This window comes from Rufibacter sp. JT20002, from assembly GCF_056491185.1.
This window is the reverse complement of the sequence record NZ_JBSZJY010000002.1, coordinates 980,260-1,036,306: the sequence shown is the minus strand read 5'-3', so window position 1 is coordinate 1,036,306 and position 56,047 is coordinate 980,260. Positions and strand designations below refer to the sequence as shown.

Genomic DNA, 56,047 nt, shown 5'->3' with positions numbered 1-56,047 from the left:
AGCTCCTTGTTCCATGCTTTTCTTTGTTTATTTACTTCTACCTATGTATTGGTTAACGATTTAGTTTTCAATACGTTTAGAGGAGAAAGCACAAAAAAGAAGGGAAATTATTAAAGCAAATTCAATGGAAAACAGATAGGCTAAACTTTCTGTTGAGTATGGTTTATACACATAGGTTTTTGATTTTTAATTAATTACAAATTGGTCTATGTGCTGCTTAGTGACAAAATCAGCCTCTTCTTTTAAGGCTTTTTCTTGTGAAGAATCGCTTTGCCACCAGAGGGAAAAGTACCTAGAAGAAGAGAAGAGCTTTGATGTTTCCTGAAGAAAAAAGTTTTAAAATAACTCTTAATCCTGTTTGAAGAATAATAAAATACAAGCTATGACAAACGTATCCATTTACCGCGCAAACGCCATTGTGCTTTTCGGGATTCTATTGGTTGTTGCTTTGTATTATGGAAAAGTCTTTTTCATTCCGCTGGCTTTTGCCATCATCTTTTCTATGCTCATGACGCCGGTGAGCCGCTGGTTTGAGGCCCGAGGGGTTGGGCGGATACCAGCCACTTTGCTATGCATTCTTATTATCCTGCTGTTTATCGCTGGCATTTCCCTGGTGATCTCGCTTCAGGCCGTCAGTTTCTCAAATGACTTGCCCCAGATCCAGAGCAAACTGCAACAGACCATTAGCCAGGTGCAGCAATGGATACAGCAGCAGTACGGGGTAGCCCCTCAGGAACAGATTACCTTTGTGCAGGAGCAGGTGGCTAAGTTCTCCCAGTCGGCTAACAAGTTCCTGACCACGGCGGTGAAGGGAGCCATGGGCATCATCACCTCCTTTGCTCTGGTGATTCTGTATCTTTTCTTTTTGATGTGGAAGCGGGAGAAGTACGAGGCCTTTTTCCTGAAGATTTTCTCAGGGGACGAGAAACCGGTGACTAAAGAAACCCTGCAGCAGATCACCAAAGTGGCGGCACAGTACCTGGTGGGGAGGCTGATTTCTATGTTGTTCCTGGCCATATGCTACGCCATCGGGTTCTCCATCATCGGCATAAAGAACGCGTTGCTCATCAGCCTGATCGCTGTGCTGCCTACCATTATTCCATACGTGGGCTCCATCATTGGGGGCATATTCCCCATCCTGATGGCGTTTGTGAGTGGCTCCACCGGCATGGTAATCCCGGTGGTTTGTGTGATAGTGGCGGCTCAGGTCATTGACAATAACTTGGTTGAGCCGATTGTGATGGGAAGTAGCCTCAACATCAGCCCTATCATGACCATCTTTGCCATTGTGCTGGGCGAGTTAATTTGGGGAATCCCCGGCATGATCTTGTTTGAACCACTGTTCGCCATCATCCGGATCGTCTGCGACCACATCCCCAAACTACACCCTTATGGGTTCCTGCTGGAGGATGACGTGGAAGAGCCCGAGTGGATTGAGAAAATCAAACACGTATTTTCTAAAGGCTGATAGAACCGGGCAGGGCTTAATTGATCTGTTTCTGAAGTGGGATCAACCTTTGCTCTAAGGTACTCCTTTACTTTTGAAGCAGGATTTTTCCTGCCACAAACCTAAGAGCGGTTTTATTTTAAAGTCAAAAGACTAAAAGGGCTTCAAATTATAATTCTAATCTTACACCAGTAACTCACCCAAGAGTTGCTCAATGGATTCCTTTTCCAGTGGTTTGATCAGGTATCCATCCGTTTTTAGGTTTCGGGCCTTTTCTCTATCAATGGTGTTCTGGGACGAAGTAAGAACCACCACCACAGGCTTGATCGGGAAGGAGAGTCCGCACATGGCCTCAATCATCTTGAATCCGTTCATCACGGGCATCTTCAAGTCCACCAGAATGAGCTCAGGGAAATTTTCAACAGGGCCTTTGCTGGCCTCCTTCATGTACATGAATCCTTCTAATCCGTTATTAGCGGTTGAGATGTTTTCAGCCACTCCTAATCTTCCTAGCATTTTCTTTGCTAAAAACAAGGCAGTGTCGTCATCATCTACCACAAGCACATTTTTGATTTTTCTCACTTGAATACTCCCTGGTGTTATTGTACGGGTATGTACGGTTACTTATGTGAACAAACCACACATACCCTAGAAGCAACGCTATGGTTACGAAAAATTAGGAATAACTTCATAAAAATATATCACTTAGCATATGCTTCACTTTATTGAAAGCCCAAAGTAACACCTGTAATATAAAGTTAGATGAAAGTAGAGTTTTGGGCTCCTTTTCTTAAAACAAGCAAAAAGAATCGTTTGTCAGAAAAGTTGATGCTATTTGAAAGAGATGTAGTTCGTCTAGGAGTTAGTGGAGGGACAAAAAGAAGCCTGCCGGTGACAAGCCGGCAGGCAAACAGACAAACAACAAAAAAACTGAAACAAAACTAACTTCCGCATGGGGGGCTACGGAAGACAACTAAAAGTCTTAATACCGTATTCCAGGATGACCGGTAAGAGAATCAAATTCAAAAGTGCCTAAGAAGAACCCGTCTAACACAAAACCTTCGGACAAGGAAGATTTTGAAAATTCAATCAGGTGATTGGTAGAGGTAGAAGAAAAATTTTCTAAATTACCAGACATGGTTTGGGCAGTTTGTCCGCCTGGCTTCTTAGTAGCCATTGCATTCACCTTCAGGTGAAATTGCTTTTTGGAAGCATTAATCAAACTCAAACCAGATGCGTTCATTTCCTTTTGCGCTTTATTATGATACAATAATACAAGGCTGTATGCTGTAGAAATAGGAAAGTATCTTGGTTTTAATAACTATGTTTATTATAAGAATAAATTGTTTTTATAAAGGTATTTGCAAGCAAAAAGGCCATTAAGAAGAGATTAGGTTATCTTCTTGATGGCCTTTTTGCTTGTTTAAACCCCTATTTGGTAACAGATTCAGGCTTATGGAGGATGGATAGTTTATGGCCTACTACCTGGAGGCTGAAAATACTTAGGAGTAATATGCCTGCGGGGAAGACTAATAACCACCAAGCCTCAACTGAGAACCTCGCCATTGCCAGCATTTTTCCCCAAGAAGGGACATCTGGAGGTATCCCAATTCCCAGGTAAGCCAACGTAGAGCCTACTCCCAACAAACCAGAGGAAGCAAAACAGAAATTTGTTAAGATAGGTCGTTTCAAAGAAGGCAACAGATAATGGGTAAATACCTTTCTTATTGGAATGCCTAAGGCCTGGGTAGTTTCATAGTAAGCACCTTTCTTCATTTGCAGAACACCCGCCCTAGCAATTCGGGCCGGAAGTACCCAATAGGTGGCACAAATCCAGCCCATCAAGGTGTAAATAGAAAAAGGCGTAAAAGCAGTTAAGATTAGTAAAAGAAGAAGTTTTGGTAAAGAAGACCAGATATTGATAATTCTTTGCAGGCCTGCATCTACTGGTACCGCAATTTTTCCGGAGGTTGGAAGGGCCGAAGTGCTATGGTTCTTACTTAAAAGATAATACAAGATCAGAAGGCCAAGTCCATAGTAAATACCTGTTGCGGTCAGGCTATTCTGAAAAGGAGGCCAATAATGCATGACCGGGTAAATGGCCATGTAGCCGAGAAGCAAAAAGATTACTAAAGTGAATTTGCCGGTTGAAATTTTGAATCCTCCGTTCCCAAGGAGGGAAGCACCGGTGCCTAACAGAACGCCCACACATGACGCGACCACCAACGGCGGAATGGCTAACAACCAAGCGGTACGGCATCCCAGGAATAAGTAAAACAGCACATCCCTGCCAAGTTGGTCTGTGCCAAACAGGTGCTCTGACGAAGTGAAAGGAGGGAGATAGGCTTGTTCAGGGGTAGCAATTACTTGAACTCCCTGAGCCACCATGATCTGAGCAACCAAGGCGGACCCCGTGAAAAAGATCAACCATCCAATGGACACCTTTTCTGCAAAAGAAAACGGCTGTTTCGTATTTGACTTCCCCATCCCTGTTTTCCTTAATTATTCCTCATTCTAGGATCAAGGAACCGAAACGCCATTTCGGTGAGCCAAACCACAAAAAGCCGGAATACCAGTAACCAGAGGGTAAGGCCCACCAGAACCGGATAATCTGCCGAAAGGATAGACTTTGTTAGCAAACTGCCAATGCCAGGTAGGGAAAATGTGATCTCCACCACTAATACCCCAGCCATCAACCCAATTATTACCTCGCTGAGAATGGTTAAGCTGGGAAGCAAGGCATTAGGCAGCAGGTGTTTTCTAAGCGTTTTTACAAAAGTAAGCCCTTTTGCCAAACCCGTGCGATGATATAACTGCACCGACTGCTCTTCTAAGCTTCTATGAAATTGCAACGTGAGATGGGGTATAATCAGGAGAGAAACACAAACACTCCCTAAGAGCACTGCCGGGTTCGATAAAGTCTGAAGACCGTTCTCTTCCGCCTCAAAGGGGAGAGGCGCTAAAACTGATCCACCTACTATTAAAAAGATACCAAAGAGAGACAACGCTATTAGAAACGCCGGGATACTGTCTAACCCGTATAGAAACTGGCGTAAGATATAGGAAAAGGAACTATTAGAGTTTTCTGTGAGGAACATGCCTGAGAAGAAAGAAATGGTGACTGCTACAGCCAAACCCATTGCCCCCACCACACAGGAGAGTACGGCTGCTTCTTTTATTTTAGAAGAAACCGGTTCGTAATCCTGAGTCGACAATCCTAAATCGCCACGAAGTATCTGAAGTATCCAGTGGTGGTATACGTTTTCAGTCCCATTCCATTGAAAGACAGGTAAAAAGTAATAGAAAGGAGACGTTTGCTCATTTAATTCTTTTAAAGAAGAAAGCAACCGGGTAGATGCTGATTCTGCAGATGCTGCTAATACCCGAGCGGCCACCTTCAGCATAGCGGCTCTTTCTTCCGGTAAATCACTGCCTGACCACTCAAGTAATATGTTTTGTAGTTCTAGCTTATGGGCAGGAGTAGCTTTTTGTCCCCATTTTTGCCAGGTCCTGTGGACTTCAAGTGCCGGCACTTTGCCATGCCATAAAACCGCCTTCGTCATCCAAGCTTGATCCAGAGGATTTGGATTGATCTGTTGGGCTAATTTTTCCCCGTACAGGAGTACCTTGAAGTAAAAAAGAGGTTTATCTAACCCTGCTCTTCTAAGATAATCGGCCTTTACCCTTTCCTGGGTGGCAGCGTCTGAGGCTCCATAGACAGATAGATCCACTTCTCCCATGCCTTTTGGGGTATGGGCAGTTGGAAGCAATCGGCTCATCAAAAAGACAAAGGAGGCCGTTAGCCAGAGGGAGAATGCAAATTTCAGTACCTGAAGGGAAGCCTTCACCAATGCCATTCCCTTCTTATTTTTTTAAAGTCACCCTATTCACATCATACCCTGGCTTCAAGCCTGAAACAACCACGGCATCAAGCCTTTTGGAAACTGCAATTTTGTTTTTCTGGAAGTATAGAAACACCAGATTGCTTTCCTCCTGCATTTTCTGTTGAAGGGACTTCAGTAAAGCCGCTTTCTCCCGAGTGCGCTCCTCTTTCGCTATTTTTTCTAGGAGAAGATCGGTTTCTGCAGTGCCAAAGCCCGTTACGTTTCCGCCGCCTTCTTTGGCATTGGACGTGTGTAGAATAGGAATCAGGTTATAGGAGAAAGGATTGCCTACTAGGGTTCTGAAGTAAAGGTCAAATTGCCCGCTTTGGAGCCTGTCACTAATCTGGCTGCTCTCAAGTGCCTGGAGCGTCACAGGTATCCTTAAGGCTTTAGCGTTTTGCTGAAACAAAACGCTCATATTTTCAAAGTCTGTATTACCAGCTCTGTGCATTAAATTCAGCTCCAACTGGCGTACTCTCCCATCTATCTTCTTTTGCCAACCGGTAGAGGTTTGTTCCCAACCGGCAGCCTTCAGCAAGGACTGTGCTTTTTGCTGATCAAATCTGATGGGGGTAAGCGATGAGTTGTAAAATTCCTTTTCCTGGGGATGAACAAAGCCAACCGTCTCTGTTGCCAACCCACCCAGAACCGAGTTGATGATCTGTGGTATATTCAGGAGATGGGACAGCGCTTGCCGGGTGCCACGGTCTTTCAAAAGCGGGTTTCGCCCGTTCATTCCCATGAAAACAAGTTCGTAAGAAGTTGGGGAGTAGAAATGGTAGAGTTGCTGGTACTTTTTGTCTTGCCGCATCTCCTGAAAAGAAACCAACGGAATATTATCCATCACATCTAATTGCTGCGCCTTCAAAGCCAAAGTTGCAGCCGCGTTGTCTGGCATGACTTGGTAAACCAGTTTAGAAGGATTGGCCATTAAGGCACTATTAGAAGTAGAAGCAGCTTTCTGTCCCCACCAAGTCTTTTTCTTTTCTAAGAAAATAGCTTGGCCAGAGTTCCACCGCTTCAGAAGGTACGGCCCACTGCCTTTAACCAAGGAGGTATCCCTTGCCATGGCGGCCCTGTTAATGGAAGAGGCTAACGTTTTAAAAGTTGGGGTTTGCGCCAAAGAGTCAAATTTCTCCCTAACTAATCGGTATGATACCGCACTAAGTGTACCCTTTGGGTCAAACTGGTACCTTGGAAGAATGAAAAAGTCACCCGTCATTAACTTCATCTCTGGGGTATAACCTGAACACACCAGGGTAAAACTTTTGGGATCACCGGCAGAGATTTCTATGTCTTTGATGAAATCATATTGTGCCCGCCAACGCTCATTATCTAGCAGAGGGCTGTGTAGCAACTTCAGGGTGAAAGCGACGTCTTGCCCCGTAACAGGAGTCCCGTTATCCCACTGTGCTTCCGGACGGATGGAGTAAGTAAAGTAGGAGAGGGTATCTTCACGCTTAATAGTGGGAAGGTTTGCCGCCAAAAGGGGGTTGATAGTTTTGTCCGCAATATCTACCGTTAAAAGGCTTTGGTAAATATGATTAAGAATCTGCAGGGCAGGGGCGTTGCCGTAGCTGAGTGGGTGTAAAGACTCTGGGTCTTGGGCAAACCTAACTTTGATTGCTGTTTCTGAAGTAGAAGGAGAGCAGGCTAAAAGCCATAAAAAAAACAAGCTAAGGCTCTTTGCGCAGTAATTTTTCATATAGAGCAAGAAGTTCAGGCTAACGCCATGCTCAATATTACAAAACTTGCCCCAATAAGCCTTGGCTTGTTTTCTAAATACATGAAGATAGAAGAAATCTATCTTTATACTATCTGGATAGAACGACTAGTCTCTTGTATCCCAAGTACCTGATCCGCCATAACCAGCTTCACCTTGTCCAGAACCTCCAATAGTAGAAGTAGTGGTAGTAGTTGTTTGGGTGGTGCTGGCCGAGGCAGCAGTAGTAGATGAGGAGTTTTTATCCTTATCTTTATCTTTGGTAACTGCAGTATTTCCTGTTAGAACAGCGATTTGAAGAAGCAGAGCGAGGAGTAATTCTACCATGACTTATTTAGTTTTTAAGTATATAACAAAATTGGTAAAAGACGCATCTGGATGAAAGGAAAGGTTAAAGCCTCTCGTAACTATAATTAAAACAATAAAAAATATAATAATAATCGTGGCAAACTTGTGTGCAGTTTTTAAAGGGGTATTTTAGCTCTTCTTACTTTTAAAAAACTTTAAAAAAATAGTTTTTCAGATATATAGATTCTTTAAACTTATAGAAAGTATTAGAAGTTGCTGAACGTAATATATGAATAATAGCCTTGCAGTTTGTAAATGGAGGAGTTAAAGAAGATTATACAGATAATTGAAAAAAGAGGAGGTATTTCAGCACAAGTTTTTACCAATAATTCTAAAGAGAAGCGCCTGTACCAGGAGGTAGTAAAAGGCCGGATAACCGATGAAACTACCGCTAAAGCAATTCTTTACTCCGGAAACGATGATAAAGATGGGCTGAAAATGATCAAATCCAGGTTGAGAAAAAAGTTAATGAACCAGCTTTTTCTCATGGATGACAGAAGGGAAGGTCTGCCAAGCTCACATATGGTAGAGCAGCATTGTTTAGCCAAATTTTACCAGGCAAGGGTTCTAATGGATGCCGGCGGAAACGATATTGCACTTCCTTTATTGAAACAGGCTTTAGCCAAAGCCATCGAATTTGATTTTAATTATATAGCCGCCCTTTGTCTAAGGCTTATCTTACAATCTTGTGTTAACTTAAAAGAAAAGGCTTTCTTTTATAAAGCCATCAATCAATTAAGCGAGCTTAATCCAAAACTTGCGGCCGATCAGGAATCTGAATTGCTTTTCCTGCAAGCGAATATTGAACTAAGCCATTCTGTTGTGGCCAGAAAAAGCTACCTGGAGAAAATTGAGGAGGTGCTAACTAAAATGCTGCAATTGTGGCAGGAGGCCCAGACCTTTGAAACATTTCATAACTACTACCGCCTTTCTATCTGGTTTCACGAACTAACCGGTGATTTTGATAAAATAGTGCTTTTGACCAATATGTCTGAGAAACTGCTGCAAGAACAAAAAGTGGTAGCCAACAGAATAGATATCAGGTTTAATAAATTCATTCAGGTGTATGCTCACTTAAGGGCAAAAAAACTGGAAGAAGGTTTAGTACTTGCTAATAACTACTTGCCATTCTTTACTCCAACTAGTAATAACTGGTTTGCCTATATGGAGAATTATACCTTATTGGCAATTCACGCAAAGAAGTATGAGGTAGCGCATATGTTGCTCCATCAGGTTCAGGCCAATCCATTCATAAAGAAAATTAACAAGTTAGCCCAAGAACGGTGGACTTTGCTGGAGGCTTATTTGCAGTTTATAGCCCCTCAAGCGGAAAACCCCCGCAAATGGCAAACCTTGGTGCATAATGCCCCATCTTATAGCAAGGATAAAGAAGGCTTCAACGTTGCTATTCTTGTCCTGCAAGTGATGTACTACCTGGAGATAGTAGATTATGAGGCGTTAGAATACAGGGTTGACTCCCTGAAAAAGTATGCCCAGCATCACTTCAAAGACAGCTTTAGTGAACGGAGCCGAATCTTCTTTAAACTTTTAACGGTTTTGGTACGGTCCAATTTTGAATACTCTACAACGCAGAAAAAAGGTCAATACCTGTACAGCAAACTCCAGCGAACCCCAACCCCTGGCGATGCTTATGCAGAAATTGAAATCATTCCCTATGAGCACTTATGGGAACTGGTTTTAGACAGGATCAAAAAAGCTGCGCTATTCGCTAAATAGATAGGCCTGCAATTACCTTAACCTTCAACATCAAACAATCACTAACCACTTAGAGTTTGTTTGATGTTGAAGTAAAAACTAAAATTGTATGCGATATCCCAGATAGGGATAAATACCGAGTTGGTAATACGTCCTAGCCTCATTGGCTTCCATATTCCAGCCTTTATAAAGCTCATTTTTATTATTGAGAATATTGTCAGCAGCGGCAAAAATCCAGTGGGTAGTTTTTGCGGTATTTAACTGATAGGAGATTCGTAAATCCGTTCTGAAGTAATTCCTAAGCTGTGGCTGGTAGGCCCTTTTAGAATCGTAGATTATCTTGTCTGAGGGTTCATTCTTTGTTCTTTCATCATCAATTGGGATGTACCTTCTTCCGCCAGCATAATTTACTCGTAGGTCAAGAGACAAATGGTGCCTGTTATCCTGATCCAGGTTTATTTCTTTACCAATTAATACGTTTGAAATAAACCCAATGCTAAAGGCCGTTTGCCTTTCCTTCCCATCACCCCCGGTAAAGGTTGACTGGAGCAAAGACACGTTACCTAAAGCGTAAAGCCCATTTTTAAGAAAACGTTCTGCCGTAAATTCAAGTCCATAGTTTTTACCTTTTCCCTCACTAACCACGCTGTCTACCGTTACAAAGCTGTAATCTGTTCCTAAGTTGAGCATTGAGAAAGCCTCTTCTCCGGTTCTTTTACTAACTGGTACTTTATAATGGTGTTGATAGTATCCTTCTGCTTTGAAGCGCCAACTATTATTAATGGTATAATGGTACCCTAAGACCACTTGGCGACTTCTGGTAAAGTCAAGTTGGTTGTAAGGCTGGTTGAATTCTGGTTTTTCCTGAGAGAAGAACCGGTATTCATAATAGACCAAAGGTTGGGTTTGGCTATGCAAGCCCGCAGACACATAAAGTTTCTGATTATCGGTGACAAAGTAATCCAAAGAGAGCCTGGGTTCCAGGGCAATCCTACTACCAATGGAGAACCTTTGGGTGTAAAGTCCCGCCTGAACGTCTATTCGGGGAGTCAGGGAGTACTTAGAAAGTAAGTAGCCCTGCATCAGGGAGGCAGCTCCTTGTGCATCTAAAGGAATCTCGTATACCTCCCTTTGGTCATGGTACATGATTTCCTGGTTGTTGTAGTACATTTTCTGCCAGGTAAAACCACTTTTGACCAAGAGCCGATTGAAGGGTTTGTGGGTTACATTGAACCGGGTAATGAGTTGCCTTTCGTAGTTGCGTAAGTAGTAGAATAGGAGGGAAATGTGGTTCCTGTAAGTGGCAATGCTAGTGGCTTCTACCTGGCTCCCGGAGGTGGAAACAATCAGTTCCGTAACTGTTTTGGGTATTCTTGAGAAAGTATGATGCACCCCAAAAGCATACATCTGGTTGTTTAAAGTAGGTTCTAGCCTGTACCTTACTTTTCCCCAGGTGGTGGTGTCTTCATCAATGTCATAGATAGTAACGCTGCTGCTACCCGCAATGCCCCAAGCAGAGAATTTTCCCACTTTGGGGGTAGGCAATACAATCTTAAAGGAGCCGTCCTGATACCTGGGAAGGCCTTCGTATCCAATATTAACGCCAAGCTTCTCCAGTGGCCGGAAAGTGAAAAGACGCATGCTCCCCAAAAAGGAACCTCCCCATTTCTTTACCAGTGGCCCCTCGGTGACCACTTCCATTCCGTTTAAGCCTAACTGTAAAGTGTTTTCTACTTTCTTATTGTTGCCCTCCCGTAATTTAATGTCCATCACGGCCCCGATCCGGTTACCGTATTCAGCCGGAAAAGCACCGGTTAAAAAGTCTGAATTCGCCAGCAGGTTGTTGTTCAACATACTGAAGGCACCGCCGGTATTAGGAGTGAACGTAAAGTGGTTGGGATTGGGAATTTCAACCCCTTCCAGGCGCCAGAGAACTCCTAAAGGAGAGTTCCCCCGAACAATAAGGTCATTCCGTTGGTCCGAGGCACTGGAAACGCCTGCGTAATTGGCTGCCATCCGGCTGGGGTCTTGCCTGGAGCCGGCAAAGCGGTTGATTTCTTCTGTTCTTAAGGTATGGACACTAGAAGAGATAAGTAGGTTCTGGGGCAGTGTTTTATCCCGCTCCGCGATCACCACCACCTCGGCTTGTTCAATGAAACTTTCCTCTAATTGGGCGGTGATGACGGTTTCTTTTCCCGATACCACCATGATATTGGAGATTTCCCCGTCTTTGTACCCCAGGTAAGTTACTTTAAGGTAGTGCCTACCAATGGGCAGGTGCTCAAAGGCAAACGAACCGTCTGAATCTGTGCTAACCGCTCTTACTGGATCAACAGACAACAACTGAACCGTTGCTCCAATCAATGGGGTTCTAAGACCGGCATCAATAACCAAACCCCGTAACGTTTGGGTGTAATTTTTTAAGGTATAGCTGCTGCTTTCAATCCCTGACTTAAGTTTAAGCACTATCTGTTCACCAATGATTTGGTAGGAAAGACCTGCGCATTGACAGAGTTCATCCAAAGCCTTCTCTAAAGGGAGTGAGGAGGCTGAGCAGGAAACGGGTGCCTTTAAAGGTAATTGGCTATTGCTGTAAGAGAATTTGATGGAGTACCTTTTCTGTAAATCTAGTAAAGCCTGCTCTAAGGGTTTGTCCTGGTATCTAAAGGAAACCAGTTTTTCAGAAGGCAATAACTGCGCTTCTGACCTCAAAGAGAAAAAGATCAGGTAAAACGCACTAAGGTATGTACAGAAAAGTCTTAGCAATGCCTGAAATTCGGAAGAATTAGTAGATATGATGCTGAATATTACTGGTTCGCTAATTTCCGTATTTCATGATTATTTCCAAAATCGTATAATTAAAATATAGTAAAATTTATAAGCCACAGCCTCTTCTTTTGAAGAGTACCTGAAATATGAGTGCACTTTGTTCAAGTGGGTTTTACCTGTATTTTCTAAAACAAGGCCCAAACGGAACTGGAACCATAAGCCTTAGTTTAGGCCTTGTTTAATAGATATGACCTTTAAATGTAAATTGAGGCAGAACTATTAAAAAAGTAGGGCCTATTAGCCCTTAGGAGTAAGTAGCCTTGTGCTGGGCAAAGAAAAAGCCAGCCCTGGTTCTTTCAGGGCTGGCTTTTTAATTGTCATTGATTACTTTACCCGAACCCGTGGTGAGGGTGGTGATCAGGTAAGGATGTCCCCGGTAGTAAATATTGCCGCTTCCTTTAACCGTGGCATCCAGAATTTGATTTACCCAAATTTGTTGGTGCCCAGATCCGGTAGAGGTGGTGGTGGCAGTATCGGTATGGAGAAAGTACCCCAAAATCTTTCCGGAACCGCTTAGGTTCGTCTCCAGATTAAAAGCAAATCCTTCCAGATCCACGTCACCCGAGCCAGAGTTTTGAATGATCATCCGGTTGACGCTTCCAATATACCTGATCGTTCCAGAGCTCGCCAGATGAATCTTTAATGGATTGGAAGACGGAACCGCCTGAATTCTCATCAACCCTGATGCCTTCATTGCGGCTGTCTCCAGGTCTGGCATGGAGATGTATATTTTGGTGTCTTCCTCTGAGTAATCCAGACAAGATTCAGATCTGATGATAAGGGTGTTTCCCTCCACTTCGGTCTTAATCTCCGGAATAAGGTTCTCAAAACTTTCTACTTTCACCTCTACTCTGGACCCTGAGGTAACATACACGTTACCTCCCAGGCGCATGTCCACTCCATTGAAAGAAGCAACATCCCTGGCTTCAGTTTTGATCTCACCGTTGCCATTTTTGCAAGGCCCGGTGCCTAAGATGTCACAAGCGGTTAAAAGGGCGAAAGAACAAAAAGTTGAAAGCGTATAGAAAACAACTCTTAGATACATATTGGTACTAAAAAAGACCTTGGCTGATGAGTCTAGCGGCAACCTTCACCATCAATGGTATAAGATCCTTTTTCTGTACGGTTGATTTTGAAGTCAGAGGAAGCTTTCAACACTGAAAGGATTTCACCTAACTCTGGGTTCTCAAACGTTCCGGTAAAGGTACATGCCTGCAGATTCTGGTTAGGAACCTCCACAGAAACTTTGAAATATTTTTCTAACTGATTTGCTACTTCTTTGATAGAAGTGTTTTTGAACTCCAATGCCCGCCAGGTAGAGGTGCCTGTTTTCATGGTCTCTTTGCGGTCTAGTTGACCGTTAGCTGAAAGAACACCGGTGTACCCGGGAGTCAGTAGAACCTTTTTGTCTTCTTTGAGGGAAGAGAAAGCCACTTTGCCGGTGACAACAGCCACAGAAACTTCAGACTCATTCTTTACAGCCCTCACGTTAAAGGAAGTACCCAAAACTTTGGTTTGAGCATTACCGCTTTTCACAATGAAGGGCTGATCTGGGTTTTTCCTTACTTCAAAGAATCCTTCGCCTACCAGTTCCACCTCTCGCACTTCTCCCTTGAAAGCCGTATGGTACCGAAGGGTGGAGTTTTCATTTAAGGTTACCTGGCTGCTGTCGGGTAAGTAGATCAGTTGTCTCTGGCCAGCGGCAGTGGCTACCTGAGTCCAGGCAGTGGAAGAAGAAGTATTAAACTGCAAATACCCCATCCAAGCCAAACCAGCTGCTAGTACAAAAGCGGCGGCATACTTGTATAGGGTATTCCATGGGAAAAGCTGTCTTTCAACGGTATCTCCTTCGTGGGTTTCAGGCTGGGTGTTCTCTGCCGGAATGAGGGGGATTACTTTCGTTTCAGGGGTGAAATCTGCTTTGGCGCAGAATTTAGACCAGGCTGCCTCCGTGTCGGGTTGGAAGGAGAGGTTCTGCTCAGTTCCAACTTCATCCCAGACTTCAAGAGCTTCGGTCCATTGTTGCGTGTGGGCGTCATCTTCGTTCAACCAGGAAGTAAACTCCTGTTGTTCTTCTTCTGTCAGCTCCCCTCGCAATGCTTTCGCCATCAAGACCCATTCCGGGTTCTCGTGGTTATTAAGTTTTGTTTGTGTCATGGTAGTGTTAGTGTCGTGGTATCTATCTAAAAGACAGATAAGGAGGAAGAAACCCCTACGCCCACTTCAATAATTTATTAAGCTAATGTGATGGTTTTATTGCTTACACTAAGGTTGTTATAAAAGAAGAAGTTAAGAAAAACACCAGGAGGTGTTCTCGTAAAATCCTGAGCGCTTTTCCCATTTGATTTTCAACCGTTTTTGGGGAAAGCTGCAACGTTTCGGCAATTTCTTTATAAGTTAATTCCTCAAAACGGCTCATTTCAAAGATAAGCCGGCACTGGGGCGGCAACTCATTCAGTGCCTGCTGAATACGACCCTCCATCTCGGTTCCGGCCAGTAATTCCATGGTGGTATTGGCGGAGAGGGAGGATTCAAAAGGGGTGGTGTCTTCAGAAAGGACCAACCGCTTTTGCTTCTCAATGTAATTCAAGGCCTGGTTCGTCACCGATCGGACAAGGTAAGCTTTGTAGGAGGTGCTAATCTCCAGAACCTCGCGGTTCTGCCAGATTTTACAAAAGACTTCTTGCACTAAGTCTTCAGCAGCCTCGGTGTCTTTGGTGAAACGCACGGCTGTCCGGCACAGTAATACGTAAAACTGCTTGAACAACGTCTCCATGAAGAGCGTCTCATTGGTTTTGAGCAGGACGTGCAATTCCTGGTCTTGGGTAAGTATAGGTGTACCCATAATAGTAAGGTTAAGTGTACTGCAAAGATATAAGAACCTGAATGTCATCCTATATTTTCAACTAAAAATCAAAGAAACATAGGGGTGTTTTTGAGTATTTTGCTTAACTAGAACTCAAACTGTCCTTTTCAAAGGCAGCCCTGACCTTATGACGCAAACTACTGTGAAAAATGACCCTAAAGTGATGAGAGCCTGGTGCTTTTATGACTGGGCCAATTCTGTTTATTCCTTAGTAATTACCACGGCTATCTTTCCCATCTACTATGTCGCCCTTACCAAAGGGGACAATGGAGACTTGATCAGCTTCTTCGGATTTGAGATCTCGGCCTCGGTGCTCTACAGCTATGCCTTAACCGGTGCCTTCCTGACCATTGCTTTTCTAAGTCCTCTACTCACCGCCATTGCCGACTACGGCGGGAACAAGAAGAACTTCATGCGGTTTTTCTGCTATATGGGATCCACCGCCTGTATGGGGCTCTTCTTTTTCACCCAAGAGACTCTTTCTTTGTCTATTCTCCTCTTCATGGTGGCAGCCATAGGCTTCAGCGGGAGTATTGTGTTTTATAATTCTTACCTACCCGAGATAGCTACCGAAGAAAATTTTGATAAACTGAGTGCCCGCGGTTTTTCCTTAGGGTACATTGGCAGCATGATTCTCCTCATCCTTTCCCTGGCTCTGGTTCTTTTCCCGGGAGCAGTGGGCATAGAAGACGATGGTCTGCCAGCCCGAATCTCATTTCTGATGACCGGCTTGTGGTGGTTTGGCTTTTCGCAGTACTCATTTGCCTACCTGCCAAACAACAAGAATCCTAGGGAAAAGGAGGGAAGTTATCTTCTGAATGGCTTCAAAGAATTGGGCAAAGTAGTGAGAATGCTGAAGGAGCTACCTTTGCTGAAACGTTTTCTTCTGGCTTTCTTTTTTTACAACATGGGGGTGCAAACGGTAATGTACGTTGCCTCTTTGTTTGGATCCAAGGAACTTAATCTGCCTGACACCGCCTTAATAACCGTTTTATTGATCATCCAGGCGGTAGCAATTGGCGGGGCTTATTTCTTTGCCTGGCTTTCGGGCCGGATTGGGAATACCATGGCATTGGTATGTGCCGTAATCGTGTGGGTGGGGATCACTATAGGAGCTTATTTCGTGACTACCGGTAACCAGTACTACGTGCTGGCATTTGTGGTGGGTGCTGTCATGGGAGGCGTGCAGGCGCTTTCCAGGTCCACTTACAGCAAACTTTTGCCCGAAACAAAAGATCACGCGTCCTTCTTTAGTTTCTATGATATCTGTGATAAAGTTGGTCTGGCCTTAGGTACGCTGGCCTTCGGGATAACCGAGCAGATCTTTGGCTCTATGCGTAACAGTATCTTAACCCTGCTAGTGTTTTTCGTAATTGGGCTGATAGCGCTGTTCTCCATCAGAACCAAGAAACTAGCCCCAGTAGTGGCTGCAGGTTAATTCAAGATCTCACCTAAACAGAAAGGGCACCCCTTCACGGGTGCCCTTTCTGTTTATAAGTTGTTTTAATTATAAGAAGCCTAAATCTACTTTTGCCCGTAAACTTTCTGACCATTAAAGTAAGTGCTAATTACTTTGACTCCTCTTATTTTCTCTGGTTGAATGGTCATGATGTCTTGGTCAAGAATCACGAAGTCTGCCATTTTACCGGGTTCAAGGCTGCCTTTCTGGTTTTCCTCAAAGTTGGCGTAGGCGGCCCAGATAGTGGTTCCACGCAAGGCTTCTTCGCGGCTCAAGGCGTTCTCCATCTGAAACCCTCCGGAGGGGTAGTTTTCAGCATCTTGCCGGGCTATAGCTGAGTGAAAACCATATAACGGGTTAATATGCTCGACTGGAAAATCGGATCCTAATGGAATCATGTTGTTTTGCTTTAACAAGGCTTTAAACGCATAGGCGTGTTTCACCCGGTCAAGGCCCAACCGTTCGCTGGCCCAGTACATGTCTGAGGTGGCGTGGGTAGGTTGCACCGAGGGCAAAATGCTGTACTTGCCAAAGAGCGGCATATCAGCGGGGTTTACGACTTGGGCATGCTCAACCCGCCAGCGGCGGTCGTTCTTGCCTTTGAGCAGGTTGCCATAAATCTGCAGAATCAACCGGTTGGCTGAATCACCTATGGCATGCGTGTTCATTTGGAAGTTATGCTGATACAGCTCGGCTGCTAGATCTTTGTATTCCTGAACCGACTGTAACAAGAAACCCGTTTCATTTGGTTTATCAGAGTACGGGTGAATCAGGCAAGCCCCTCTGGAACCTAAAGCTCCATCGCCATATACCTTGAAAGAGCGAATATTCAGCCGGTCAGAAGTGTAAGGGCCATTTTTAAAAAAATGGCTTTTGTTTTCAGGGGTAGGGCTAAGCATAGCATAGATTCTTACCCGCAGTTCATCTTTTTTCTGCAGAGAATCCAGTATGTCTATGGCGTTTTTCGGGAGTCCTGCGTCTACAACGGTGGTTAAACCCACTTCGAACAGGTTCTGCTCTGCCTCTTTCAGTGCCGCCGTTATTTCCTTTGCCGAAGGTGAAGGCACTTTACTGTACACCTGATCTACAGCTTTGTCTACCAGTATGCCCGTAAGTTTACCATTCTTCACTTCAACTAAGCCGCCGGTTACTTTAGTCTGAGGGGTAATGCCCGCAAGGTCCAATGCTTTCTGGTTAGCCAATGATGCGTGTCCATCTACCCGTTCAATCACCACCGGAGTATCTGGAAAAAGTTGGTCCAGGGTATCTTTGGAAGGGAACTGTTTTTCTTTCCAATCGTTCTGATCCCACCCTCTACCAACCAGCCAGGCTCCTTCAGGATGTTCTTGGCGGTGTGTCTGTAGGCGCTGTATTACTTCAGAAAAGGAAGTGGTGCCCACCAAATCGGCTTCTCTTAACCCTAAGGCATACCCGTAGAAATGGGCATGCGCATCTATCAACCCCGGGTACACGGGCTTGCCTTGGGCGTCTACCTCTTCTGTGGCTTTATATTTCTGCCGAAGGCTTTCTGAGGTGCCCACCTCCAGAATTTTGCCGTCTTTCACGGCAATTGCCTGAGCTTTGTCAAACCCTTGGTTTACGGTGTACACATTGGCATTGTACACCAGCAAATCAGCTTTTTGGTTATTACTGCAAGAAGATAGAAGGGCAAGTCCCATTAGGGCGGACAAACCCAGGTAACTCCACTTTTTATTCATAGCGCAGGTGTTTCACTGATTCTCCGGAGTCACGCAACTCCAGCAAGGAGTCAATGCCGATCTGGAGGTGTTTGCTCACGTAATCAGAGGTGATGCGTAGGTCACTTTCGGCGGTTTTCACGCCGTCTGGGGTCATCGGGTTGTCAGAAACTAATAGCAAAGCTCCGTGCGGAATATCGTTCATAAAGCCAACCACAAAAATTGTAGCGGTTTCCATGTCCACCCCAAGCGCCCTGATGGAACGCAAATACTCCTTGAACTCCTCATCATGCTCCCAGACCCGGCGGTTGGTGGTATAAACCGTTCCGGTCCAATAGTCCATCTCGTGTTTTTTGATCATAGACGAAACCGCGCGCTGTAAACGGAAGGAGGGAAGGGCCGGGATTTCTGGTGGAAGGTAATCATCTGAAGTACCCTCACCCCTGATTGCCGCGATGGGAAGTATCAAATCTCCCAACTTTGATTTCTTCAAACCGCCACACTTACCCAAGAAAAGAGCCGCTTTGGGCTTAACCGCCGAAAGCAAATCCATCACCGTTGCGGCCATGGCGCTTCCCATTCCGAAGTTGATGATGGTAATGTTCTGCGCGGTTGCGGTTTGCATGGGTTTGTCAGAGCCTTTGATTTCCACTCCAAACTGATCGGCAAACATGACCACGTAGTTAAGGAAGTTGGTCAAAAGTATGTACTCCCCAAATTCATTTAATGGCCTGCCCGTATACCGGGGAAGCCAATTCTCAACAATCTCCTGTTTGGTCTTCATAGTTTATTTTGGTTCTATTTTGAGAAAAGCGGCCTGAAAGCACCTGTTCAACTCCTTAGTTAGTACTTTTGGAGCATGGAACAACTTTCTTTGCCTGCATATTCTTACAAACTTAAGGATTCTGGGGGTAAAACATTTATTCTGGACCAGGTACGCCGAAAATATGTGCTTCTAACCCCAGAGGAATGGGTGCGGCAACACATCATCCACCTGTTACATGCGCATCTGCAATACCCCTTGGCTTTGATGAGTGTGGAACGAGGAACAAAATATAACTCTCTGCAGAAGCGCACTGACCTGCGGGTGTATTCTTCAGACGGGACCCCACTGTTATTGGTAGAATGCAAGGCGGCCCACGTTCCTATTACGGAAGCCACCATTAGGCAGGTTGCCGTTTACAACCAGACCATTGCCGCTCCTTATTTAATGGTAAGCAATGGCCGCGAACACTTTTGCTGGCACGTACAGGCAGAAACGAAGCAAATAACTCCTATTGCCGTTTTGCCTTCATTTCCGGAAATCAGCCCTGAAAGGGAAGGTTGAAGAAGAACTCTCTTTTTGAGATCTTAAAGTTCAAGATTCTACTCATTAGGTGGACTCGGTTAATGATTACCGTTCTTTAAGAGTTTAGGTACTTTAGTTGTTGTAGGATCAACAGATTTCTCATAAAAGGCCATAAAAAAAGGCGGCTCCCATTTAAATAGGAGCCGCCTTTTTTTGGTTATTATAATTAAGCCAGTACTTCAGCTACATCTGTTAAAGGCAAGTTGAAGGCTTGGGCAACACCTGGGTACACCACTTTACCATCTACTACGTTCAAACCAAGTCTTAACTCTTCGCGCTCTTGGCAAGCTTGTTTCCAGCCTTTGTTGGCCAGTAATAAGGCGTAGGGAAGAGTAGCGTTGGTAAGGGCCAACGTAGAAGTGTAAGGCACCGCACCTGGCATGTTGGCCACGCAGTAATGTACTACGTCGTCAATAATGAAGGTTGGGTTCTCGTGAGTAGTAGGCTTGCAGGTTTCAATGCAACCTCCCTGATCTACCGCTACGTCTACTAATACGGTTCCTGGACGCATGTCTTTCAACATGTCACGGGTAATCAAGTGTGGAGCTTTTGCACCTGGGATCAATACCGCACCAATAATCAAATCTGCATCCTTAATGGCTTCTTTGATGTTGTAGTGGTTAGACATCACCGTTGTCACGTTGGCTGCCATGATATCATCCAGTTCACGTAAACGCTTCAGGCTGATGTCCATAATGGTTACGTTGGCGCCGAAACCAGCTGCAATTTTAGCCGCCTGGGTACCTACAATACCTCCACCTAAGATCAGAACGTTGGCAGGCTTCACACCTGGTACACCACCTAACAAAATGCCACGGCCTTTCAAAGGTTTCTCTAAGTATTTAGCACCTTCCTGTGGAGCCATGCGGCCGGCGACTTCACTCATTGGAATAAGCAAAGGCAACGAGCGGTCTTTCAGCTCAACGGTCTCATACGCAAGGCAGGTGGCTTTGCGCTCAATCATGGCATGGGTTAGAGGCTCATAAGAGGCAAAGTGGAAGTAGGTGAACAATAACTGGCCTTCCTTGATAAGGGTATATTCCTGTTCAATTGGTTCTTTTACTTTCACAATCATCTCGGCGATGCCGTACACTTCCTCAATGGTAGGAAGGATGGTTGCTCCAGCTGTGGCATATTCCGCATCTGAGAAACCACTGCCTTCACCGGCAGTAGCTTGTACATAGACGGTGTGCCCGTTTTTTATAAATTCCGCCACGCCACCGGGGGTGAGGGCCACGCGGTTTTCGTTGTTTTTTATCTCCTTCGGAAGACCAATAATCATTGTGTGATTTTTTATAAGGTGGTGAAAAAGTGCACAAATATACACCAACCTCCTATGAGATTTGCAACCTCATCCTTATTTTAATTAACGTTTGTTTGGCAAAATTTCGTTTTTATAGCCCTTTTCTAAAAAGATGCTCAAAATAAGCGAAACAGGTGGTAGAAAGGAAAAGGCATAAAAAAAGGCAGCAACTACGTTACTGCCATTAGTACAAAATAAAACTATGAAAAAACTATTTAAAAGGCACTGACGCCTTGTTGACCTTAACTGAACTTTGTTTTGCTAAGCTTTCTACCACTTTGGCTTTGAGGGTAAGGGTGGTAGCTGAACCTGTAATATCATTAGAAAGCAGAGTTACTGCCTCTATTCTGTCCTGTAACACCTGTGGGCTATAGGTAAGTTCCAACTTTGCAGATTGTCCTGGTTTTACCACCGAAGGGCTCATCTTGAAGGCCACACAGTTACAAGCAGTCTGTAAACCAGTAACGTTCAAATCTGATTTGCCAGTATTTTTGATGCTGAATTTTGCAGTGGCTTTCTGTCCTTTTTCCAATTTACCGAAGTCATAAGTGGTACTAGCCACTTCAACCTTAGGAGAATTGGCTTTTGCCTCGGCAGAAGCTGTGGAAGAAGGAGCGGGAGTGGCACTCTTCTGAACTACCGTTCCTTTAATGAACAAAGACTTAGTTTCTGGGTTGGCGTTAGAGGTAACAGTTAGAGTTTTGTTGAAAGCACCCGGGCGACCAGCGCTGTTGTAACCGGCTTTCACAACACCTGTTTTACCAGGTAAGATAGCTTCTTTAGGCCATTCTGGGGTTGTACAGCCGCAAGAGGCCTGAACATGGGAGATAATAACCGGCTGATTTCCAGTATTCTTGAATTTGAATTCGTATACGGCTTGTACGCCTTCGGTAACGTTGCCGAAATCATGTAAGTCTTTTTCAAAGGTGAGCACACCCTGTGCTGAAACCATTCCTTGGGTAAGTACCGCCAAGGCTAACGTCAGGAAAAGATAGATTTTTTTCATAATTTTTTAATGATTTGCTTCGGTTTTATAGCCCAGTCAGTGAGCAAAACAAAAATAAGAAAAATTAGTTCGGATAACTACACAAAATCGCTGGTTTGAGTAGATCACGCGCTAGATGCATTTGAAATTAGGGTAAAACTTACGTAGTTTTGACTTTAAAAATCCTTATAGGACCTTATAAAATAACGCATGCAAACCGTTGAACGGATTACTCAGCTTTCCCTTACTAAAGAAGAGATGTTGCAAGACTATCGCATCGCTTGCGAGAGTCGGCAGGCCAGTTTAACCGGCCGAAAGGAAGTTTTCATGGGTAAAGCCAAATTCGGAATTTTCGGAGACGGAAAAGAGGTGGCCCAATTAGCCATGGCCCGGTTCTTCCGTCCCGGTGACTTCCGTTCGGGTTACTATAGGGACCAAACCTTCATGTTTGCCATCGGCGAACTTACCGTTCAGCAGTTCTTCGCCCAACTCTACGCCCACACCGATGTAGAGGAGGAGCCTTCCACTGCCGGCCGTAGCATGACGGGGCACTTTGGTACCCGCTTGTTGGATGATGAAGGAAAATGGAAGCCACAAACCACTGCCAAGAATTCCTCGGCAGATATATCGCCCACTGGAGCGCAGATGCCTCGCCTATTAGGGTTGGCCTATGCCTCTAAATTATACCGTCAGAACCCAGACCTGCACCAATTCACCGACTTTTCTAGAAACGGGGACGAAATCGCCTTCGGGACCATTGGCAATGCCTCTACCTCAGAGGGAGTGTTCTTTGAAACCATCAACGCTGCTGGGGTTTTACAGGTGCCCATGTTGGTTTCCGTTTGGGACGACGGCTATGGTATCTCAGTGCCCGCCCACTACCAAACCACCAAAAGTAGCATTTCTGAGATTCTGGCCGGTTTCCAGCGCGAAGCCCCGGGTGAGCAGGGTTACGAGATCTTTAAAGTAAAAGGCTGGGATTACGCCGGCTTGTGCGAGGTGTACCAACAGGCCACCCAAGTTTGCCGCGAACAGCACGTACCCGTTTTGATTCACGTTGAAGAAGTAACGCAGCCGCAGGGACACTCTACCTCAGGATCGCATGAGCGTTATAAATCAAAAGAACGCCTGGCTTGGGAGGAGGAATACGACTGTATCAAGCAAATGCGGAATTGGCTTATCACCAACGGGTACGCCGATCATGCAGAGCTAAACCAGATTGAGGCAGAAGCGAAAGAAGCGGTGCGTGTTGCGCGGGCTAATGCCTGGGCTTCTTTTAACGCAGCCATTCAGGTAGATCATAAAGAGTGCCTTACCTTACTAGAGCGGCTTTCAGGCAGTTTAGAGCAAAACGCCTCTGAAGTAGCCGCCATCCGGGAAGAATTAAGCAAAACCCTGAATCCCCTTCGTTCAGATGCTATAAAAGCCGCCAGAAAAGCCCTGCGGTTTGTGCGCCATGAAAGAAGCGCCGCCAAGCGGGATCTGGTGAAATGGTTAGAAACCGTACAGGGCGAAAATGCCGAGCGCTACAACTCGTATCTGTATAGCCAGTCAGATGAGTCTGCCTTGCTAGTAGAGGAAATTAAACCTGAGTACACCGCAGACAGTCCACTGGTAGATGCCCGCGAAGTGTTGCAGGCCTGCTTTGACGCTGCCTTAGCCCGGGAGCCCCGTTTGTTTGCTATCGGCGAAGACGTGGGGAAAATTGGCGACGTTAACCAGGCGTTTGCCGGCTTACAGGATAAATATGGCGAGCTGCGGGTTACGGATACCGGAATCCGGGAGTGCACCATCGCTGGACAAGGAATAGGAGCCGCCTTAAGAGGACTTCGTCCGATCACCGAGATTCAGTACCTGGACTACTTGCTGTACGCGATCCAAATTCTAAGCGATGACGTGGCCAGTTTGCAGTACCGGACCAAGGGTGGCCAGAAAGCCCCAATGATTGTCAGAACCCGTGGACACCGTCTGGAAGGCGTGTGGCACTCCGGTTCTCCTATGGGCATGATCTTGAACAGCTTGCGCGGGATGCATGTCTTGGTGCCTCGTAACATGACCCAAGCCGCTGGTTTCTACAACTTGCTTTTGAAATCAGATGAACCTGCTTTGGTAGTGGAGTGCCTCAATGGCTACCGTTTGAAAGAGCGGATTCCAGCCAATATTGGGGAGTTCACGGTGCCTCTGGGCATGCCCGAGGTATTAAGAGCCGGTACTGATATCACCATTGTTACCTATGGTTCAATGTGCCGGGTAGTGATGGAGGCCGCAGAGCAACTGCAAAGCGTGGGCATTTCTGCAGAAGTTGTTGACGTACAAACCCTTTTGCCTTTTGACATCGAGCATCAGATTTCAGATTCTATACGGAAAACAAATCGGGTTCTGTTCACCGATGAGGACGTTTCTGGCGGAGCCACCGGGTTTATGATGCAGAAAGTGATTGATGAGCAGGAGGCCTGGCGTTGGTTAGATTCTAAACCAGCTACCCTTTCAGCGCAGGATCACCGTCCATCTTACTCTACCGATGGAGATTACTTCTCTAAACCTAGTGCCGAGGATGTATTTGAAAGAGTTTATGCGATCATGAACGAAGTGGATCCAAAAGCTTTTCCGTCGCTGTACTAATCAGACTTCTTCATCATAAAAAAAGCCAGTGGCTCGCTTCTTTGAGGCGAGCCACTGGCTTTTTGAAGTATCTAAGATTACTTCTGAGAAAATAGGATTACATCTGAAGTAGTAACAGTCTGGCTTGAGTTTTTAGCCCTATCAAAAATCTTTACGTCAAACCTGATCGTATCACCTGCTTGAACGGGGCTGTTCCTGTCCTGAAAAATGGCGAGGCTATACCGGATATCTCCTTCTAAAGGCTCTTCCCTTTCTTCAGTAGAAACCCTAGGGAAACGGCCGTTGTAGTTGATGGGGTTTCCGTTGATCATCACCCTTTCATAACTGCCATTTACCTTTTTATAAATGTTGCATATAAAGTTATGGAAGTATTGCCCATTAACGCTGAAATCACCTTGAATGTCTTCTGGGTATAAGGTTTCTGAGAGGCCCAGGTTCCCGTCTCCGTCTTGGAACCGTACTACTATTATCAAAGAGTCATAAGTTCTGTTAGACGCATTTACCAGGGTGCGCTGCTCAATCCCTCTGAAAGAGAGGCTAGGGGCGAGGTCAAAATCTGGTTCATCGTAGCACGAGGTTAACCCCAGAGAACCAAGAACAAAGGCTAAACCAAAAAGGAGTCTATGTTTTTTCATAGTGAAATTATGAGCACCTAAGGTACAAATCCTAACGCGCACTTGCTTACTTTGTTGTATAATTTAGCACCTAACCCATGGGTTTTTCCGAAGAGTACAAAAACGATCTCCTTCAGTGTGGTCCTCAGGATTTTGAGGCTGCCGCGCTTCAACTGTTCAATTATCAAGCAGAAAATAACCCGGTCTACCAAGCCTATTTAACCCATCTTAGAAAGGAGGTTAACCAAGTTAAAGAAATCAGCCAAATTCCTTTTCTGCCCATAGAGTTCTTCAAAACACATACGGTACAATCACACCCATTCACCCCTCAGGTCATATTCAAGAGCAGCGGCACCACTTTACAGCAACGAAGCCAGCACTTTGTAGCCGATCTAGAGTTCTACAAGCAGCATGCCCAGCACTTGTTTGAGGAAACCTATGGTGCTTTAAAGGGGTGTGTGGTGTTAGCTTTATTACCCTCTTACCTGGGGCAAGGAGATTCCTCTCTGGTGATGATGGTAGATCATTTTATCAAAACTACCGGTCAAAGCCAACCGGGTTTCTACCTCAGAAACCACCAGGAGTTAAGAGAAGCTGTGAGGGAGGCCAAAGCAGCCGGTCAGAAAGTATATCTGTTTGGGGTGACGTATGCCTTGCTTGACCTAGCAGAGGAACTTGACTCACCTGAATTTGGGGGAGTAACCATTTATGAAACGGGTGGCATGAAAGGTCGCAGAAAGGAGATGGTTCGCGAGGAACTGCATGCGGTGTTAACCAAAGCGTTTGGGGTAGAATCCATCCATTCTGAGTACGGCATGACAGAACTACTTTCCCAAGCATATTCCATGGGTGAAGGTATTTTCAAGCCGTCACGTACGCTGCGGATCTTAGTGCGCGATGTCAATGACCCGTTCTCTGTCACCAGTGAAGCGGGCTCTGGCGGGGTTAATGTGATTGATCTTGCCAACGTGGATTCCTGTGCTTTCATTGAAACGAAAGACTTGGGTAAACTCTACCAAGATGGCACTTTTGAAATCATGGGCCGGTTCGATAACTCTGATATAAGAGGATGTAACTTGATGGTAGGTTGATGTTTATAGGGTGTTTAGTGAAATATAGCTTTTAAACGGAATGGCCTCTCAGTTTACTGCTGAAAGGCCATTCCGTTTAAAAAGCTTTTTAGTGAAAGTCAGTTATTTGGTATAAGCTTTGGCATCATCCTCGGTGATGGTGTCCTCGCTCATGATGACCAGGCGTTCCACCACGTTGCGGAGTTCCCGAACGTTGCCGCGCCAGTCAAGGCCTTGTAGGTAAGTCAAAGCCTCTGGAGTAATTTTCTTGGGCTTGTTACCGTAATCGCGGGCTACGTCTTGCAGGAACTTCTCCACCAGATCAGGAATGTCTTCGCGGCGTTCATTCAATGGTGGTACATGAATTAGGATTACGCTGAGGCGGTGGTACAAGTCTTCCCGGAAGTTCTTGGCCCCAATCTCCTCCAGTAGGTTCTTGTTTGTGGCTGCTACCACGCGCACATCCACCGTAATGTCTTTGTCTCCGCCCACGCGGGTAATTTTATGCTCCTGTAAGGCACGCAACACTTTCGCTTGGGCAGACAAGCTCATATCCCCAATTTCGTCCAGGAAAAGAGTACCACCGTTAGCCTGTTCAAACTTCCCGATGCGCTGTTTTACTGCCGAAGTAAAGGATCCTTTCTCGTGCCCGAATAGCTCACTTTCAATTAACTCACTAGGGATGGCGGCACAGTTTACCTCTACCAATGGTCCTGAAGCACGGTTACTTTGCTCGTGCAGGGAGCGGGCCACCAGTTCTTTCCCGGCACCATTAGGTCCCGTGATCAGGACGCGGGCATCCGTGGGTGCAACTTTGGCCACGGCCGATTTAACCTTGCCCAAGGCAGGCGAGGAGCCCACCATTTCGTAGGTCTTGGAGATTTTCTTCTTGAGCGTTTTGGTTTCCGTGACCAAAGAAGCTTTGTCCAGTGCATTGCGTACCGAAACCAGGAGTCGGTTCAGATCTGGGGGTTTTACTAGAAAATCATACGCGCCTTTTTTGGTGGCTTCCACGGCCGTGTCAATGGTGCCATGCGCCGAGATCATGATAAAGGGAGTATCTGGGGTAAGGATGGTGGCCCGCTCCAGTACTTCCATCCCGTCCAGCTTCGGCATTTTGATGTCACAGAGCACAACATCGTATTTGCTTTTCTGCAGCATTTCCAGGCCTCGCTCACCGTCCTCAGCTTCGTCAACCGTATAGTTTTCGTACTCCAAGATTTCTTTCAGGGTGTAGCGGATGCTACGTTCGTCATCAATGATCAGGATTTTGGGCATGTGTTTTCTTGTTTATCGTGCCAACGGCAAAAGCGTAAGCTTTATTTCCGAGGCATACGCGGGAATGAACCTATTGGATATTTTGGATCCAATTTTCCAGAATCTGCCCCAAAACCGAGGCGGAAGGAAGCTTAAAAGTATAAAACTTTAAGCAGTTGGCAAGAGGAAGGTCAGGCCTGTTGGGAAACTTCCAGCAGTGCTTTGATTCTTGAAGGGGAAGCGACCATGCTCCCGTATTCCGTTGACAGCGGAGTGCCTCCCATGGGAACCTCCTCCCTTTGAAAGATCATCCTACTTGTCACAAACTCCCTGGCCGAGGCATGAAATTCCTGAGCACCGGTCTGCTCCAAAAGTGGGGAGAGGTTCTGTTCATTGATGCCGCCGCCAGGTAAAATGATCAGGTTTTCTCCCGCCCTTAGAACCAGTTCTTTTATTAATCCAGCTCCCTCAGGAGCGGATGGTTTCTGTCCGGAGGTGAGCAGGCGGTCTACCTTTAGGTGAAGCAGGTCTTCCAAGGCTTTGAAAGGGTCTGGCGTTAAGTCAAACGCACGGTGAAAGGTGACGCTTAAAGGGCGGGCCAAATCAATCAGTTCCTGGGTACGGGGCACATCTATTTTTCCATCAGGGAGCAAAATGCCCAGTACCACGCCATCGGCTCCCAGTTGCTTAGCTACCAAGATGTCCTGCTTCATGACCTCAAACTCCAGCTCTGAGTACAGGAAATCACCGCGGCGGGGCCGGATGAGCACGTGCAACCCAATGGAGATATGCTGACGGCACAGCTGGATCATACCGGCACTGGGAGTGGTGCCACCTTCCACCAAGTTGTCACAAAGTTCTACTCGGTGGGCACCTGCTTCCTGCGCGGTAATGGCCGATTGCACCGAGTCTACGCACACCTCCATTAAAACTGGTTTACCCATTATGGCTAGAGTTTATATTTAGCGTCCAGCAATTTATTCGTTTGATTGTCGCGTACGGCATAATTGAACCCGCGTTGGATGCAGTAGCCGCCGTATTCGCCCTGCTTGTTGATGGCTATAAAGCCTACCTGAAGGTCTTTCACATTCTTCTGTTTCTGAATAATGCGCTCCACCGCTAACCGGCAGGCTTTCTCAGGGGAGTTGCCCTGGCGCATCAGCTCCACCACTAAATGGCTGCCCACCATGCGTATTACGGCTTCGCCTAAACCAGTAGCCGTGGCCGCGCCAATCTCATTGTCTACAAACAGACCAGCCCCGATGATGGGAGAATCCCCCACGCGGCCTTTCATTTTATAAGCAGCTCCGCTGGTCGTGCAGGCGCCGGCTAGGTTTCCGTGAGAGTCCAGCGCTAGTAAGCCTATGGTGTCGTGGTTCTCAATGTTAATGACCGGCTTGTACTTAGACTCTTTCAGCCAGTTTTTCCAGTCTTTTTCAGATTCAGGCGTTAAAAGGTTTTCTTTCTTAAAGCCTTTGGAGAGGGCAAACTGCAGCGCTCCGTCGCCCACTAGCATCACATGGGGCGTGTCTTCCATCACCTTGCGGGCTACCGAGATAGGGTGTTTGATATGCTGCAGATACGCCACCGAGCCGCAGTTGCTGTCTTTGTCCATGATGCAGGCGTCCAGGGTTACATTTCCTTCTCTATCCGGAAACCCGCCGTACCCTACGGTGCGCACATTAGGGTCTGCTTCGGGCACCCGTACCCCGGCTTCCACGGCATCCAGTGCATGGCCATTCTGGGAGAGAATCTTCCAGGCCGCTTCGTTGGCAGGCATGCCGTGGTCCCAGGTGGAGATGACCAAGGGTTTGTTCTCTTTGCCTTTGGGCAGCGTGCCGGAAAATGCCCGGTGAATAGGGTAGAGGCCGCCCACAAAGGCGGTACTAAGCGCGGATAGACGAAGGAAGTGACGTCTGCTTTTCATGGATGAGTTTGTTTGTAGGTCTTTATAAGGGAAGAAGCAATTAAGCATATTTTATGCCTCTTTTCAGGAAACCAGGCAAAAAGCGTAGCCAATATTTATATGATGGGTGTTTTGGCCCTATTAACTCAGATGAAGCAGCCCCTCCAGCACAATCTGCGCCTTACTTCTCACCTCCAGCGTGTGTTCATCTTTGATGGTGAGGTTCAGGTATCCGCCCCGCGCTGAAAGTTGATAGGCCTTCATCTCTTTCGTGTGCAGCCGATCATACCAAAACTTAGCCAAAACGCTATGCGCCGAACCAGTCACTGGGTCTTCATTGATGCCCACCCAAGGCCAGAAGCAGCGGGAATAGAAATCAAACTCTGGTTCTTCTGATTTAACCGTGACAGCTAATCCTTTAACCTCAGGCACATCATGCAGCAGTTTGGGAAAATTTGGCTGTAAGTTGAGGAGTGTTTCTTTATCGGACACCTCCAGAACCAGTAGTTGAATAGCCTCGGAGAAATAGATTTGTGAGGCTGTTGGCAAGCCCAGCGCTTCAAGCAAGCCAGGCAGCGGCGGATGCTCTTTGTAGTCAAATAGAGGAAACTGCATGAGGATTTCCAGCCCTTCTTTCACGGCGTGCAGCATCAGATTGTGGTGTGTGACAAACGTCACTTTCTCCAAGCCAAGCTTCTCCAAGACCAGTTTAGCCGAACCCAGAGTGGCATGCCCGCAAAACGCAATTTCTACTGTAGGAGTGAAATACCGGATGTTGAATTCCCCATCATGGCCGCTTGAAGGAACCAAGAAAGCCGTTTCAGAGAGGTTCAGTTCAGCGGCAATGGCTTGCATCTGCTCTACTTGTAAAGGTGCGTCTAGCAAGCAGACTCCGGCCGGGTTTCCTTTGAAGGCTTCCTCTGTGAAGGCGTCTATGATATAGGTTTTGATGTGCATGAGTACGGTATTGGCGGTGAGAGGCGGATTTTAGGTTTAAGAAGTTGGCAGCAAGTGACTGGTAATTCCTTTTTGTTTCAGTCTCTCAAAAGCATCCCATACTTCATCCGGTATCTCCTGATACACCTGAAAGCCTTTCTCCGGATACAACTTGATGCGCTGCAAATCACCCATCATAATATGGATGACCAACTCCCGGTACGCTTCGTCCAGCGGATAATCCTCAAAGTTGATTTGCGGGGAGGTGACCATGATTTCCACATCCTCTCCGGGCCACTGCTTCAGAAAGGTGGCATAAGTGCGGCGTTCCATATAGGGCTTCTGCACCAGAATCAGGCTTTTCACCGCAATGCCTTTCTCTTTCATAAGCTGGTAAGAGAAGGCAATGTTTTCGCCAGTGTTAGTTGATTTATTTTCGATTAGAATCCTGTCAGCAGGTACTCCCATTTCCAGGGCGATTTTAGCAAATTGGTCTGCTTCCGTCTCGGTCCAGGTTCCCTCAGTTAGCCTTCCAAAGCCGCCGGAGAAAACCAGCAGGGGAGCGTAGCCAGAAAGGAAAAGCTCAGCTCCTCGTTCGGCTACCCGTGGGGCATGGCTGCCTAAGACTAAGATGGCATCGGCGGGGTGCAGTTGATGGTGCATCTGGTGGTAGTCCCAGATAAGCTGGCTTAAGTAAAGAGTTTCAGAGTCAAGGTGCATTACTAAGGTGAACTTTTGCTGCCGGATGTTTTGAACGGGATTTCCCAAAGATGCCCAAAAATACCTTAGTTGGGTTGGTAAAACTGGGGTTTTCTTATTTCACAAACAACCGCTCGTCAAAGGGGAAAGGCTCTGTGCTGATCAGTTTGATCTGGCTAAATTCTGGGTGTCGCGGATTAAACAAATAATTGAAATCCCCATGAACCACGGCCGAGGGCACTTTCATGCCAACAAACGCTCCTTCCCGCACAAAAGCATCTCCAATCAATTGGGTAGCATTGGGGTGGGGAAAAGATTTCCAATCTGGTGGGAGTTCTACGGGGGGGACTTGACTGAGGGGTAAGTCATCAGGTACTTCCAACGTAATGAGCCAGTAATCTACCGGCACAATGCCCAGCGGGGTATGCACGGCAATCTCGGTGGTGCAGAGCGCGCGCGACTCGCAGGTATAGAGCAGGGCCGTGCCTTTGCTGTTCCAGCGTCCGCCCGCCAACTCGGCACCCCTTCCCGATAAGTCATTCTTGTAGAGACCCTTGCTGAGCCGGTACACCATCATGCCAGCACCCCGTGTTCAATCCGCGTGAGCTCGTCCTTAAGCAAACTGATCCCGAAAGTAGTATCCAGCAGACTTTTGGGGGTGATACCGCCTAAGGCCACGTTCTTCGCCTCTAGCCAGGCATTGAAGCTGTCAGGGTTGCCAAACACTTCTATGCCGCGCTTGTAGAGCAAGGTCACCTCCAGTATCTTCTCAGAATGGATAGGGTCAAAGGTCTTTTTCTCCTTTTTATACCGCTGAATGGTGCGCTCCGACAAGTGCAGAAACACCGACCACTCACTAAGATTGAACGGACTTTGGCTCGCGATCTTGACAAACAGCGGATACTTGATGCCCTGACGTACCGTCTGCACCAGCATCAAGATATCGCGGTCATCTACCGAGGTATTGGAAAGGTTGGTTTCTAAGTTCAGCGCTGCAGCCATAATTGTAAAGGTATATCCAAAGGTAACAATTGTCATTTAATTAACGACACTTGTCCAAGATAAGTTTGTTTGCTCCATATTTTTAAAATGAGCTGTCAACGGCTAACTGCTCTTTAAAATTTATATCCCGGAAACAAAACACAAGTGCTGCTTCTGTTTCAAGGCTGTTTTGCCAAAAAGAACCTAAAAAGAGGAGGAGAGTAAGCCTGGTTTTGCTCCTTCGCGTAAATCTGCTTATTCTTATCTTTTGCTTTGAACCCCGCCTTCATGATCCGGAAGAAACCTCTCTACGAAAGCCTCTATTTTCAAGTAATCGCTGCCATTCTCATAGGAATCACCTTGGGCCATTTTATGCCGGAGTTAGCGGTACAGCTAAAGCCGCTGGGCGATGCCTTCATTAAGCTGGTGAAAATGATGATTGGGCCGGTGGTGTTTTGTACCATTGTCACGGGCATTGCCGGCATGCAGGACATGAAACAGGTAGGTAGGGTAGGCGTGAAGGCACTGTTGTACTTTGAAGTGCTGACTACCATCGCGTTGCTTTTAGGTTTGTTGGTGGTGAATTTGCTTCAGCCGGGCACTGGCATGCACGTCAACGCCGCTACCTTAGACACCGAGGCGCTTTCAGCAATGACCAGCGCCGGAGAAAAGACAGAACATGCCGGGGCCGTAGGTTTTTTGCTGCACCTTATCCCTAACAACATCATTGACGCGCTGGCTAAAGGAGATTTGCTGCAGATCCTGTTCTTTTCGGTGCTGTTTGGGTTTGGATTGTCAAAAATTGGCGAACGCGGTAGGCCGGTATACAACGGCATTCAGTCCTTCGCCACTGCCTTGTTTGCCGTGATCCACATGATCATGAAAGTGGCTCCTCTGGGAGCGTTGGGCGCTATGGCCTATACTATCGGGAAATATGGTTTGGCCTCCTTAGGTGCATTGGGGCAGCTGATGGGTTCTTTCTACCTGACCTGCGTGGTGTTTATAGTAGTTATTTTAGGAACGGTCATGAAACTGATGGGCCTCAGCATCTTCCGGTTGCTGCGCTACATCAGAGAAGAACTCTTGATTGTGTTGGGGACTTCCTCGTCTGAGGCTGCGCTGCCCAACCTCATTGAAAAACTGGAGCGGTTGGGGTGCGCCAAACCGGTGGTAGGGCTGGTGGTGCCCACCGGTTACTCCTTCAATCTGGACGGGACGTCTATTTACCTTACCATGGCCGCTGTGTTTGTGGCCCAGGCCACCGATACCCCGTTGGATTTTGGGCACCAGTTGACCTTGCTGCTGGTGTTGCTGCTTACGTCTAAAGGGGCGGCAGGCGTGACCGGGAGCGGATTCATTACCCTGGCGGCAACCCTTCCGGCCGTGGGCAATATTCCGGTGGCAGGTCTGGCGCTCATTTTGGGCATAGACCGGTTCATGAGTGAGGCGCGGGCGCTCACCAACCTCATCGGCAATGCCGTGGCTACCATCTTCGTGGCCAAGTGGGAAAAAGAACTGGACCTGGAGCACGCCAAAAAACTGATTGGCTGAAAATGATTTCGGGGCTACTTTCAGCAAAGTAGCCCCGAAACGATTTATACCTCTTCTGGCTCTGGGTGGTAGATGATCTTGTCGCGGTGCTTCATGCCCCAGTCACGCAGTTCGTTGATGACAGGAGTGAGGCTGTGGCCGTACTCGGTGATGGAGTACTCCACCGTAACCGGCGACGTATCATGCACGGTGCGCTTCACCAGCTTGTTCATTTCCAGCTCTTTCAGTTCTTTGGAGAGCATCTTGGCGGTAATGCCCTGCACATCGCGGTGCAGTTCTTTAAAGCGGCGCTTGTGCACGCAAAGAGCCACGATAATCGGAATCTTCCATTTTCCGCTTAAAATATCCAAAGCATCCCGGATGGGCAGGATGTGGGTGATGCACAAATTGCGTTCGGTTTTGATAAGTGCTTCCATTTCAATCTGATTTCATGTGGGATACTAGTATACAAACGTAAACCAGTATCTAATTGAAACCAAAAGTACGTAAATTTGTTTATACAACAATCGTAGAGACATATATTTTCGCTAAACAATAAAATAGAATGAACTTACTTCAGGACCTGAACTGGCGCTATGCCACCAAACGAATGACGGGAGAGAAAATCCCGCAGGAGAAATTAGATACCATTCTGGAAGCCATCAGGCTTTCTGCTTCCTCTATGGGTTTCCAGCCGTACAATGTATTAGTAGTGGAAGACCCTGAGGTGCGGAAACAGATTCAGGCGGTGGCATTCAACCAGCCGCAGATTGTGGAAGCCTCTCATTTACTGGTGTTTGCTGCATGGGACCCGTTAACGGAAGAGCAGGTTGCCGAATACATCCAGCGCATAGCAGATGAAAGAGGCGTGGAGGTAGAAACACTTGCCGGTTTCTCCGCCAGCATTAATGGTTTAATTAAGGGCAGAACCCCTGAGGAGAACTTCCAGTGGGCTGCCAAGCAAGCCTACATCGCTTTAGGAACTGGTCTTGTAGCGGCATCTGCCGAGAAGGTAGACTCTACTCCAATGGAGGGCTTTAACCCGGCTGCCCTGGATGAATTGTTGGGCTTGCGCGAGAAAGGTCTGCGCAGCGTGGCTCTGCTAGCCCTTGGCTACCGCGATGCCGAGAAAGATTTCCTGGCTTCGGCTAAGAAAGTGCGTCGGCCTTCAGAGGAATTTTTCCTGACCGTAGCGTAACCAATTTCTCTGGAGAGAGAATAACTTTAGAAAACCCGCTGAGGTGCCAGGATCATGGTCTCAGCGGGTTTTTCCCTTAAAAGAACTTACTTACTTAATCCCCTTACTATGAATAAGCGCACTTTAGGAAAATCCGGGCTGGAAGTAGCCCCGCTGTCCTTTGGCGGAAACGTCTTCGGCTGGACCATTGACGAGAAAACCTCTTTTCAACTGCTGGACGCCTTCACCGATGCCGGCTTTAATTTGATTGACACTGCCGATGGCTACTCTGTTTGGGTGCCAGGTAATACCGGAGGCGAATCGGAGACTATCATCGGGAACTGGCTTAAGTCCCGCGGCAATCGCGACAAGTTGGTGATTGCCACCAAAGTGGGCTGGGAGATTAGCCCAAACCAGAAAGGCCTTAAAAAAGACTACATCATGGGCCGGGTAGAGGAATCGCTCCGTCGCCTACAAACCGATTATATTGACCTGTACCAGTCGCACGTGGATGATGCGAGCACTCCTTTTGAGGAAACGTTGGAAGCCTATGCTCAGCTTATCAAAGAAGGGAAAGTGCGGGCCATTGGGGCTTCCAACATCAAAGCTGACCGCCTGAAGCAGGCGTTGGAAACCAGCAAGCAGCACAACCTGCCCATTTACCAAAGCCTTCAACCCGAGTACAACCTCTACAGCCGCCAGGACTTTGAGGCGGAGCTGGAACCATTGTGTTTGCAGGAGGGCATTGGGGTAATTTGCTATTATGCACTGGCAAGCGGCTTCTTAACCGGCAAGTACCGCAGTGAGGAAGACCTGAACAAAAGCCCCCGTGGCGGTGGCGTAAAACGCTTCCTGAACGAACGCGGTTTCAGTATCCTTTCTGCGCTGGATGAAGTGGCTGCCCGGCACAACGGCAACCCGGCGCAGGTATCTTTGGCCTGGCTGATGGCCCGTCCTAGCATCACGGCACCTATCGCCAGCGCTACCAGCTTAAGTCAATTAGAAGATTTAACGAAAGCAGCTCAAATAACTTTAAGCCAAGACGATATTGCTTTGTTGGATAAAGCTAGTGTTTACTAGGAGAAGGGCTAAATAGCTTACTTTTATTTGAAGAACTCCTGTTTAGGTGTGGTTTTACTAAAACCGGCTTCTAAACAGGAGTTTTTTTTAATCCAGGAAGATTTGCCGGGGAATAAATAAATCGTCTAGGTTGACAAGGGCATGGAGGATGGGATGTAGTTCATCCCGCTGGAATTTAAAAAGATCACGGATGCTGAGAAATTTCACTTCTTCCAGCAACTGGGCATGGGGCTCGTGCTCAGGATCGGTACCCAGGGCTAAGGTACCTTGTACCAGTTTTACTTCAAAGAAAAGCTCAATGGCGTGCAGGGGTGGGCGGAGAAACTCGTTAAGGTACAGGAAACGGCCTACTTCTACTTCTAAACCAGTTTCTTCTTTGAATTCGCGGCGTAGGCAATCCTTCACGGTCTCGCCAAAATCAAGTCCGCCGCCCGGTGGCATCCAGTAATTTCCTTCGCCAAATACGGCCTTATGGCGGGCTAACAACAATTTATCTTCCTGTACCAAAAGTCCGCAAACTCTGACTCTGGTTTTTGATGAGTATGATTCCGCAAGCGGATGAATGTTCTCCATAGGTTGTGGGGCAGGCCCTAAGGCAGTACTTTTGCCAGATGTTAAAAACGTTCAATCCTGAGTATACAAGTACGGTAAAAGAAAAACTTCAGCGGCAATTTTACATGCATTTACTGGGTTTTGAAATAGAAACCATAGAAATTGGCTTAATTGAAGGCAAACTTGCCCTGGAAGAAAAGCACAAACAGCACAAAGGATTTGCACACGGTGGGGTAATTGCCACCCTAGCCGACATTGTCATGGGTTTTGCGGCCGTGACCCTGGTGCCCGCTGATCAGCACGTGGTCACTTCCAACCTGAACATTTCCTATCTGAACCCGGGCGTAGGAACGGCGCTTTTCGCGAAAGGATGGGTGCTGAAACAAGGCAAAAAGTTGAACTTTTGTGAGGCAGAAATCTTTAGTATAGATGGTGCCGGCAAGAAAAAACTCATCGCCAAAGCCTCGGCCACCATGGTCACCATCCGGCCAGAAGCCGTTACTTCCCAAGACTAAACATGACCCCAGCAGAAGCGCTCCGCAAGAACTTTCCGTTTGAACCCACCCAGGACCAGGCCAACCTGTTCCAGAAACTGGACCATTTCATCATGCGCCGCACCGGCCTCAAGGAAGTGTTCCTGTTGAAGGGGTTTGCGGGTACCGGTAAAACCACGGTGGTGAGCGCATTGGTAAAAATCCTGAACAGCTTCGGGTACAAATATGTGCTGCTGGCGCCCACTGGACGGGCGGCCAAGGTCATGTCCACCTACTCGGCTAAACCTGCCTCTACCATCCACAAGAAAATCTACCGCCAGACGGCCAACCCGTACTCAGAAGGCATGTCTTTTTCGCGGCAGCCCAACAAGAGTGAGCAGGTAATCTACATCGTGGATGAGGCCTCCATGATCTCTGATGACAAGGCCTTTGGGGACAGTGGCTTGCTGCAGGACCTTTTAGGCTATGTTTTTGAAAAATCAAGCAATAAACTGCTGCTCATTGGTGACACCGCGCAGTTGCCGCCGGTAAACCAGACCATCAGTCCGTCGCTGGATGCGGCCTATCTGCAAAGCAACTTCCAATGCCACGTGCACGAGATGGAAATGCGGCAGGTGATGCGCCAGGCCGAGGAGTCTGGCATACTCATGAACGCTACCCGCCTGCGGAATGAACTCATTAAAGAACAACCGGAACTGGCTTTTAAGACAAAGGGCTTTCGGGATATTTTCTCCATGCGGGGTGATAAACTGGAAGACGGGTTGCGCTACGCTTATGACAAGTTCGGGATTGACAACACCACCGTGATTTGCCGCTCCAACAAAACCGCCAACCTGTACAACCAGCACATCCGGCGGCAGATTTTCTTTGCCGAGGACGAGATTGGGGTAGGCGATTACCTTATGATTGTGCGCAACAACTACACCTGGCTGCCCAAAGATTCCAGCATCGGGTTCATGGCCAACGGTGACTTCGTGGAGATTACCAAAATAATTCGGTACGAGGAGATGTACGGCATGCGCTTCGCGGATGTACGCATCCGATTTGTGGATTATCCCAACGAAGAAGAGCTAGATACCAAAATCATGCTGGACACCCTGTACTCAGAGGCACCCGCTTTGCCCGCTGATAAGAATAAGGAGCTGTACCAGCAGGTGCTGGAAGACTACCAGCACATCACAAACAAACGTTCCAGAGCCCAAGAAATGCGCCAGGACAAGTACCTAAATGCCTTACAGGTGAAGTTCGCCTACGCGCTTACGTGTCACAAGGCGCAGGGTGGCCAGTGGCAGGCCGTGTTCGTGGACCACGGTTTTCTGAAGGAAGATCTAGTAAGCCAGGAGTTCGCACGTTGGCTGTACACCGCTGCCACCCGCGCCTCGGAACAGTTGTTCCTGGTGAACTTCAATGAGAAACTGCTGGAGAATGCACCGGAACGAGTAGAAGAATAAGTATCTTCGTCACGGCAACAAAAAATCAGATACATCTGAAATGAAAAAAATATTCTTCGGCGCTTTGTTTATGCTGTTTGGTGGTTCAGCAGCCATGGCACAGGACACTACCGGTACCAAAGCCGCAAATGCTCCCTTAACGCCCATTGCTGCTCCAGCCCCGGCTCCCGTAGGTCCGTCTATTCTGTTTGATGAGCCGAAGTTTAACTATGGGGATATTAAACAGGGCGATGTCATAGAGCATGCCTTTAAGTTTGTCAACAATGGCACGCTGCCTTTGATCATCTACAATGTAAAGACCACCTGCGGTTGTACGGCCTCAGAATACCCGCAAGCACCGGTAATGCCGGGCGAAACCGCGGTGCTCAAAGCCCGGTTCAACAGCGCCGGAAAAAGGGGACAGCAAAATAAAGTGCTCATTGTGGAGTCAAATGCGGTGCAGGGCAATACGCAGATCGTGTTTTCCTCAACCATAGCTTCCGCTAATTAGTAGTTTAGGGCTTCTTTGCCAGAAACATATAAAAAGCGCCTTTCTTGCATTGCAGGAGAGGCGCTTTTCTTTTTAGAAATATGTGCTTTAAGGTAGATTCTTCGCCAAAGACCACACCAGGTTCAGCCAGCCGACAATCAGGAACAACCCGCCAATAGGCGTAATTGCCCCCATCCATCTGATGCCGGTGAGGCAAAGAATATACAGTGAGCCGGAGAAAATCAGGATACCAATTAAAAAGCAGAGGCCAGAAAGGCGCATACCCGTGGCGGCTGGAAACTGGGTCATGAGCACGCCCACCAGCAGCAAGCCCAAGGCATGGTACATCTGGTATTTTACGGCGGTTTCAAAGGTCTCTGTTCTTCCAGTCTCCGTCAAAAGCTTCGATAACCCATGCGCCCCGAATGCCCCAATCATTACGCCTAATCCACTAAGAAGGGCGCCCAGAATTAATATCGTTTTAATTGTCATTTTAAGTAAATAAGTAGAATTAAGGAGAGACCGCGTAGTTGCGGTTACCGAAAATAGCGCTGCCCACCCTGATCATGGTACTGCCCTCGGCAATGGCCAACTGGTAATCTGAGCTCATGCCCATGGAAATCTCTTTGAAATATATAGTCGCTTGAAAAAACTCATCCCGCAGGGCTTCAAAATAACCCCGTAATCGGGCAAATTCCCGCTGCAGGTGCTGCTCATCATCGGTGTTGGTAGCCACGCCCATTACCCCGCAGATGCGCACGTTTTGTAGAGACGTAAACTCCTCTGATCGTAACATCTGCTGCGCTTCTGCCAAGTCTAGTCCGAACTTGGTTTCCTCCTCGGCAATGTAGAATTGGAGCAGGCAGTCAATGACCCGATTATGTTTTAGGGCCTGTTTGTTTATTTCCTGTAGTAAACGCAAGCTGTCCACTGATTGGATGAGGTGCACAAACGGAGCGATGTATTTCACCTTGTTCGTCTGTAGGTGCCCAATCATGTGCCACTCTATGTCTTGCGGTAGTTGCGGCTGCTTGTCTTTCATTTCCTGCGCCTTGTTCTCCCCAAACGCGCGCTGCCCACCCTCGTACGCCTCCTGGATCAGTTCTACCGGGTGCGTTTTGGAAACGGCAATCAGTTGACAGTTGGTGCCTTCTAATCGCTTCTGGAAATCTTGTATGCTTTCTTGGATAGACATCATCAGTCTTCTAACGCATTGGTGAAAAAGGTGTTTTTAAGCAAAAGCCACAGCAGCAGCATGACAATAGCCCACCGCAAATATATCTGGTAATAGTCACGCGTATCGCGGTAACGGGTTTCTTTTATCTCCGTTTTCTCCAGAGAGTTGATTCTCTGGAAGATCTCTGAGAGGGTGTTGGCGTTTTGGGCCCGGTAAAACTGTCCCTCGGCCAGAGAAGCCAACTGCCGGAGCGTCTTCTCCTCCAAACCGGTTTGAACGGTGATGGTTTTGCCAGAGGAGTCTGCCTGCATCTGCACGGTGCCTTCCTTCCCGATACCCACGGTATACAGTTTCAGTTGGAAGGCGTGGGCCAGTTGCGCCGCCAACTCAGGATCTAGGCTTCCGGCCGTGTTTTCCCCGTCACTGATCAAGATACAAACCTTTGACTTGGCTTTAGATTCCCGCAACCGGTTGATGGCTACTGCCAGGGCGCTCCCGATAGCGGTTCCGTCCTCAGAAACCATCCCTAGTTTAATACCTCTAATGCTTTCCTTGATGAGTTCATAATCCGTGGTGAGGGGAGCCAGGGAAAACGCCCGCCCAGCAAACACCACCAAGCCAATCCTGTCTTGGACCCGGCCGTTCACGAATTGCAGGGCTACTTCTTTGGCGGCTTCCAGCCGATTGGGTAAAAAATCAGTTAATTCCATGGAGCCAGACACGTCCATGACTAGTACGATGTCAATTCCCTCAGACGAGAGTTCAACGGTTTCGTCGGTCTTCTGCGGCCGGGCCAGAGCCACCAGCACCAGCATGAGAAATAGGCCGAACACCACATCGGGGATGTAGCGCAGAACGCTGGACCAGTGCCAGGTGACATCGCCCTCAAAGAGGGCCACATCCATTTTCTTCCGGAACCGCATGTAGAAAAGCCAGCGCAGGAAAAACAAGACCGGTACGCTAAAGAGGGCATACAGAAAACCCTGGTTCGCCCAGTCAAAAGATTGCCAGGTGCGCCAAGAGAACCAACTCAGGTTCAGCCAGGAGAAATCAGCGGGAGCTTGCCACATTTCGCAAAGAGTCTCTGATTAAAACATACCGGTAAGCGGCAAAATCAGCTAACTGGCTTAAAGAATCGGTCACCTCGGTTTCGTCGTCTGAGATGATGTTACCGTAGATGGCGCGGTCGCACACTTTAAGGGCGTTGCTCACCCGTTCATCTTCTTCGTAGTAAGTGGCTATTTCTTTGGTGGTAAAGGAGTTGATAGCGGTATCTTCCAGTTTGGTTAAGTAGTTCTTCCATAAAGTTATAGCCCGCTCCAGCTGATCTAAGGTTTTACCCCGTTGGAAACGCTCCCGCGAGGTCTGGAACCTGGACAGAAATTGGGCCTGGTCTTTACGGAGCACGTACAGTTTGTAGCGCAAGTTAATGCCCTGCCCAAAAAGCCCCCAAATACCGCCAATGAGAATAGCCCCTGCCAAAGCTCCCAAGGACCAGTACACATAGTTGAATTGCTCGGGAATGGGCCGCAACTGGGTAGCCGATTTCAAGGGCAGCGGATCTGGGATATTGGTTACATTTTGCTTCAGGAAAATGGTGTCCCGCTGTGCTTCCAAGTGCAGGGTGTCACCGTTATGGAACAACTGTGCCGTAAGCTGAAGCGTCTGTAGAGACTTCAGGCTGAAGGTGCGCAGGGTGTAGACAGTGCTATCGGTACTGATGCCCTTGACCGTTCTGGTGGGAAAGAAATCTTTCCGTACCAATTCAAAAGGAGAGAACTGAAAAGAGGTATCCGGGAAAACCACTTCTGCTTGGGGAGAATGCCGGGAGAGCAGCACATACTTGACAGACTGCCCTACCTCCACGGAATCGCGGAGGAAAAATCCTTCTATTTTGATGGCCGGAAATTGGGCCCAGGAGCAGAATGGAAGCAGACAGAAGAAAAGACAACCGGCCTTTTTAAGTAGTGAAAGCAATATCTGAGGGTAAGGTAACGGCCAGTTTTCACCAGTCGTTCGCTTTAAATTAAGTTAAAGTTATTTTCTGCAAAATTGAAATAAGCGATATAAGCACAATTCGTTAAAAACAAGCTGAAAGCCTAAGCGCTCCGCTTCATGATTTTGTTTCTTGCTTTGAAAAGATTCACCAATTGCGGCACATAGTCCTGTTCCACAAAGATGGGAAGGAAATCGGCTTGGTACTGGCGGCAGAGTTTCATAAGGCGTTCCTGGTTCTGGGCGTAAGGCAGCAGGTACCGATCACGGAAGTCCTTAGAAGAGGTGTTGACCCAAATGGTTTTGCCGGTTTCCTTATCCTGCAGGGGAATGATGCCCAGTTTAGGAAAGTCAATCTCCCGTTTGTCCATGAGCTGCAACACAATCAAGTCATGTTTCTTCGCCAGCATGATCAACTCGCGCTCGTAGTTGAGGTCAATGAAGTCTGATATCAGAATGATGATGCTCTTCCTTTTCACCACGTTCAGGCACAGTTTGATACCGGCGCCTATGTTGGTTTTAAGGGATTGCGGCTGCAAAACGGCTAAGGTCTTGATCAAACTATAGGCATGGTCGTTTCCTTTGCCGGGTTTCAGGTACCGTTCTTTCCCGTCGCTGAAGCAGATCATGCCCAGTTGACTTCCCTGTTTTAAGGCCGATAACGCCAAAATGCCCCCAATCTCTTTGCCCACGTCCATCTTCTGGGAACCCGGGGTGCCCAGGGAATGGGAGCCGCTCACATCCAGCAACAGGAAAACGTTCTGCTCTTTCTCTTCGCGGTAGGTTTTCACAAAGGTGCCGTGGCCCTTCGCCGATACGTTCCAGTCAATGGAGCGCACGTCGTCTCCGTACTGGTAGGCGCGCACGTCATCAAACTCAAGCCCAGAGCTTTTGAACACAGATTTGAAGTCGCCCTGCATTTGGGCGTCAATTGCCTTTCTGATCTGTATCTCGTACTTTCGTAGCTTCCTGACCAAGTCTTTCATACCTGCTTAGGTTTATGCAGCGTTAAAATTACCCAAACTTACGAACAACCGCGTGAAAAAACGTTTGTGTCTCCTTTTACTGCCTTTGGCGCTCTTTTCCTGCACCCCTGAGGCGGAGAAACCAACCGATTTGATTTCTGAGGAGAAGATGTCCAAGATCATGATTGACGTTCACCTCACCGAGGCAGCCATCAACCGGACCATCCCACACTATGATTCTTCACGGGTGGCCTACCGCGAGGCTCATAAACGTCTTTTAAAACGGCATGGGGTCTCAGATAGTGCGTTCAAGCACAGCTATGACTTTTATCTTTCCAATCCCGCAACCCTGGACAAGATCTACGAAGTGGTCCTGGACAGCCTGAGCCTGCGCGAGGCAAAACTTACCAGTGCCACCCCTACAGTACCTGATACAACCCAGGTTTCGCCTAAGCAAGACACTGCCAAAGTGGTTACCCTCAAAATCAAGAAGCTGGCCAACCCAGATTCTTCCAAGCTTGGAAGTAAAATCAAAAGAATGATCAGATAAGGCGCTTGCCATTAGGAACTTCTGCTTGTGGTTGGGCCAGCACAATGTTACCTTCCTCATCCTCAAACCCGGTCACCAATACCTCCGACAACCAAGGACCAATCTGCTTTTTAGGAAAGTTAGCCACGCAGATCACCTGTTTGCCTACTACCTCTTCTAACGTATAGCGGCGCGTAATCTGTGCGCTTGATTTTTTTATTCCTAACTCGCCCAGGTCCACCCATAGTTTGTAGGCGGGTTTTCTGGCTTCGGGGAAGGCTTCTGCCCGCACAATGGTGCCCACGCGCAGGTCCACAGCCGTAAATTGCTCCCAGGTAATGACGTTTTCCATAGTTTTTTTGATGGCAAGTTAAGGGCTCTTCCTGTAGGGGACAAATACGGCCCGTGCTCCGTAGAAACCTCTACGGCAGGGGGCCGTATCCCAAAAGGCGGTTTTGTAGAAATAAACCGCCTCTACCAATACCTCACCAAACTATGAAAAACAATACGGGTACTACTTTATCGGTTTGGCAACCAGGCGTGGAAATGCCGGTGACCCAAACGCTGAACACCAACGTGACCACCGATATCTGTGTGGTGGGAGCAGGAATATCGGGGCTGACCACTGCCTATTTACTGGCTAAAGAAGGAAAGAAAGTAGTGGTGGTGGATGCCGGTGAGATTTGCGGAGGCGAAACCAGCCGAACCACCGCCCACCTTTCCTGGGCCTTGGATGACCGATTTTCAACCCTGATTAAGGTCTTCGGGAAAGCACAGGCGCTATTGGCCTATGAAAGCCACAGAGATGCCATTCACAAGATAGAGCAGATCATCAGAGACGAAAAGATACAATGCGATTTCCAGTACTTGCCGGGGTACCTGTTTCTAGGAGCCAGCGATACCGAGGACCAATTGGATCAGGAATTGGCTGCCTGCCATGAATTGGGGATTATGGACGTGGTGAAGCTGAAACAATGCCCCTTGCCAAGCGTCAGCGAAGGACCCTGTCTGATGTTCCCGCGCCAGGCCCAATTTCATCCGGTAAAATACCTTTCTGCGCTAAGCCGCTACATCCTTGACCATGGGGGAGAAATCTACACCAACAGCCATGTAAAGGAATTTGACACTGGTAGGGTGCACCGAGCCATCACTGATCAAGGGTTTGCAGTTACTGCCAACCATCTGGTGGTGTGTACCAATTCTCCGGTGAACGATCAGGTGACCATGCACACCAAGCAAGCACCTTATCGCACTTACGTGATAGGGGCTAGGGTGCCCAAAGGTAGCGTTCCAACTGCCCTTTATTGGGATGATTCTGATCCTTACCACTATGTGCGCCTGGGTACCATTGCCGGGGAGGAGAACCTTGATTCTGAGATCTTGATCGTAGGCGGTGAGGACCATAAAACCGGGCAGAGCAACGGAGACGAAAACGAACGCTTTGATTGTCTGGAAGAATGGACCCGTAAAAAATACCCGATGGCGCAGGATGTGGTCTTCCGCTGGTCTGGCCAAGTGATGGAACCGGTAGACTTCATGGGCTTCATTGGACGCAATCCCGGTGACAGCAAACATGTGTACATCGCCACCGGCGACTCAGGGCATGGTATGACGCACGGCACCATTGCCGGTATCCTAATTACTGATTTAATCTGTGAGCGGGTTAACCCCTGGGAGGCACTCTATGATCCGGGTCGAGTTACTTTCTCCACCGATTCTGCAAAGGAATTCCTAAAAGAGAACTTAAACGTAGCTAGCCAATACCTTGATTGGGTGAAGCCAGGTCACAAAGAGGAAGAGGTACTTGCGCCGGGTACCGGCATGGTGATTCAAAAGGGAATGGGCAAAGTAGCCGTTTACGCAGATGCCCAAGGAAACCGGCATGAATGCTCAGCCGTTTGTACCCACTTAGGCTGTATTGTACACTGGAATAACTTGGAGAACTCTTGGGATTGCCCTTGCCATGGCTCCCGTTTCGATCCGTACGGAAAGGTAGTGGCAGGACCAGCTCCAAGGGATTTAGAGAAGTTGTAAGAAGTAGGTTCTATAAGAAAAGAGGTGCTTTGAGGCTGTTTTTTAGAAGACAGCCTCAAAGCACCTCTTTTCTTATTGTTCATTTTATCAGGAAAGCTAACTCGCTTACTTGTACGCTTCCAGTTGCTTTAATCTTACTTCTACCGAAGCGATCCAATCTAATTGAACCTCTTTGTCAAGACCATGACGGCTTTCGCGGTCGTAGAGGTCCTGCTCTTTGTGCCAGTTGTTGAAAGCCTCGGTGGCGTATTTGTTGAGGTCCGCCGCCCCACGGTTGCAGGCGTTTGGCAGTTCAGCCAGGCGCTTGCGCAGCATACGGGCATGAAGCTCGGTCAAATCAAAATGCAACTGCTCATGGGCCAGTAACAACACCGAGGTTTTGTTCCGCGTCCAGGATTCTTTGGGCTTGAAAACGGCGTCAACCTTAAACTTCAGTTTGTTATTTTCGCACTTGACCTTCATCTCCATGTTGGTGGAGGTAAGGGCATGGTGGTTGTTGTCGGGCGCAGGGTTCCCCGCGAAATCATCCCAAGTGAGGCGCTTTTGCACCGTCCAGGGAATGTCCGCGGCAAGGGGGGCAGAGGGTTTAGGGTTCAGTTCAGGAAAAGAGCCAAATAACAGCGTACTAATCCACAGGGGTAGAAATAAAAACGACATAGCTGCTGCGGTAACACGTTCTTTACCAAAAGGAGTTTCTTCCTTTCACAACTAAGTTATAAAAAAATTATTGCGGACTAAGCTTCTTGAACCGGAAAAATAGGAGCACGGCCGCAATGGTTAAGCCCGTAAACAGCCCTAACCAGATGCCGGTAGCACCAAAGTTCAGCCAGAAACCCAAGGCATACCCCACGGGTAAGGCAATCAACCAATAGGAGAAAAGGGAAACCATGCTGGGAATTTTCACGTCCTCAAGGCCCCGCAAGGCACCTAAACCTACTACTTGCACCCCATCAGACAATTGAAAAATAGCCGCGATGATAAGGAGTTTGGAAGCCAGTAGGTGCACAGAAGGGTCTTTCACGTACAAATGGGGGATAAGGTCTTTGCCTAAAATGATTAAAGTGGCGCTTCCGGCCATGAACAGGGCGCCTAAGATAAGGCTGCTATTGCCCGCCACATGTGCCCCGTGCAAGTCACCGGAACCCCGTAGCTTCCCAACTCTGATGGTGGCCGCCGAGGATATTCCGCTGGCCATCATGTACGTTACCGAAGCCACGTTCAAAGCAATCTGGTGGGCCGCCAGGTCCCGCGCGCCAACCCAGCCTATCATTACCGCCGAGAAACTGAACGCCCCCATCTCAAAGATCATTTGCAGGGAGATAGGGAACCCGATCTTGAACATGCGTACCATGTGGGTCCAGGAAAGATTGGCCCAACGCAGATACTTATTGTATCTGGAAAACCGACGTGCCCGCATCACAAAGGCGGCCATCATAATTGCCATCAACACCCTAGAGATCAGGGTAGCCCAAGCGGCCCCATTCAGACCCAAGGCGGGCATTCCTAGTTTTCCATAGATAAGCACGTAATTAAGGCCTACGTTAACCACGTTCGCGAAAATGGAGATGTACATGGATTGCTTAGTGAGCGACAACCCTTCGGCAAACTGCTTGAAGGCCTGAAATACCATCAGCGGTACCATGGATAAAAACAGGATGTTCACGTACGGAATGGCCAAGCGAACTACTTCTTCCGGCTGATTTAAGTAGGCGATGAGCGGGGAGAGGCCCCAGAATGCCAAGAAAAGCAAGATTCCCATGGCGGTATTCAGAAACAACCCATTGACCAAGATCAGGGCAATCCGGGTGTGATTTTTACGGCCGTCTGCCCGAGCAACCAAAGGGGTGATGCTGTAGGAGATTCCTAACCCAAACACCAAGGTGATGGTGAAAATACTGTTGCCTAGGGAGGCGGCTGCCAATTGCGCTGTTCCAATACGGCCTGCCATTACGCTGTCAGCCACGGATACTAAGATGTGGCCCAATTGGCTTAACACCACAGGATAGGCTAACCAGAACGTGCTTTTATAATGTTCGCGGTAGAGGGAGGAAAAAATCACGGGCAATTTTTTTAAAGAGCCCGCAAAGCTACGGCTATTTTCGCTTACCCCTGAGGACAAATGTCACTTAGCAAATGAGGAGGGTTAAAAAGAAAACTGCAACCTGACAAAGGGGAATTGCTGCCCAGTTTTCAAGTGGGGTTTATTTAAATGAATAAGGTGTAAGCTATTAGGACTACAAGAAAGCAACCCCTACGTTTTAGGTGCCATTAGCTGAAACTTGCACAGAATTAGTTGCTTAGGTTAATATGTTGAAAGTTTATCTATAGCCATTTTTAAGGGGAACAAGAACTTAAATTTCTGTTTTAGATTCACCTTCAGGAGACAAAAGCCTGTAACCGCAGTAAGGCATTATCTAGGATATCGTCCGGCAAGGCAAAAGACATGCGCACCGCACCGGGCATGCCCATGGTAGTGGCGCATAGTACTTCCAAACCGACTTGGTCCTTCAAGGCAGCCGACCATTCTTCTACCCATTGGAAAGGAGAGGAAAGGTCTTGGGGCTGCAAACAACCATCTACCTGCAGGGTGAAATAGTACCCGGCATCTGGCAGGGTAAACTTCAGTTTAGGCATTTTTCCTAATACATGGCTAACACGCTCCCGCTTGGCCTCCAGATCTTCCCTGAAGTGTTTCCAAATTTGGTGGCGGTGCTGGGTAGCGGCCACCGCTCCCGCCTGCAAAAAAGGGGATACCCCCGAGATAAGTTTCCGTTGCAATTCGGTGGCTTTGTGCAGGACGGGGAACGGTGCAATCAGGTAGCCAATCCGCCAGCCAGACATAGCGAACGATTTGGAGAATCCGTTCACCACGGCTACTCTATCTCTCAGGTGTTCAAACCGTAAAAAGCTGGGCACGGGGGCATCATAACTTAACCCGTCATAGATCTCATCGGAAAGCAAATGCAAGTTGGGAAACTCCTCCAGCAGTTGAGCTACCGGTTGCAGTTCAGTAAGGGAGTACACTTTGCCCGTAGGGTTTCCGGGGTTGGTGAGGATTAATAGCTTGGTGTCCTGGTTGATTTTCTTCCGGATACTTTCCAGGTCCAGTGCATATCCTTGCTCTGGGTTTGCGGGAACCGTCACCAGTTTGCCCCCACTTTGCCGAATCAGCTCGGGAAAAGCAAACCAATAGGGGGCTAAAGCAATGACTTCATCTTCGGGTTCCAGCAAGCTTTGCAGATACAGGTGAATGGCGTGTTTGGCCCCGTGGGTGATCAGAATCTGTTCCGCCGGTAAGGGTACACTTTCGTCTTCCAAGTAGCGTTGCGCCAGGGCATACCTGAGATCAGGTAGCCCTTCATTAGGTCCGTAGAAAGTCTCGTGTCGGGCCACGGCTTTTTGCATGGCTTCTACGGCAACAGCCGGGGTATGGAAGTGGCTAAGGCCTAAATGCAGAGGTATAACATCCATCTACTTCTTGGATTAGGTACCTGATGATAAACAAACTACGCAAAGAAAACAAAGGCAGAAGCTTTGGGCCTGATTTTAGGAAATGACCACTGAACTGGGCCAACATATTTAAAGCCCACCTATGGCAAAGGCCTTAACAGCACATCGGCGAAGCCGTGGCTGGTGTCTGTGAAGACGTCTTGCACCGAGAACCCGCAATCCTGCGCCATTTCCTCTACTTGTTTCAAAGAGAATTTATAGGAGTTCTCTGTGTGGATGGCCTCCCAGGCTTCAAAATGAAAAGTCTGCCCCAAGGCTCCAATATGAACCTCCTGCTGTTTCCGGCTGATCAGGAAGCTGCGCATGGCCCCCTCAATGGGGTCATACTCGGCAAAGTGCTGGAACTGGTCCAGATCAAAGTTGGCTTGCAGTTCTTTGTTGATGCGGTGCAGTAGGTTTAAGTTGAAGGCCGAAGTGATGCCCGCGGCATCGTCATAGGCTCGTCTTATCTTTTCCGGGTCTTTTCGCAAATCCAGGCCTAAAAGGAAAGAGTCCTCGGGGTGCAGGCTTTTGCGGAGCGTGCAAAGGAAATTACGGGCTTCTGGCATGTCAAAGTTCCCCAGGTTAGACCCTAAAAAGAGAACTACTTTGCGTTGCCGTTCGTGTTGGTTCAGCCATTCCAATCCTTGAAAATATTCGGCGGCCAAGGCTTTGACCTGAAGCTTAGGCCAGCGGTGATACATGTCCTCCAGCAGGAGGTTGAGCTGGTCATCTGAAATATCCAAGGGCACGTAGGAGAAGTTGGTTTGGGAAGCCACTAACTCAGAAAGCAGCAGTTTGGTTTTGTAGGCATCTCCCGCCCCCAAATCAACCAATTGAAAAGGAGTGTGGGTGTCAATGGCGAACAGGATCTCCTTGCGTTGGCGCGACAAGATTTGGTATTCCAGTTTCGTTAGATAGTACTCCGGTAACGCCATGATCTGCTGAAAAAGCTGACTTCCTTTGGCGTCATAAAAGAATCTGGATGAGAGCCTTTTGGGGCTCTGGCTCAAGCCTTGCATCACATCCTGGGCAAGGCCATTATCATCAGAAACACGGGTAGGCAGAAGGTCAACGAGGCTGTTAGAGGTAGAGGTTGAAGTCATAAATCGTGTCTTGGATTATCGTTTCGCTAACCGGAGGCCGGTGAACTGCCAGCGCTTGTCTGCATGGAAAAAGTTACGGTAAGTAGGCCTGATGTGGCTTTGAGGCGTGGCGCAGGAACCGCCACGTAATACCATCTGGTTCACCATGAACTTGCCGTTGTATTCGCCAATAGCGCCCGGTGCCGTCTCAAAACCGGGGTACGGGAAATACCCGCTATACGTCCATTCCCAGGTATTGCCCAGCAGATGCGAAGCTTGTTGCTCGTTTTCAGTATAAGTAGCCGGAACCGGCTGGTACAGGCCGCTTTCCAGGAAATTACCTTTTTTCAAAGGATTGGCATAAAGCTGGCAAAAGGCTTCCCATTCAAACTCGGTGAGCAGGCGGTGCCCAGACCAATTGGCAAAAGCAAGGGCCTCGTAAAAACTGATGTGCGTGACCGGGGCGTTTAGGTCCACTTTTTCTAAGCCGTTGAAAGTGAAATACCACCAGTCATTTTCCTGTTTGGTCCAGTACAACGGGGCCTGCCATTTGGCCTGTTGGCAAAGTTGCCATCCTTCCTCTAACCAATACCTAAAATCTGAGTAGCCCCCAGCTTCTATAAACGCGAGGTACTCGGCATTGGTCACCAGTGTTTTGCGGGCCTGAAACTCCGTTAAGTATACCGGGTGGGCTTGCAGCTCGTTATCAAAGCAGAAACCTTCACCGGTATGGCCAATAGTGTACATGCCGGCAGGAACCTCCAGCCACTCATTTAAAGGCTGTTTTCCCGAAAGAGGCTCTAAATCGTGGCTTTGTTTTGTTTGGTATGCGGGAAGCAAAGGGTTGCAGCCTAGAATGTACTTGATGTCCGTGACCAGCAGTTCCTGATGCTGTTGCTCGTGCTGTAGGCCCAGTTCCATGAGGGCTTCCACCTGGGCGTCGGCTAGAAAGTGGTCTGAGGTCAAGGCTTGCTCCATCCAATAGTCCACATGCCGGCGGTAGGCGTTAATGTCTTCCAATGGCGGGCGCGATAAGGTGCCCCGGTCTGAGCGAGCCACGCGGCTTCCCATGCTGTTGTAATAAGAGTTGAATAGGAAGGCGTACTGCGGATGGAACACCTTGTAGTGGGGCAGGTGCGGCTGTAGCAGGAAGGTTTCAAAAAACCAAGTGGTGTGCCCAAGGTGCCACTTCGGCGGACTTACATCTACCATGGGCTGCATCACAGTGTCCTCGGGGGTAAGAGGCGCGCAAATGGTTTCGGTCTGCTTTCGGATGCGTCTATAGCTAGCCAATAGAGTGGCGGGTCCGTTCAGGGTAAGAGAAGACATGGAGTTTTTACGTATTTACACCTACTAAACTAATAATAATCTGAAAGGTTGTACCTTCACCCGCGCATCCTGAACGTCTATGCCCTTCGTCCTAACTCCATTTTCCCGGGAACTGACCTTTAAATTCGACGCCCGCACTTCCAGAGGCGCCATGAAAACCCACAAGGCGCATTATCTGCGGGTTCATCACTCAGACCGCCCCAATGTCCATGGGTGGGGCGAATGCTCGCCTTTGCCGGGCCTCAGCCTTGACTATTCCCCTGATTTTCATCAAATCCTGGAAAAAGTTTGCGCTCAATATAATGCTTTATCGGTAGAAGACCTTGAAATGGAAGAAGGGGTGCAGTTCTGGAATACCCTTTCGGAGTGGCCTTCCATCGGGTTTGCTTGGGAAACTGCCTGGTTAGATTACCTACGAGGCGCTAATCAGGTCTTCTACAAAACGCCATTCACCCGTGGTGAGCAGGGAATAAAGATCAATGGCCTTGTCTGGATGGGCGATACGGCGTTTATGCGGGAGCAGATTGAAAAAAAGATGGAGCAGGGCTTCCGGTGCCTTAAACTGAAGATAGGGGGCCTTGACTTTGCCCAGGAGCTGAAAATCCTGAAAGAGATAAGAAGTATCGCGGGGCCAGAGGAACTGGAGCTTCGGTTAGACGCCAATGGAGCCTTTTCCCCGGACAATGCGGAGGAAAAAATCCGGCAGCTGGCCACTTACCACATTCAATCGCTGGAACAACCCATCAAACCTGGGCAAATAGAGGACATGCGGCTTCTGTGCGAGGTGTCTCCCATTCCTATTGCCTTAGACGAGGAATTGATCGGGGTGAAAGGGCAGGAAAACAAATGGAATTTGCTGAACGCCATTCGGCCGCAGTACATTATCATCAAACCCACGCTAGTGGGCGGCTTGATGAGCAGTCGAGAGTGGACGCAGATGGCTCAAACGCTGGGTGTTGATTCGTGGTTAACCTCGGCCCTGGAATCGAACATCGGGTTGAATGCCATTGCGCAGTTTGCCTCTGACTTGGGAAACCCCTTGCCACAAGGGCTTGGCACCGGGCAATTATACCACAACAACTTTGCTTCCCCTTTAGAAATCAGGGGGGAAGAGCTCTGGTACAACAAAGAAAAAGCCTGGGAGTTGCCGATTGAGTGAGTGGCATTTTTGTAGTTAAAATTCTAAAGTAAACCAGAAACCGACCTATTCTTCCAGAAGTTTTTTGACCAACTCGGGCACGCCTACTGTAGCCTTCTCCTGAATAATGGTGAGATTCCTGCGGTGCGAGACTCTGGGTGCGTTGGGGTCAATGAGGTAAATAGGGGTATCGTGGGGCGCATACGAGACCAATCCGGCAGCTGGGTACACCTGCAGCGAGGTGCCAATGATGAGTAGATAATCTGCGGTCATGGTTTCCTCGGCGGCTTCTTCTATTAAGGGCACAGCTTCGCCAAACCAGACAATGTTAGGCCTTAATTGAGAACCTTTTTCACAAAGATCCCCCAAGTTAAGGGCCCATCCGGTCATAGGGTAAATCAGGTTCTCGTCTTTGGTGCTGCGGCTTTCAAACAGTTTTCCGTGCAGGTGCAAAATGTGCGAAGACCCGGCCCGCTCATGCAAATCATCCACGTTCTGGGTGATAATGCGCACATCAAACTTCTGCTCCAAGTCTACCAGTGTTTTATGGGCGGCATTGGGCTCTACGCCTAAGGCGCTTTTTCGGCGTTGGTTGTAGAATTCCAGCACCATTGCCGGGTTTTTCTTCCATCCCTCCGGGGAGGCAACCTCCATAACATCATGTCCTTCCCACAGCCCATTGGCGTCTCTGAATGTAGCCAGGCCACTTTCGGCACTGATTCCTGCTCCGGTGAGTACTACAACTTTCTGTTTCATACAAGAGTGTTGAATCTAGAGGTTGGGAAAAGGGTTAAGATAAAGTATTTGATACGGGAAAAAGGCTGAAAAAATACCTCCGTTTTAAGGCTTGTTCCGGAAAACAAGCTTCAAAACGGAGGTAAAACAAGGCTGTCAATCCTCCAGCTTCCAGCTACACGAACCTACAGCTTAGCTTGCCTTTTTCTTAGTGGTAGAAGCTTTCTTGGTGGTTGCCGCTTTAGTTGTACCAGTAGTTTTTTTAGCAGCAGGCTTCTTTGTCGTTGTCTTTTTGGCCGCCGGAGCATCAGCGGCTGGAACGGCTTTCTTCTTGAATCCACCACGGGCAGGTTTATCCGGAGTTTGGGCGGCCAATTCAAGGCATTGTTCCAGCGTTAACTCAGCCGGTTCCTGGCCTTTCGGGATCTTCACGTTCTTCTTGCCCACGCAGATGTAAGGCCCGAAACGTCCGTTAAGCACCGTTACCTCTGGGTTCTCCGGGAACGTTTTAATCATCTTCTCGGCATCGGCTTTGCGCTTGGCTTCAATCAAGGCAATTGCTTCCACTTCGGTTACCAGCAACGGATCTAAGTCTTTAGGCAAGGAATAAAATTTGCTGTTATGCTGAATATAAGGCCCAAAACGCCCAATGGCGGCTTTCATGTCCTTGCCTTCAAACTCACCCACTACGCGCGGAAGTTTGAATAATTCCAAGGCTTGCTCCAGGGTGATGGACTCTAGGAACTGACCTTTTCTCAAGCTCGCATATACAGGTTTGGCCTCCGTGCCTTCCACTTCTTCGCCCAGCTGCACGTAGGGTCCAAAGCGGCCTAATTTGGCAATTACTTTCATGCCAGAGACAGGATCCACGCCTAATTCACGGGCGCCGCTAACGGTGGAGCGTTCTACGTTGGCACTGGTTTCAATGGTTTGATGGAAACTTGAATAAAAGTTATCCAACATTTTATCCCACTGCTTTTTACCCGCGGCTATCTCATCAAATTCTTCCTCTACTTTGGCGGTAAAAGAGTAGTCGATCACGCTTTCAAAGTGAGATACCAGGAAGTCGGTCACCACCATGGCTATGTCAGTGGGGAAGAGCTTGGCTTTCTCGGCCCCAGCCATCTCAGTTTTCTTTTGGGTAGAGATCTGGCCGTTCTCCAGGGTAAGCACGTTGTAAGCCCGTTCCTTGCCTTCTCTATTGTCTTTTTCCACGTAACCCCGCTTCTGGATGGTGGAGATGGTAGGCGCATAGGTAGACGGACGGCCAATACCCATTTCCTCCAGTTTCTTCACCAAGCTGGCCTCGGTGTAACGCGGGGCAGGGCGGCTGTAACGCTCGGTGGCCTGCAAACGCTGCAGGTTCAAAGACTGGCCTTCCTGCAAAGGAGGCAACATGCCTTTCACGTCATCATCGGCGAGTTCCTCGTCATCGGTAGACTCTGTGTAAACTTTCAGAAAACCCTCAAACCTGATTACCTCTCCGGTGGCCACCAATTTCTCAGGTTGTCCGCTGATGGAAATGGTAGCGGTAGTTTTCTCAATTTCGGCATCGGCCATTTGGGAAGCAATCGCGCGTTTCCGGATCAGGTCATACAAACGTTGTTCGTTGCGATCAGAACTTACCTGAATCGCGGCAAAGTCAGTAGGCCTAATGGATTCGTGCGCTTCCTGCGCCGATTTGGATTTGGTTTTGTATTGACGCGTTTTCACGTAGTTTTCGCCAAAAGAGCGCGCAATCTCCGCCGCCGCAGCCGTCATGGCATCCTGTGAGAGGTTCACCGAGTCGGTACGCATGTAGGAGATCTTTCCTGCTTCGTAGAGGCGCTGGGCCACGGTCATTGTCTGTGCTACCGAGAAAGACAGTTTACGGCTAGCTTCCTGCTGCAGGGTAGACGTGGTAAACGGCGGAGCTGGGCTGCGTTTAGTGGGCTTTTTCTCTAAACTCTCAATAGAGTAGGAGGCACCTATGCAGCGCTTCAAAAAGTCTTCGGCCTCTTCCTGGGTTTTGAAGCGGGTATTCAGCTCCGCTTCCATGCGTTTGCCGTTAGCCTCGAACTGCGCCACCAATTTATAAGAAGAAACGGCTTTATGGCGCTCAATTTCGCGCTCACGCTCTACTACTACGCGTACTGCCACAGACTGCACGCGGCCCGCAGAGAGTCCGGTCTTTATTTTCTTCCAGAGCACCGGGGACAGCTCAAACCCTACCAGGCGGTCCAACACACGGCGGGCTTGCTGTGCGTTTACTAGGTTGGTATCAATGGAACGTGGGTTCTCTATAGCGTTTAAGATGGCGTTTTTGGTGATCTCCCGGAACACAATGCGGCGCGTTTTGGCCTCATTCAGGTTCAGGGCCTCAGACAAGTGCCAGGAAATGGCTTCTCCCTCACGGTCCTCATCGGATGCTAACCACACGATCTCCGCTTCCTTGGCCAGTTTCTTTAATTGCGAGATTACCTCGCGCTTATCTGGGTTCACCACATAGGTGGGCTTGAAACCGTTTTGGATGTCTATGGCATTATTGTCTTTGGGGAGATCGCGCACGTGCCCAAAGCTGGATTTCACAACGAAATCCTTCCCCAGGTACCCTTCAATGGTCTTGGCCTTGGCCGGCGACTCCACAATCACTAAGTTTTTTATCATATGGGAATAGAGCAGGGCAGTGCCCAAAATTTTTTCAAAGATGTAGTAATTTTTTGAGACAATCCAACCACTATCTTTATGCCGATTGTTCCAATGAGGTAAAAGAATATACCTTAGGGGGGTAAAAAGGTTTTTAAGTAAACATCCGCATGAAGAATCTCCTATTAATGCGCCATGCCACTGCGGCAGACAAAGCCATTGGGCAAACCGATTTTGACCGGGAAATCACGCTCTTTGGCCAGCGGCAGGCGGGCGAAGCCGGAATATGGCTCAAAAACCAAGCGCTGGTGCCAGAGCTGGTGTTGTGCAGCTCCTCGGTAAGAACCCAGATGACGCTTGAGAACTTACTGGAGCAAATTGACCAGAAGGTGCCCGTTCAAATGGAGCGGGAGATTTACTATGGTTCAGAGCGAGACCTGCTTACGTTGGTTCACGGCGTAGACGATGAGGTAGACACCTTATTAATATTGGGGCATAACCCT

At 48.0% G+C, this 56,047-nt stretch carries 55 protein-coding genes and 1 pseudogene (2 of these 56 running past the window's edge); 17 read left to right on the top strand and 39 right to left on the bottom strand.

The features are described 5' to 3' along the window. Positions 1-15, bottom strand: partial view of a hypothetical protein gene (locus ACW9SV_RS13860; protein WP_479557361.1) — the 5' portion only. It extends 213 nt beyond the left edge of the window; the window shows 15 of its 228 coding nt (coding positions 1-15); the start codon lies at positions 13-15; the stop codon falls past the left edge of the window. Between the two features lie 367 nt (positions 16-382). Between ACW9SV_RS13860 and ACW9SV_RS13855 the strand changes: the two genes are divergently transcribed. Next, on the top strand, positions 383-1,468 hold the full coding sequence (locus ACW9SV_RS13855; protein ID WP_479557360.1) for an AI-2E family transporter: 1,086 nt from the start codon (positions 383-385) through the stop codon (positions 1,466-1,468). 162 nt (positions 1,469-1,630) lie between these two features. Here ACW9SV_RS13855 and ACW9SV_RS13850 read toward each other — a convergent pair whose 3' ends face one another. After that, positions 1,631-2,029, bottom strand: coding sequence for a response regulator (locus ACW9SV_RS13850; RefSeq protein ID WP_479557359.1), 399 nt, complete (start codon positions 2,027-2,029; stop codon positions 1,631-1,633). 180 nt (positions 2,030-2,209) lie between these two features. Between ACW9SV_RS13850 and ACW9SV_RS13845 the strand changes: the two genes are divergently transcribed. Beyond that, on the top strand, positions 2,210-2,392 hold the full coding sequence (locus ACW9SV_RS13845; RefSeq protein WP_479557358.1) for a hypothetical protein: 183 nt from the start codon (positions 2,210-2,212) through the stop codon (positions 2,390-2,392). Between the two features lie 37 nt (positions 2,393-2,429). On the opposite strand, the gene ACW9SV_RS13840 is transcribed toward ACW9SV_RS13845, so the two are convergent. The 5 genes from ACW9SV_RS13840 to ACW9SV_RS13820 form a co-directional block, all read right to left on the bottom strand. After that, on the bottom strand, positions 2,430-2,690 hold the full coding sequence (locus ACW9SV_RS13840; RefSeq protein WP_479557357.1) for a hypothetical protein: 261 nt from the start codon (positions 2,688-2,690) through the stop codon (positions 2,430-2,432). A 188-nt stretch (positions 2,691-2,878) separates the two neighbouring features. After that, complete coding sequence (locus tag ACW9SV_RS13835; RefSeq protein WP_479557356.1) at positions 2,879-3,934, bottom strand: ABC transporter permease; 1,056 nt, start codon at positions 3,932-3,934, stop codon at positions 2,879-2,881. 11 nt (positions 3,935-3,945) lie between these two features. Then, positions 3,946-5,304: an ABC transporter permease gene (locus tag ACW9SV_RS13830; protein ID WP_479557355.1), complete on the bottom strand. Its 1,359-nt coding sequence runs from the start codon at positions 5,302-5,304 to the stop codon at positions 3,946-3,948. Positions 5,305-5,311: 7 nt separating this feature from the next. Then, positions 5,312-7,036 (bottom strand): ABC transporter substrate-binding protein, encoded by a 1,725-nt coding sequence (locus ACW9SV_RS13825; RefSeq protein WP_479557354.1) that lies wholly within the window; start codon positions 7,034-7,036, stop codon positions 5,312-5,314. 126 nt (positions 7,037-7,162) lie between these two features. Beyond that, on the bottom strand, positions 7,163-7,381 hold the full coding sequence (locus tag ACW9SV_RS13820; RefSeq protein ID WP_479557353.1) for a hypothetical protein: 219 nt from the start codon (positions 7,379-7,381) through the stop codon (positions 7,163-7,165). Between the two features lie 276 nt (positions 7,382-7,657). Here ACW9SV_RS13820 and ACW9SV_RS13815 point away from each other — a divergent pair, with 276 nt between their 5' ends. After that, positions 7,658-9,139, top strand: coding sequence for a hypothetical protein (locus ACW9SV_RS13815; protein ID WP_479557352.1), 1,482 nt, complete (start codon positions 7,658-7,660; stop codon positions 9,137-9,139). Between the two features lie 78 nt (positions 9,140-9,217). Here ACW9SV_RS13815 and ACW9SV_RS13810 read toward each other — a convergent pair whose 3' ends face one another. The 5 genes and pseudogenes from ACW9SV_RS13810 to ACW9SV_RS13790 all read right to left on the bottom strand — a co-directional run bounded on the left by ACW9SV_RS13810 (position 9,218) and on the right by ACW9SV_RS13790 (position 14,792). Then, the gene (locus tag ACW9SV_RS13810) at positions 9,218-11,584 is read right to left on the bottom strand and encodes a TonB-dependent receptor (protein WP_479557389.1); all 2,367 of its coding nucleotides are present in this window, start codon (positions 11,582-11,584) and stop codon (positions 9,218-9,220) included. A 9-nt stretch (positions 11,585-11,593) separates the two neighbouring features. Next, positions 11,594-11,809: pseudogene (locus ACW9SV_RS13805) on the bottom strand (DUF4974 domain-containing protein); the annotation flags it as partial. A gap of 448 nt (positions 11,810-12,257) precedes the next feature. Continuing rightward, positions 12,258-12,992 (bottom strand): head GIN domain-containing protein, encoded by a 735-nt coding sequence (locus ACW9SV_RS13800; RefSeq protein WP_479557351.1) that lies wholly within the window; start codon positions 12,990-12,992, stop codon positions 12,258-12,260. Positions 12,993-13,024: 32 nt separating this feature from the next. After that, positions 13,025-14,104 carry a FecR family protein gene (locus tag ACW9SV_RS13795; RefSeq protein ID WP_479557350.1) on the bottom strand — a complete coding sequence of 360 codons (1,080 nt, stop codon included), beginning with the start codon at positions 14,102-14,104 and terminating at the stop codon, positions 13,025-13,027. 103 nt (positions 14,105-14,207) lie between these two features. Further along, entirely contained in the window at positions 14,208-14,792 is a 585-nt protein-coding gene (locus tag ACW9SV_RS13790; RefSeq protein ID WP_479557349.1) for an RNA polymerase sigma-70 factor, read from the bottom strand. Positions 14,793-14,940: 148 nt separating this feature from the next. Between ACW9SV_RS13790 and ACW9SV_RS13785 the strand changes: the two genes are divergently transcribed. After that, positions 14,941-16,251, top strand: coding sequence for an MFS transporter (locus ACW9SV_RS13785; protein ID WP_479557348.1), 1,311 nt, complete (start codon positions 14,941-14,943; stop codon positions 16,249-16,251). Positions 16,252-16,337: 86 nt separating this feature from the next. Here the strand turns inward: ACW9SV_RS13785 and ACW9SV_RS13780 are convergent, their stop codons facing one another. Next, positions 16,338-17,990, bottom strand: a complete 1,653-nt coding sequence (locus tag ACW9SV_RS13780; RefSeq protein ID WP_479557347.1) for an amidohydrolase — start codon at positions 17,988-17,990, stop codon at positions 16,338-16,340. After that, the gene (locus ACW9SV_RS13775; protein WP_479557346.1) at positions 17,983-18,753 is read right to left on the bottom strand and encodes an AMP nucleosidase; all 771 of its coding nucleotides are present in this window, start codon (positions 18,751-18,753) and stop codon (positions 17,983-17,985) included. The genes ACW9SV_RS13780 and ACW9SV_RS13775 overlap by 8 nt, the downstream gene beginning before the upstream one ends. 75 nt (positions 18,754-18,828) lie before the next feature. Between ACW9SV_RS13775 and ACW9SV_RS13770 the strand changes: the two genes are divergently transcribed. Beyond that, complete coding sequence (locus ACW9SV_RS13770) at positions 18,829-19,296, top strand: type I restriction enzyme HsdR N-terminal domain-containing protein (RefSeq protein ID WP_479557345.1); 468 nt, start codon at positions 18,829-18,831, stop codon at positions 19,294-19,296. Positions 19,297-19,483: 187 nt separating this feature from the next. Here the strand turns inward: ACW9SV_RS13770 and ald are convergent, their stop codons facing one another. Together ald and ACW9SV_RS13760 are read right to left on the bottom strand one after the other, a co-directional pair. Further along, positions 19,484-20,599 (bottom strand): alanine dehydrogenase, encoded by a 1,116-nt coding sequence (gene ald / locus ACW9SV_RS13765; protein ID WP_479557344.1) that lies wholly within the window; start codon positions 20,597-20,599, stop codon positions 19,484-19,486. Between the two features lie 232 nt (positions 20,600-20,831). Continuing rightward, positions 20,832-21,626: a DUF1573 domain-containing protein gene (locus ACW9SV_RS13760; protein ID WP_479557343.1), complete on the bottom strand. Its 795-nt coding sequence runs from the start codon at positions 21,624-21,626 to the stop codon at positions 20,832-20,834. 189 nt (positions 21,627-21,815) lie between these two features. Here ACW9SV_RS13760 and ACW9SV_RS13755 point away from each other — a divergent pair, with 189 nt between their 5' ends. Further along, on the top strand, positions 21,816-24,227 hold the full coding sequence (locus ACW9SV_RS13755; RefSeq protein ID WP_479557342.1) for an alpha-ketoacid dehydrogenase subunit alpha/beta: 2,412 nt from the start codon (positions 21,816-21,818) through the stop codon (positions 24,225-24,227). A 77-nt stretch (positions 24,228-24,304) separates the two neighbouring features. Here the strand turns inward: ACW9SV_RS13755 and ACW9SV_RS13750 are convergent, their stop codons facing one another. Further along, positions 24,305-24,862, bottom strand: coding sequence for a hypothetical protein (locus ACW9SV_RS13750; RefSeq protein WP_479557341.1), 558 nt, complete (start codon positions 24,860-24,862; stop codon positions 24,305-24,307). Positions 24,863-24,939: 77 nt separating this feature from the next. Here ACW9SV_RS13750 and ACW9SV_RS13745 point away from each other — a divergent pair, with 77 nt between their 5' ends. After that, positions 24,940-25,932: an acyl transferase gene (locus ACW9SV_RS13745; protein ID WP_479557340.1), complete on the top strand. Its 993-nt coding sequence runs from the start codon at positions 24,940-24,942 to the stop codon at positions 25,930-25,932. Positions 25,933-26,034: 102 nt separating this feature from the next. Here ACW9SV_RS13745 and ACW9SV_RS13740 read toward each other — a convergent pair whose 3' ends face one another. From ACW9SV_RS13740 to parS, 7 genes are all read right to left on the bottom strand, one after another. Further along, positions 26,035-27,189, bottom strand: a complete 1,155-nt coding sequence (locus ACW9SV_RS13740) for a sigma-54-dependent transcriptional regulator (RefSeq protein WP_479557339.1) — start codon at positions 27,187-27,189, stop codon at positions 26,035-26,037. A gap of 170 nt (positions 27,190-27,359) precedes the next feature. Further along, positions 27,360-28,112, bottom strand: a complete 753-nt coding sequence (locus ACW9SV_RS13735) for a copper homeostasis protein CutC (protein WP_479557338.1) — start codon at positions 28,110-28,112, stop codon at positions 27,360-27,362. Between the two features lie 5 nt (positions 28,113-28,117). Continuing rightward, complete coding sequence (locus ACW9SV_RS13730; RefSeq protein ID WP_479557337.1) at positions 28,118-29,095, bottom strand: isoaspartyl peptidase/L-asparaginase family protein; 978 nt, start codon at positions 29,093-29,095, stop codon at positions 28,118-28,120. A 120-nt stretch (positions 29,096-29,215) separates the two neighbouring features. Then, positions 29,216-30,031, bottom strand: a complete 816-nt coding sequence (locus tag ACW9SV_RS13725; RefSeq protein ID WP_479557336.1) for a PhzF family phenazine biosynthesis protein — start codon at positions 30,029-30,031, stop codon at positions 29,216-29,218. A gap of 36 nt (positions 30,032-30,067) precedes the next feature. Then, positions 30,068-30,778 (bottom strand): YdcF family protein, encoded by a 711-nt coding sequence (locus ACW9SV_RS13720; protein WP_479557335.1) that lies wholly within the window; start codon positions 30,776-30,778, stop codon positions 30,068-30,070. Positions 30,779-30,824: 46 nt separating this feature from the next. Continuing rightward, complete coding sequence (locus tag ACW9SV_RS13715; RefSeq protein ID WP_479557334.1) at positions 30,825-31,286, bottom strand: RES family NAD+ phosphorylase; 462 nt, start codon at positions 31,284-31,286, stop codon at positions 30,825-30,827. Then, complete coding sequence (gene parS, locus ACW9SV_RS13710; RefSeq protein WP_479557333.1) at positions 31,283-31,711, bottom strand: type II RES/Xre toxin-antitoxin system antitoxin; 429 nt, start codon at positions 31,709-31,711, stop codon at positions 31,283-31,285. Before parS ends, ACW9SV_RS13715 begins: the two co-directional genes overlap by 4 nt. A gap of 267 nt (positions 31,712-31,978) precedes the next feature. Between parS and ACW9SV_RS13705 the strand changes: the two genes are divergently transcribed. Then, a complete protein-coding gene (locus ACW9SV_RS13705) occupies positions 31,979-33,241 on the top strand; it encodes a dicarboxylate/amino acid:cation symporter (RefSeq protein ID WP_479557332.1) in 1,263 nt (420 codons plus the stop codon). A 44-nt stretch (positions 33,242-33,285) separates the two neighbouring features. On the opposite strand, the gene ACW9SV_RS13700 is transcribed toward ACW9SV_RS13705, so the two are convergent. Beyond that, the gene (locus ACW9SV_RS13700) at positions 33,286-33,657 is read right to left on the bottom strand and encodes a winged helix-turn-helix transcriptional regulator (protein WP_479557331.1); all 372 of its coding nucleotides are present in this window, start codon (positions 33,655-33,657) and stop codon (positions 33,286-33,288) included. 128 nt (positions 33,658-33,785) lie between these two features. On the opposite strand from ACW9SV_RS13700, the gene ACW9SV_RS13695 reads away from it, so the two are divergent. Both ACW9SV_RS13695 and ACW9SV_RS13690 read left to right on the top strand, forming a co-directional pair. Further along, a complete protein-coding gene (locus tag ACW9SV_RS13695) occupies positions 33,786-34,418 on the top strand; it encodes an NAD(P)H-dependent oxidoreductase (RefSeq protein ID WP_479557330.1) in 633 nt (210 codons plus the stop codon). A gap of 108 nt (positions 34,419-34,526) precedes the next feature. Beyond that, positions 34,527-35,477 carry an aldo/keto reductase gene (locus ACW9SV_RS13690; RefSeq protein WP_479557329.1) on the top strand — a complete coding sequence of 317 codons (951 nt, stop codon included), beginning with the start codon at positions 34,527-34,529 and terminating at the stop codon, positions 35,475-35,477. 87 nt (positions 35,478-35,564) lie between these two features. Here ACW9SV_RS13690 and ACW9SV_RS13685 read toward each other — a convergent pair whose 3' ends face one another. Further along, the gene (locus tag ACW9SV_RS13685; protein ID WP_479557328.1) at positions 35,565-36,050 is read right to left on the bottom strand and encodes an NUDIX domain-containing protein; all 486 of its coding nucleotides are present in this window, start codon (positions 36,048-36,050) and stop codon (positions 35,565-35,567) included. A gap of 104 nt (positions 36,051-36,154) precedes the next feature. Between ACW9SV_RS13685 and ACW9SV_RS13680 the strand changes: the two genes are divergently transcribed. The 3 genes from ACW9SV_RS13680 to ACW9SV_RS13670 are packed head-to-tail and all read left to right on the top strand — an operon-like array spanning position 36,155 to position 38,464. Then, positions 36,155-36,544: a PaaI family thioesterase gene (locus ACW9SV_RS13680; protein WP_479557327.1), complete on the top strand. Its 390-nt coding sequence runs from the start codon at positions 36,155-36,157 to the stop codon at positions 36,542-36,544. Between the two features lie 2 nt (positions 36,545-36,546). Next, positions 36,547-37,974 (top strand): ATP-dependent DNA helicase, encoded by a 1,428-nt coding sequence (locus tag ACW9SV_RS13675; RefSeq protein WP_479557326.1) that lies wholly within the window; start codon positions 36,547-36,549, stop codon positions 37,972-37,974. A gap of 40 nt (positions 37,975-38,014) precedes the next feature. Further along, positions 38,015-38,464, top strand: a complete 450-nt coding sequence (locus ACW9SV_RS13670) for a DUF1573 domain-containing protein (protein ID WP_479557325.1) — start codon at positions 38,015-38,017, stop codon at positions 38,462-38,464. Positions 38,465-38,551: 87 nt separating this feature from the next. Here the strand turns inward: ACW9SV_RS13670 and ACW9SV_RS13665 are convergent, their stop codons facing one another. The 5 genes from ACW9SV_RS13665 to ACW9SV_RS13645 all read right to left on the bottom strand — a co-directional run bounded on the left by ACW9SV_RS13665 (position 38,552) and on the right by ACW9SV_RS13645 (position 42,601). After that, positions 38,552-38,929, bottom strand: a complete 378-nt coding sequence (locus tag ACW9SV_RS13665) for a DUF423 domain-containing protein (protein WP_479557388.1) — start codon at positions 38,927-38,929, stop codon at positions 38,552-38,554. A gap of 25 nt (positions 38,930-38,954) precedes the next feature. After that, positions 38,955-39,638, bottom strand: a complete 684-nt coding sequence (locus ACW9SV_RS13660; protein WP_479557387.1) for a YggS family pyridoxal phosphate-dependent enzyme — start codon at positions 39,636-39,638, stop codon at positions 38,955-38,957. Between the two features lie 2 nt (positions 39,639-39,640). Continuing rightward, positions 39,641-40,690 carry a VWA domain-containing protein gene (locus tag ACW9SV_RS13655; protein ID WP_479557324.1) on the bottom strand — a complete coding sequence of 350 codons (1,050 nt, stop codon included), beginning with the start codon at positions 40,688-40,690 and terminating at the stop codon, positions 39,641-39,643. Further along, positions 40,671-41,597, bottom strand: a complete 927-nt coding sequence (locus ACW9SV_RS13650; RefSeq protein WP_479557323.1) for a hypothetical protein — start codon at positions 41,595-41,597, stop codon at positions 40,671-40,673. The genes ACW9SV_RS13655 and ACW9SV_RS13650 overlap by 20 nt, the downstream gene beginning before the upstream one ends. 122 nt (positions 41,598-41,719) lie before the next feature. Next, positions 41,720-42,601: a DUF58 domain-containing protein gene (locus tag ACW9SV_RS13645; protein WP_479557322.1), complete on the bottom strand. Its 882-nt coding sequence runs from the start codon at positions 42,599-42,601 to the stop codon at positions 41,720-41,722. A gap of 52 nt (positions 42,602-42,653) precedes the next feature. Between ACW9SV_RS13645 and ACW9SV_RS13640 the strand changes: the two genes are divergently transcribed. Next, positions 42,654-43,130, top strand: coding sequence for a DUF4296 domain-containing protein (locus ACW9SV_RS13640; RefSeq protein WP_479557321.1), 477 nt, complete (start codon positions 42,654-42,656; stop codon positions 43,128-43,130). On the opposite strand, the gene ACW9SV_RS13635 is transcribed toward ACW9SV_RS13640, so the two are convergent. Further along, entirely contained in the window at positions 43,123-43,461 is a 339-nt protein-coding gene (locus tag ACW9SV_RS13635; RefSeq protein WP_479557320.1) for a tRNA-binding protein, read from the bottom strand. The genes ACW9SV_RS13640 and ACW9SV_RS13635 overlap by 8 nt on opposite strands. A 143-nt stretch (positions 43,462-43,604) precedes the next feature. Here ACW9SV_RS13635 and ACW9SV_RS13630 point away from each other — a divergent pair, with 143 nt between their 5' ends. Next, a complete protein-coding gene (locus tag ACW9SV_RS13630) occupies positions 43,605-45,143 on the top strand; it encodes an FAD-dependent oxidoreductase (RefSeq protein WP_479557319.1) in 1,539 nt (512 codons plus the stop codon). A 105-nt stretch (positions 45,144-45,248) separates the two neighbouring features. Here the strand turns inward: ACW9SV_RS13630 and ACW9SV_RS13625 are convergent, their stop codons facing one another. From ACW9SV_RS13625 to egtB, 5 genes are all read right to left on the bottom strand, one after another. Continuing rightward, entirely contained in the window at positions 45,249-45,800 is a 552-nt protein-coding gene (locus ACW9SV_RS13625; protein ID WP_479557318.1) for a DUF922 domain-containing protein, read from the bottom strand. A gap of 67 nt (positions 45,801-45,867) precedes the next feature. Continuing rightward, positions 45,868-47,202 carry an MATE family efflux transporter gene (locus tag ACW9SV_RS13620; protein ID WP_479557317.1) on the bottom strand — a complete coding sequence of 445 codons (1,335 nt, stop codon included), beginning with the start codon at positions 47,200-47,202 and terminating at the stop codon, positions 45,868-45,870. 317 nt (positions 47,203-47,519) lie between these two features. Beyond that, positions 47,520-48,614: a pyridoxal phosphate-dependent aminotransferase gene (locus tag ACW9SV_RS13615; protein ID WP_479557316.1), complete on the bottom strand. Its 1,095-nt coding sequence runs from the start codon at positions 48,612-48,614 to the stop codon at positions 47,520-47,522. A 119-nt stretch (positions 48,615-48,733) separates the two neighbouring features. After that, the gene (egtD, locus tag ACW9SV_RS13610; RefSeq protein ID WP_479557315.1) at positions 48,734-49,738 is read right to left on the bottom strand and encodes an L-histidine N(alpha)-methyltransferase; all 1,005 of its coding nucleotides are present in this window, start codon (positions 49,736-49,738) and stop codon (positions 48,734-48,736) included. A gap of 15 nt (positions 49,739-49,753) precedes the next feature. After that, entirely contained in the window at positions 49,754-51,046 is a 1,293-nt protein-coding gene (gene egtB, locus ACW9SV_RS13605) for an ergothioneine biosynthesis protein EgtB (RefSeq protein ID WP_479557314.1), read from the bottom strand. Between the two features lie 79 nt (positions 51,047-51,125). On the opposite strand from egtB, the gene menC reads away from it, so the two are divergent. After that, positions 51,126-52,205: an o-succinylbenzoate synthase gene (menC, locus tag ACW9SV_RS13600; RefSeq protein ID WP_479557313.1), complete on the top strand. Its 1,080-nt coding sequence runs from the start codon at positions 51,126-51,128 to the stop codon at positions 52,203-52,205. Positions 52,206-52,250: 45 nt separating this feature from the next. Here menC and ACW9SV_RS13595 read toward each other — a convergent pair whose 3' ends face one another. Together ACW9SV_RS13595 and topA are read right to left on the bottom strand one after the other, a co-directional pair. Next, entirely contained in the window at positions 52,251-52,940 is a 690-nt protein-coding gene (locus tag ACW9SV_RS13595; protein WP_479557312.1) for an SIR2 family NAD-dependent protein deacylase, read from the bottom strand. Positions 52,941-53,111: 171 nt separating this feature from the next. Continuing rightward, positions 53,112-55,565, bottom strand: a complete 2,454-nt coding sequence (gene topA / locus ACW9SV_RS13590) for a type I DNA topoisomerase (RefSeq protein ID WP_479557311.1) — start codon at positions 55,563-55,565, stop codon at positions 53,112-53,114. A gap of 149 nt (positions 55,566-55,714) precedes the next feature. Between topA and ACW9SV_RS13585 the strand changes: the two genes are divergently transcribed. Beyond that, positions 55,715-56,047, top strand: the 5' portion of a protein-coding gene (locus tag ACW9SV_RS13585) for a SixA phosphatase family protein (RefSeq protein WP_479557310.1). 144 nt of this gene lie beyond the right edge of the window; only the first 333 of its 477 coding nucleotides appear in the window; it begins with the start codon at positions 55,715-55,717; its stop codon lies off the right edge, out of view.

What these genes read in the sequence shown, in the direction of transcription:
- ACW9SV_RS13830 (WP_479557355.1), bottom strand. Translation starts at nt 5,304, where the DNA reads ATGGCATTGGTGAAGGCTTCCCTTCAGGTACTGAAATTTGCATTCTCC.
- ACW9SV_RS13750 (WP_479557341.1), bottom strand. Translation starts at nt 24,862, where the DNA reads ATGAAAAAACATAGACTCCTTTTTGGTTTAGCCTTTGTTCTTGGTTCT.
- egtB (WP_479557314.1), bottom strand. Translation starts at nt 51,046, where the DNA reads ATGTCTTCTCTTACCCTGAACGGACCCGCCACTCTATTGGCTAGCTAT.
- ACW9SV_RS13855 (WP_479557360.1), top strand. Translation starts at nt 383, where the DNA reads ATGACAAACGTATCCATTTACCGCGCAAACGCCATTGTGCTTTTCGGG.
- ACW9SV_RS13745 (WP_479557340.1), top strand. Translation starts at nt 24,940, where the DNA reads ATGGGTTTTTCCGAAGAGTACAAAAACGATCTCCTTCAGTGTGGTCCT.
- ACW9SV_RS13780 (WP_479557347.1), bottom strand. Translation starts at nt 17,990, where the DNA reads ATGAATAAAAAGTGGAGTTACCTGGGTTTGTCCGCCCTAATGGGACTT.
- ACW9SV_RS13690 (WP_479557329.1), top strand. Translation starts at nt 34,527, where the DNA reads ATGAATAAGCGCACTTTAGGAAAATCCGGGCTGGAAGTAGCCCCGCTG.
- ACW9SV_RS13680 (WP_479557327.1), top strand. Translation starts at nt 36,155, where the DNA reads ATGCATTTACTGGGTTTTGAAATAGAAACCATAGAAATTGGCTTAATT.
- ACW9SV_RS13845 (WP_479557358.1), top strand. Translation starts at nt 2,210, where the DNA reads ATGAAAGTAGAGTTTTGGGCTCCTTTTCTTAAAACAAGCAAAAAGAAT.
- ACW9SV_RS13815 (WP_479557352.1), top strand. Translation starts at nt 7,658, where the DNA reads ATGGAGGAGTTAAAGAAGATTATACAGATAATTGAAAAAAGAGGAGGT.
- ACW9SV_RS13695 (WP_479557330.1), top strand. Translation starts at nt 33,786, where the DNA reads ATGAACTTACTTCAGGACCTGAACTGGCGCTATGCCACCAAACGAATG.
- ACW9SV_RS13730 (WP_479557337.1), bottom strand. Translation starts at nt 29,095, where the DNA reads ATGAAAAGCAGACGTCACTTCCTTCGTCTATCCGCGCTTAGTACCGCC.
- ald (WP_479557344.1), bottom strand. Translation starts at nt 20,599, where the DNA reads ATGATTATTGGTCTTCCGAAGGAGATAAAAAACAACGAAAACCGCGTG.
- ACW9SV_RS13630 (WP_479557319.1), top strand. Translation starts at nt 43,605, where the DNA reads ATGAAAAACAATACGGGTACTACTTTATCGGTTTGGCAACCAGGCGTG.
- ACW9SV_RS13760 (WP_479557343.1), bottom strand. Translation starts at nt 21,626, where the DNA reads ATGAAAAAAATCTATCTTTTCCTGACGTTAGCCTTGGCGGTACTTACC.
- ACW9SV_RS13835 (WP_479557356.1), bottom strand. Translation starts at nt 3,934, where the DNA reads ATGGGGAAGTCAAATACGAAACAGCCGTTTTCTTTTGCAGAAAAGGTG.
- ACW9SV_RS13615 (WP_479557316.1), bottom strand. Translation starts at nt 48,614, where the DNA reads ATGGATGTTATACCTCTGCATTTAGGCCTTAGCCACTTCCATACCCCG.
- ACW9SV_RS13685 (WP_479557328.1), bottom strand. Translation starts at nt 36,050, where the DNA reads ATGGAGAACATTCATCCGCTTGCGGAATCATACTCATCAAAAACCAGA.
- ACW9SV_RS13725 (WP_479557336.1), bottom strand. Translation starts at nt 30,031, where the DNA reads ATGCACATCAAAACCTATATCATAGACGCCTTCACAGAGGAAGCCTTC.
- ACW9SV_RS13625 (WP_479557318.1), bottom strand. Translation starts at nt 45,800, where the DNA reads ATGTCGTTTTTATTTCTACCCCTGTGGATTAGTACGCTGTTATTTGGC.
- ACW9SV_RS13675 (WP_479557326.1), top strand. Translation starts at nt 36,547, where the DNA reads ATGACCCCAGCAGAAGCGCTCCGCAAGAACTTTCCGTTTGAACCCACC.
- ACW9SV_RS13790 (WP_479557349.1), bottom strand. Translation starts at nt 14,792, where the DNA reads ATGGGTACACCTATACTTACCCAAGACCAGGAATTGCACGTCCTGCTC.
- menC (WP_479557313.1), top strand. Translation starts at nt 51,126, where the DNA reads ATGCCCTTCGTCCTAACTCCATTTTCCCGGGAACTGACCTTTAAATTC.
- ACW9SV_RS13755 (WP_479557342.1), top strand. Translation starts at nt 21,816, where the DNA reads ATGCAAACCGTTGAACGGATTACTCAGCTTTCCCTTACTAAAGAAGAG.
- ACW9SV_RS13820 (WP_479557353.1), bottom strand. Translation starts at nt 7,381, where the DNA reads ATGGTAGAATTACTCCTCGCTCTGCTTCTTCAAATCGCTGTTCTAACA.
- parS (WP_479557333.1), bottom strand. Translation starts at nt 31,711, where the DNA reads ATGGCTGCAGCGCTGAACTTAGAAACCAACCTTTCCAATACCTCGGTA.
- ACW9SV_RS13825 (WP_479557354.1), bottom strand. Translation starts at nt 7,036, where the DNA reads ATGAAAAATTACTGCGCAAAGAGCCTTAGCTTGTTTTTTTTATGGCTT.
- ACW9SV_RS13635 (WP_479557320.1), bottom strand. Translation starts at nt 43,461, where the DNA reads ATGGAAAACGTCATTACCTGGGAGCAATTTACGGCTGTGGACCTGCGC.
- ACW9SV_RS13645 (WP_479557322.1), bottom strand. Translation starts at nt 42,601, where the DNA reads ATGAAAGACTTGGTCAGGAAGCTACGAAAGTACGAGATACAGATCAGA.
- ACW9SV_RS13700 (WP_479557331.1), bottom strand. Translation starts at nt 33,657, where the DNA reads ATGGAAGCACTTATCAAAACCGAACGCAATTTGTGCATCACCCACATC.
- ACW9SV_RS13705 (WP_479557332.1), top strand. Translation starts at nt 31,979, where the DNA reads ATGATCCGGAAGAAACCTCTCTACGAAAGCCTCTATTTTCAAGTAATC.
- ACW9SV_RS13715 (WP_479557334.1), bottom strand. Translation starts at nt 31,286, where the DNA reads ATGATGGTGTACCGGCTCAGCAAGGGTCTCTACAAGAATGACTTATCG.
- ACW9SV_RS13660 (WP_479557387.1), bottom strand. Translation starts at nt 39,638, where the DNA reads ATGTCTATCCAAGAAAGCATACAAGATTTCCAGAAGCGATTAGAAGGC.
- ACW9SV_RS13735 (WP_479557338.1), bottom strand. Translation starts at nt 28,112, where the DNA reads ATGGGTAAACCAGTTTTAATGGAGGTGTGCGTAGACTCGGTGCAATCG.
- ACW9SV_RS13655 (WP_479557324.1), bottom strand. Translation starts at nt 40,690, where the DNA reads ATGTGGCAAGCTCCCGCTGATTTCTCCTGGCTGAACCTGAGTTGGTTC.
- ACW9SV_RS13840 (WP_479557357.1), bottom strand. Translation starts at nt 2,690, where the DNA reads ATGAACGCATCTGGTTTGAGTTTGATTAATGCTTCCAAAAAGCAATTT.
- ACW9SV_RS13740 (WP_479557339.1), bottom strand. Translation starts at nt 27,189, where the DNA reads ATGCCCAAAATCCTGATCATTGATGACGAACGTAGCATCCGCTACACC.
- ACW9SV_RS13775 (WP_479557346.1), bottom strand. Translation starts at nt 18,753, where the DNA reads ATGAAGACCAAACAGGAGATTGTTGAGAATTGGCTTCCCCGGTATACG.
- topA (WP_479557311.1), bottom strand. Translation starts at nt 55,565, where the DNA reads ATGATAAAAAACTTAGTGATTGTGGAGTCGCCGGCCAAGGCCAAGACC.
- ACW9SV_RS13785 (WP_479557348.1), top strand. Translation starts at nt 14,941, where the DNA reads ATGACGCAAACTACTGTGAAAAATGACCCTAAAGTGATGAGAGCCTGG.
- ACW9SV_RS13800 (WP_479557351.1), bottom strand. Translation starts at nt 12,992, where the DNA reads ATGTATCTAAGAGTTGTTTTCTATACGCTTTCAACTTTTTGTTCTTTC.
- ACW9SV_RS13795 (WP_479557350.1), bottom strand. Translation starts at nt 14,104, where the DNA reads ATGACACAAACAAAACTTAATAACCACGAGAACCCGGAATGGGTCTTG.
- ACW9SV_RS13595 (WP_479557312.1), bottom strand. Translation starts at nt 52,940, where the DNA reads ATGAAACAGAAAGTTGTAGTACTCACCGGAGCAGGAATCAGTGCCGAA.
- ACW9SV_RS13670 (WP_479557325.1), top strand. Translation starts at nt 38,015, where the DNA reads ATGAAAAAAATATTCTTCGGCGCTTTGTTTATGCTGTTTGGTGGTTCA.
- ACW9SV_RS13770 (WP_479557345.1), top strand. Translation starts at nt 18,829, where the DNA reads ATGGAACAACTTTCTTTGCCTGCATATTCTTACAAACTTAAGGATTCT.
- egtD (WP_479557315.1), bottom strand. Translation starts at nt 49,738, where the DNA reads ATGACTTCAACCTCTACCTCTAACAGCCTCGTTGACCTTCTGCCTACC.